General features: G+C 60.4%; 51 protein-coding genes and 1 pseudogene. 36 read left to right on the top strand and 16 right to left on the bottom strand.

Features of this window, described 5'->3' with window-relative positions:
* Positions 1-2,460: strawberry notch family protein (locus AX724_RS05570; RefSeq protein WP_231736487.1), on the bottom strand; the 2,460-nt coding region annotated here is incomplete at its 3' end.
* Between AX724_RS05570 and AX724_RS24380 the strand changes: the two genes are divergently transcribed.
* Both AX724_RS24380 and AX724_RS05565 read left to right on the top strand, forming a co-directional pair.
* Positions 2,459-2,656, top strand: coding sequence for a hypothetical protein (locus AX724_RS24380; RefSeq protein WP_231736485.1), 198 nt, complete (start codon positions 2,459-2,461; stop codon positions 2,654-2,656). The two genes, AX724_RS05570 and AX724_RS24380, sit on opposite strands and share 2 nt — an antisense overlap.
* A 63-nt stretch (positions 2,657-2,719) precedes the next feature.
* Positions 2,720-3,385, top strand: a complete 666-nt coding sequence (locus AX724_RS05565) for a UPF0149 family protein (RefSeq protein ID WP_066764239.1) — start codon at positions 2,720-2,722, stop codon at positions 3,383-3,385.
* A 52-nt stretch (positions 3,386-3,437) separates the two neighbouring features.
* On the opposite strand, the gene AX724_RS05560 is transcribed toward AX724_RS05565, so the two are convergent.
* Entirely contained in the window at positions 3,438-5,459 is a 2,022-nt protein-coding gene (locus tag AX724_RS05560) for a ParB/RepB/Spo0J family partition protein (protein ID WP_066764238.1), read from the bottom strand.
* Between the two features lie 144 nt (positions 5,460-5,603).
* Here AX724_RS05560 and AX724_RS05555 point away from each other — a divergent pair, with 144 nt between their 5' ends.
* Positions 5,604-5,879, top strand: a complete 276-nt coding sequence (locus tag AX724_RS05555; protein ID WP_066764236.1) for an HU family DNA-binding protein — start codon at positions 5,604-5,606, stop codon at positions 5,877-5,879.
* A gap of 53 nt (positions 5,880-5,932) precedes the next feature.
* Here the strand turns inward: AX724_RS05555 and AX724_RS24900 are convergent, their stop codons facing one another.
* Positions 5,933-6,808, bottom strand: a complete 876-nt coding sequence (locus AX724_RS24900) for a DUF7146 domain-containing protein (protein ID WP_066764233.1) — start codon at positions 6,806-6,808, stop codon at positions 5,933-5,935.
* A 32-nt stretch (positions 6,809-6,840) separates the two neighbouring features.
* Complete coding sequence (locus tag AX724_RS23900) at positions 6,841-7,140, bottom strand: sigma factor-like helix-turn-helix DNA-binding protein (RefSeq protein ID WP_197421480.1); 300 nt, start codon at positions 7,138-7,140, stop codon at positions 6,841-6,843.
* A gap of 557 nt (positions 7,141-7,697) precedes the next feature.
* Here AX724_RS23900 and AX724_RS05540 point away from each other — a divergent pair.
* From AX724_RS05540 to AX724_RS05485, 12 genes are all read left to right on the top strand, one after another.
* Positions 7,698-8,249, top strand: a complete 552-nt coding sequence (locus AX724_RS05540) for a helix-turn-helix domain-containing protein (protein WP_197421479.1) — start codon at positions 7,698-7,700, stop codon at positions 8,247-8,249.
* A gap of 61 nt (positions 8,250-8,310) precedes the next feature.
* Positions 8,311-8,655, top strand: a complete 345-nt coding sequence (locus AX724_RS05535) for a hypothetical protein (protein WP_066764229.1) — start codon at positions 8,311-8,313, stop codon at positions 8,653-8,655.
* An 89-nt stretch (positions 8,656-8,744) separates the two neighbouring features.
* Positions 8,745-9,149 carry a hypothetical protein gene (locus AX724_RS05530; RefSeq protein WP_231736482.1) on the top strand — a complete coding sequence of 135 codons (405 nt, stop codon included), beginning with the start codon at positions 8,745-8,747 and terminating at the stop codon, positions 9,147-9,149.
* Positions 9,092-9,721 (top strand): JAB domain-containing protein, encoded by a 630-nt coding sequence (locus AX724_RS05525; protein ID WP_197421478.1) that lies wholly within the window; start codon positions 9,092-9,094, stop codon positions 9,719-9,721. Before AX724_RS05530 ends, AX724_RS05525 begins: the two co-directional genes overlap by 58 nt.
* 204 nt (positions 9,722-9,925) lie before the next feature.
* Positions 9,926-10,543: an AbrB/MazE/SpoVT family DNA-binding domain-containing protein gene (locus AX724_RS23895; protein ID WP_197421477.1), complete on the top strand. Its 618-nt coding sequence runs from the start codon at positions 9,926-9,928 to the stop codon at positions 10,541-10,543.
* Entirely contained in the window at positions 10,536-10,937 is a 402-nt protein-coding gene (locus tag AX724_RS05515) for a type II toxin-antitoxin system VapC family toxin (protein ID WP_231736481.1), read from the top strand. Before AX724_RS23895 ends, AX724_RS05515 begins: the two co-directional genes overlap by 8 nt.
* 44 nt (positions 10,938-10,981) lie before the next feature.
* The gene (locus tag AX724_RS05510) at positions 10,982-11,932 is read left to right on the top strand and encodes a nucleotidyltransferase domain-containing protein (RefSeq protein ID WP_066764223.1); all 951 of its coding nucleotides are present in this window, start codon (positions 10,982-10,984) and stop codon (positions 11,930-11,932) included.
* 195 nt (positions 11,933-12,127) lie between these two features.
* Positions 12,128-13,246, top strand: a complete 1,119-nt coding sequence (locus tag AX724_RS05505; protein WP_066764221.1) for a Fic family protein — start codon at positions 12,128-12,130, stop codon at positions 13,244-13,246.
* Positions 13,247-13,567: 321 nt separating this feature from the next.
* Positions 13,568-14,134 carry an RNA polymerase sigma factor gene (locus tag AX724_RS05500; RefSeq protein WP_066764219.1) on the top strand — a complete coding sequence of 189 codons (567 nt, stop codon included), beginning with the start codon at positions 13,568-13,570 and terminating at the stop codon, positions 14,132-14,134.
* The gene (locus AX724_RS22665; protein ID WP_082733412.1) at positions 14,131-15,240 is read left to right on the top strand and encodes a FecR family protein; all 1,110 of its coding nucleotides are present in this window, start codon (positions 14,131-14,133) and stop codon (positions 15,238-15,240) included. Before AX724_RS05500 ends, AX724_RS22665 begins: the two co-directional genes overlap by 4 nt.
* A 56-nt stretch (positions 15,241-15,296) precedes the next feature.
* Complete coding sequence (locus AX724_RS05490; protein ID WP_197421476.1) at positions 15,297-17,897, top strand: TonB-dependent receptor; 2,601 nt, start codon at positions 15,297-15,299, stop codon at positions 17,895-17,897.
* Positions 17,898-20,021, top strand: a complete 2,124-nt coding sequence (locus tag AX724_RS05485) for an Atxe2 family lasso peptide isopeptidase (RefSeq protein ID WP_082733411.1) — start codon at positions 17,898-17,900, stop codon at positions 20,019-20,021.
* Between the two features lie 30 nt (positions 20,022-20,051).
* Here AX724_RS05485 and AX724_RS24895 read toward each other — a convergent pair whose 3' ends face one another.
* The 7 genes from AX724_RS24895 to AX724_RS05465 form a co-directional block, all read right to left on the bottom strand.
* Entirely contained in the window at positions 20,052-20,375 is a 324-nt protein-coding gene (locus AX724_RS24895; RefSeq protein WP_156448004.1) for an asparagine synthase-related protein, read from the bottom strand.
* On the bottom strand, positions 20,338-21,801 hold the full coding sequence (locus AX724_RS22660) for an asparagine synthetase B family protein (protein ID WP_082733410.1): 1,464 nt from the start codon (positions 21,799-21,801) through the stop codon (positions 20,338-20,340). Before AX724_RS22660 ends, AX724_RS24895 begins: the two co-directional genes overlap by 38 nt.
* A gap of 2 nt (positions 21,802-21,803) precedes the next feature.
* Positions 21,804-22,478: a lasso peptide biosynthesis B2 protein gene (locus AX724_RS22655; protein ID WP_082733409.1), complete on the bottom strand. Its 675-nt coding sequence runs from the start codon at positions 22,476-22,478 to the stop codon at positions 21,804-21,806.
* A 57-nt stretch (positions 22,479-22,535) separates the two neighbouring features.
* On the bottom strand, positions 22,536-22,670 hold the full coding sequence (locus tag AX724_RS23275) for a benenodin family lasso peptide (protein WP_156448003.1): 135 nt from the start codon (positions 22,668-22,670) through the stop codon (positions 22,536-22,538).
* Between the two features lie 175 nt (positions 22,671-22,845).
* On the bottom strand, positions 22,846-23,460 hold the full coding sequence (locus tag AX724_RS05475) for a GntR family transcriptional regulator (protein WP_066764208.1): 615 nt from the start codon (positions 23,458-23,460) through the stop codon (positions 22,846-22,848).
* 18 nt (positions 23,461-23,478) lie between these two features.
* A complete protein-coding gene (locus AX724_RS05470; RefSeq protein WP_066764206.1) occupies positions 23,479-23,889 on the bottom strand; it encodes a helix-turn-helix domain-containing protein in 411 nt (136 codons plus the stop codon).
* 151 nt (positions 23,890-24,040) lie between these two features.
* Positions 24,041-24,478 (bottom strand): hypothetical protein, encoded by a 438-nt coding sequence (locus AX724_RS05465; RefSeq protein WP_066764204.1) that lies wholly within the window; start codon positions 24,476-24,478, stop codon positions 24,041-24,043.
* A gap of 370 nt (positions 24,479-24,848) precedes the next feature.
* Between AX724_RS05465 and AX724_RS05460 the strand changes: the two genes are divergently transcribed.
* From AX724_RS05460 to AX724_RS05360, 21 genes and pseudogenes are all read left to right on the top strand, one after another.
* On the top strand, positions 24,849-25,628 hold the full coding sequence (locus AX724_RS05460) for a DsbC family protein (protein ID WP_082733408.1): 780 nt from the start codon (positions 24,849-24,851) through the stop codon (positions 25,626-25,628).
* A gap of 196 nt (positions 25,629-25,824) precedes the next feature.
* Complete coding sequence (locus tag AX724_RS23890) at positions 25,825-26,139, top strand: hypothetical protein (RefSeq protein WP_197421474.1); 315 nt, start codon at positions 25,825-25,827, stop codon at positions 26,137-26,139.
* Positions 26,140-26,269: 130 nt separating this feature from the next.
* A complete protein-coding gene (locus AX724_RS05450; protein ID WP_066764200.1) occupies positions 26,270-26,536 on the top strand; it encodes a type IV conjugative transfer system protein TraL in 267 nt (88 codons plus the stop codon).
* A gap of 5 nt (positions 26,537-26,541) precedes the next feature.
* Complete coding sequence (locus AX724_RS05445) at positions 26,542-27,177, top strand: TraE/TraK family type IV conjugative transfer system protein (protein ID WP_066764198.1); 636 nt, start codon at positions 26,542-26,544, stop codon at positions 27,175-27,177.
* Positions 27,161-27,937, top strand: coding sequence for a type-F conjugative transfer system secretin TraK (locus AX724_RS05440; protein WP_432215148.1), 777 nt, complete (start codon positions 27,161-27,163; stop codon positions 27,935-27,937). Before AX724_RS05445 ends, AX724_RS05440 begins: the two co-directional genes overlap by 17 nt.
* Positions 27,934-29,268, top strand: coding sequence for a TraB/VirB10 family protein (locus tag AX724_RS05435; RefSeq protein WP_066764197.1), 1,335 nt, complete (start codon positions 27,934-27,936; stop codon positions 29,266-29,268). Before AX724_RS05440 ends, AX724_RS05435 begins: the two co-directional genes overlap by 4 nt.
* 23 nt (positions 29,269-29,291) lie before the next feature.
* Positions 29,292-29,939 carry a TraV family lipoprotein gene (locus AX724_RS05430; RefSeq protein WP_066764192.1) on the top strand — a complete coding sequence of 216 codons (648 nt, stop codon included), beginning with the start codon at positions 29,292-29,294 and terminating at the stop codon, positions 29,937-29,939.
* On the top strand, positions 29,936-32,458 hold the full coding sequence (locus AX724_RS05425) for a TraC family protein (RefSeq protein WP_066764190.1): 2,523 nt from the start codon (positions 29,936-29,938) through the stop codon (positions 32,456-32,458). The genes AX724_RS05430 and AX724_RS05425 overlap by 4 nt, the downstream gene beginning before the upstream one ends.
* Entirely contained in the window at positions 32,455-32,784 is a 330-nt protein-coding gene (locus AX724_RS05420) for a hypothetical protein (RefSeq protein ID WP_066764188.1), read from the top strand. Before AX724_RS05425 ends, AX724_RS05420 begins: the two co-directional genes overlap by 4 nt.
* A complete protein-coding gene (locus AX724_RS05415) occupies positions 32,781-33,191 on the top strand; it encodes a hypothetical protein (RefSeq protein ID WP_066764185.1) in 411 nt (136 codons plus the stop codon). The genes AX724_RS05420 and AX724_RS05415 overlap by 4 nt, the downstream gene beginning before the upstream one ends.
* Entirely contained in the window at positions 33,188-33,424 is a 237-nt protein-coding gene (locus AX724_RS05410) for a hypothetical protein (RefSeq protein ID WP_066764182.1), read from the top strand. The genes AX724_RS05415 and AX724_RS05410 overlap by 4 nt, the downstream gene beginning before the upstream one ends.
* A gap of 40 nt (positions 33,425-33,464) precedes the next feature.
* A complete protein-coding gene (locus AX724_RS05405; RefSeq protein ID WP_066764180.1) occupies positions 33,465-34,073 on the top strand; it encodes a conjugal transfer protein TraW in 609 nt (202 codons plus the stop codon).
* Positions 34,070-35,083, top strand: a complete 1,014-nt coding sequence (locus tag AX724_RS05400) for a TraU family protein (protein ID WP_066764178.1) — start codon at positions 34,070-34,072, stop codon at positions 35,081-35,083. The genes AX724_RS05405 and AX724_RS05400 overlap by 4 nt, the downstream gene beginning before the upstream one ends.
* Positions 35,084-35,402: 319 nt before the next feature.
* Positions 35,403-37,334, top strand: a complete 1,932-nt coding sequence (locus tag AX724_RS05395) for a hypothetical protein (protein WP_066764177.1) — start codon at positions 35,403-35,405, stop codon at positions 37,332-37,334.
* A 23-nt stretch (positions 37,335-37,357) separates the two neighbouring features.
* A complete protein-coding gene (gene traN / locus AX724_RS05390; RefSeq protein WP_231736480.1) occupies positions 37,358-38,425 on the top strand; it encodes a conjugal transfer protein TraN in 1,068 nt (355 codons plus the stop codon).
* Entirely contained in the window at positions 38,397-39,287 is an 891-nt protein-coding gene (locus tag AX724_RS05385; protein WP_082733406.1) for a type-F conjugative transfer system pilin assembly protein TrbC, read from the top strand. Before traN ends, AX724_RS05385 begins: the two co-directional genes overlap by 29 nt.
* Positions 39,259-39,855, top strand: a complete 597-nt coding sequence (locus AX724_RS05380) for a S26 family signal peptidase (protein WP_066764172.1) — start codon at positions 39,259-39,261, stop codon at positions 39,853-39,855. Before AX724_RS05385 ends, AX724_RS05380 begins: the two co-directional genes overlap by 29 nt.
* Entirely contained in the window at positions 39,852-40,739 is an 888-nt protein-coding gene (locus AX724_RS05375; RefSeq protein WP_066764171.1) for a conjugal transfer protein TraF, read from the top strand. Before AX724_RS05380 ends, AX724_RS05375 begins: the two co-directional genes overlap by 4 nt.
* Positions 40,740-40,753: 14 nt before the next feature.
* Complete coding sequence (locus AX724_RS05370; RefSeq protein WP_231736479.1) at positions 40,754-41,338, top strand: hypothetical protein; 585 nt, start codon at positions 40,754-40,756, stop codon at positions 41,336-41,338.
* Between the two features lie 46 nt (positions 41,339-41,384).
* Complete coding sequence (locus AX724_RS05365) at positions 41,385-42,809, top strand: conjugal transfer protein TraH (protein ID WP_066764167.1); 1,425 nt, start codon at positions 41,385-41,387, stop codon at positions 42,807-42,809.
* Between the two features lie 8 nt (positions 42,810-42,817).
* A pseudogene (locus tag AX724_RS05360) lies at positions 42,818-46,560 on the top strand (conjugal transfer protein TraG N-terminal domain-containing protein).
* 2 nt (positions 46,561-46,562) lie between these two features.
* Here AX724_RS05360 and AX724_RS05355 read toward each other — a convergent pair.
* From AX724_RS05355 to AX724_RS05335, 5 genes are all read right to left on the bottom strand, one after another.
* A complete protein-coding gene (locus AX724_RS05355) occupies positions 46,563-46,955 on the bottom strand; it encodes a hypothetical protein (RefSeq protein WP_066764166.1) in 393 nt (130 codons plus the stop codon).
* Between the two features lie 601 nt (positions 46,956-47,556).
* The gene (locus AX724_RS05350) at positions 47,557-49,632 is read right to left on the bottom strand and encodes a peptidase domain-containing ABC transporter (protein ID WP_269454119.1); all 2,076 of its coding nucleotides are present in this window, start codon (positions 49,630-49,632) and stop codon (positions 47,557-47,559) included.
* Between the two features lie 44 nt (positions 49,633-49,676).
* Positions 49,677-49,988, bottom strand: coding sequence for a hypothetical protein (locus tag AX724_RS05345; RefSeq protein ID WP_066764161.1), 312 nt, complete (start codon positions 49,986-49,988; stop codon positions 49,677-49,679).
* A 2-nt stretch (positions 49,989-49,990) separates the two neighbouring features.
* The gene (locus tag AX724_RS05340; RefSeq protein ID WP_156448002.1) at positions 49,991-51,154 is read right to left on the bottom strand and encodes a hypothetical protein; all 1,164 of its coding nucleotides are present in this window, start codon (positions 51,152-51,154) and stop codon (positions 49,991-49,993) included.
* 17 nt (positions 51,155-51,171) lie between these two features.
* Positions 51,172-51,840 (bottom strand): Fic family protein, encoded by a 669-nt coding sequence (locus AX724_RS05335; RefSeq protein WP_197421472.1) that lies wholly within the window; start codon positions 51,838-51,840, stop codon positions 51,172-51,174.
* Positions 51,841-52,199 lie beyond the last annotated feature (359 nt).

Genomic DNA, 52,199 nt, shown 5'->3' with positions numbered 1-52,199 from the left:
CCGTAAATCCGCGCCTGCGCGCGAACCGCTCGACATAAATCTCGACTGCAAAGAAGCGATGTTATCTGGAGATCCAGATAACATCGTCTCGAGCGGAGACACCTCCAGCGAGAGGTTGGCACGCTCCTCGGGCGACAGTTCGGCAAGGCGCCGCTCGAGAATGGCTTCCGCCGTCGTGACCAGCTGGATCACCGCAACATGGCCCCGCGCGATTTCCTGCTCGATCTCGGGCAGCAAGCTGGGCATTTTCATGGCTACCAAAAGGGCGAGCCAGAATCGCTGTTTTGAACTTTCGAACCGGCTCAACGCCGATCCCTTGGCGCGCGAATTGAGCGTGGCGCCCGACACGCGATCTACGATGTTGGTCGCCTTGAGCACCGCATCGAGATGGCGATGCACGATGGCCCAGGAATCGGCAAATGTGTCGTAGATCGCTGTCTGATCAGGCGTGAGCTTGTGGATCAGTGGTGCATATTCGACGCCCGCGAAGCTCAACGCTCGGGCGGTATAGAGCCCCATGGCTTTGAGGTCGCGGGCCACGATCTCCAGAGCCGCCACGCCACCTTCTTCCATGGAGGACAGGAAGATATCGCGATCCGCAAAGGCTGTGCCCGGTCCCCACAGGCCGAGACGGGAAGCATAGCTCAGATTTTCCGGCTTTGTCGCGCCGGTCGCGGACACATAGAGTATGCAGGCACGTGGAAGGGCGTTTTGCAGGCGAACACCGGCAAGTCCCTGCTCGGACCCGCGCGCCGTGCCGAACTCGGTTTCGGTGCCGGCGGCATTGCCCATCTCGTGGGACTCGTCGAACACCAGCAGCCCCTCGAAATCATCGCCCGCCCAAGCGATGATCTGCTGCAGACGCGATTGCCGATCATGGCGCGCAGAGCGCAGCGACGCGTAGGTCAGGAACAGGATTCCGCTTGTCATGGTGATCGGGCTTCCGGGCGGAAAACTGTCGATCGGCTGAATGTCTATCGGCAGGCCGCCCAGCGCGGCGTGGTCTCGTCTCGCATCTTCTAACAAAGCTGTACCGCGGCTAACCCATATTGCCTTGCGATGTCCCTGGTTCCAGCGATCGCGGATGCAGGCTGCGACTTCACGGCCCTTGCCCACGCCGGTGCCGTCGCCGATGAAGAAGCCGGTCCGGTAGATGTGCCCTGCGGCATTGTCCTCGAGGCGGTCACCTGCACCGTTGGGGAGGAAACGTCCGGGCAGGTCGCGCGAAAAAGCATCGCCCGCCAGAATGACGGTTTCAAGCTGGGCATCGGACAGGGCCGCCACCGCGCGCTGCTGAAGCATGGGACGGTGGGTCGGTGCCGGCGGCGCGATCGAGGCCATGGCGATGGATTCGACCAGATCGTCGGGATGCGGCGTTGCCCCCTCGATCGCGATCCGCGCCAGGCGCCAGGGGGAATAGAGACCGACCGGGGCGCCCGGCGGGAGCGGCACGTCGAGAATATGGTAATCGAGCGGCTGTGCCATGTCGCCTTGCGCGGCAATGCGGGAGGGCGGCGCCAACTGGCGGGTGGCGGTTCGCGCGAACACGGCGTTCGGTGATGGGCGTGGCGTGGGTGTGGGGCGCGGCATTGTAATCGGCGTGGCGGGCGGTGGTAGTTCAGCCGGATCGAGTCGGCTCGGAATGGTCAGCACGATATTCAGCGCCGCATCGATCGTATCGGCGGCATGCCGTTCCGGGTCTCCAGTCCAACCCTTGTCGAACACAAGCAGGCGCACATCGATGCTCGTCCCATGCTTGGCATAGGGATTGCCGCCTATGGTGATCTCGACGCGCGGTGGCGTCAGCTCGGACACCATCGTATAGCCAAGCGCCGCCGTCCCATCGGCTGCGAAACTCGGCGGCATGATCGCGACGCAGCGGCCAGCGGGGGCAAGCCTGGCGAGCGCGGCGCGCAGGTGACGGGCTCCTGCATGGCGATCGACGCCGCGCCCAGCGCTTCGGCTGAAAGGCGGATTGATCAGGACCAGCGTCGGTCGCGCCATGGCCGACAACAGGTTGTCGATATTCTCCCCATCATGGCGCGTGACGGGCTGATCGAAGATGCGCGCAAGCAGGTCGGCCCTGCCGGGGTCGAATTCATTAAGGAGCAACCGGGCGCCGATGCGCCTTGCGTGGACGGCGAGCATCCCGGTCCCCGCGGACGGTTCGAGCACGATGTCTTCGGGCCGTGCCTGGGCGGCCAGGCCCGCCAACCAGGCAAGCGTTCCCGGCGTACTGAATTGCTGGAGATCGACCTGGCGTTCGGACCGGTAGGTCTGGGTCGGTAGGCCGCGTTCGAATGCACGCAGGCTAGCGCAAATGTCCTGCGCCGAGTCGCTCTGGAGTAGCGCGCATTCTGCGTCAGCGAGCAGCATCACCTGCGCGGCTTCCAGGGCGTCATAGGCGTCCCGCATCGACCAAGCGCCATCGGCATCGTCGGCGCCGAACGCTTCGATCATGAGCTTTTTGATTGCCAGTCGCGTGACGGCACCGGTAGGCCGCAAACGCTGGGCGATCGATTTCGCGACGTCGTGCAACCGCGATGGCATATCAGCTGTCGGCGAGGGGGCGAACTGGAAAAGATTCATGGACACCTCAATGGACTATGAAAAACGCGTACGTCCCTTTCCCCTCTCCCCATCAAGCATGGCGTGAGCATCCCGGCACAACGCGTTCGCTAGCCGGTGACGGCATCGCGCCCGGGCGCTAGAAGAAGCCATGGCTTCCTCGCTCGACTATCTCGATGAACTCGATCGCCTGCTGCTCGACCAGGGCGAGGATTGCATGCTGTTGACCCAACTGGATGGATTCCTGGCCGGGATCATCGTCAGTCCCGAGCTGATCAGTCCCGGGCAATGGCTGAAACTCATCTGGGCCGGCGACGACGGCAAGGGTGTTCCCCGGTTCGACGACGTCGGCGGGATGCAGCATTTCATAGATCTGGTGATGCACCACTATCACGCGATCCTGACATCGCTGGCTCGACCGGGCGAGTATGAACCGGTGTTGGAAATCGATACGCGATCCGACGAGACCCTGTGGGAAATGTGGGTCGAGGGTTTCGGACAGGCGATGGACATCGCTCCGGCTGGCTGGCAGCGCATATTGACGGATGATGATCCCGGATGCCGGGCAGCGATCGAAGGCCTCCGGATGCTGCGTGCTTTTGCCGACGGCTCGACGCAACTCACGCGCGTGCAAGAGGATCGCTGGGACGCGGAAGCGCCCGACCTCATCCCTGTCTGGGTGGACATGCTGCACCAATGGCGGTTGGAGAATGATCCGAGCCGACCTGCAACGATCGGGCGCCAGAAGATTGGCCGCAATGATCCCTGCCCTTGCGGATCTGGACGCAAATATAAGAAATGCTGCGGCCTGAACTGAAACGGAGCGCTGTGATCGGGGCCGAAACGACAGGCTCCGGCCCTGCGGGCGGTCAGGCCGCCTTAGCGAATCCGTCTTCGCCGTCGCCTCCGGAGTCGGCGGGCGTATAGGTCTGCTCCTGGGCTCCAGTCACATCCGGCAAGTCCTGATCGACATCGCGCGGCGCAGCGTCGAAACGCATCGCATCAGGAAGCCATGAAAGCGCGCGTTGCTGAACTTCCGGTTCCATGATGACGTGTCCGCCGAAGAGCCGTTCGGCGGATGCGGCGAGATCATGCTTCTTCGATCCGGAATAGCGCAGGCGCAGTTCATCGCCGCCGATCTCCTCGAATAACGCGAGAATACCCGGCTTGGTCAGCTTGTCGAAGAAGGTGAGCGCAGTCGGGCGCCACCAGGCGGCGACATCAATGCCGAGCTTGTGACCCAGATGATCGATAAAGCTCGCGCCCTCGCCGCCATCCGGAACAGCGCAAAGCGTGCGGGCGATCACACAGCCGAGCCAGACTCCCCGCGCGTCGTCCGGGAGCGCGCAGAAAGCATCATACCGCTCCTCGATGGTGTTACGGCCAACCCAGCTGCGATCGAGCGATTCATCCAGCCTGACCCATTCGGCTGTGGCAGCCGTCTCCGGCTTGAAGTCGACGATGAGCGGCGAGGGGATTAAGGCGTGCAGGTCACTCGGCATGCCGGAACTCGGCATCCGGCACTGCTCATCCGCCATGATGAAAGTGCCGAGATCGAGCGCGAAACCCGGATCGCTCGCGACATGGAGCGCGAGCAACTGGGTCTTCATCATCGCCATCATATCGTAAAGCCGCTGGCTGATCATCGGTCGCGTATCATCAGTGACCGCCCCCTCCTGCACCTGCGCTTGTGTGTCACCCTCGCCGCCGTCCGCCATACCCTCGCCCACCGTTTCATCGGCAGGGGCGACGTAAAGCTGGTGATGGATTTGCGGGCGGCCATCGGGTGCGAGCACGACATAGGCAAGTGCGGACGCTTTCTGCTCAGCGTCGTACCGTGGGGCGCGGTCGACGATAGTCGTCAGTTCGGCGCGCAGTCGCTGCTCGTCCTCGCCATCGGGTTCTTTGCCCTCCTGGTCCGGATCGCCTTCGATTTCGGCGATCTGCGCTTCGATCTCCAGCTTGCGGGCCTCCTGCTCGAGCGTCAGCGGCTCCTGCGCGCCGGTCAGAGGTTGCAGGGCATAAGTCTCCATATACGGAATGCGGGGACCAGCGACGACGCGTACCTCGCCCAGCCCTTCACGTGTCCGGATGGCCTCGGCTTCGGCGAGCAGTTTCCTGTCCGCCAGTTCATCGAGGATATGCGTGTCGACCCAGCGTTCGTCGGCCGCGGTAGAGAAGAGGTCGGCGTCCTCGACGCGGCCGCCCGCGGCGATATAGGCACCGCGCCCAATCAGCAGCGCCTTGGGCTCGTCCGCGCGATAGCTGTAATTTTTGAGCAGCCGCCGGATCTCGTTGACGTTATCGCGCGACCAGGTCCCTCGCACGGCCTCCCAGACCGCTGTCTGGCGAGCTGTATCGGCGGTCGTCGCATAGGCCTTAGCAATATCGAGCGTGATCTCTTCGGCTTCGAGCGCGGCGAAGATGGGACCTGCGAGATTGGCGAGGCGGAGCCGCCCCAGCACGAACCGCTCCTCGATACCGAAGCGCCTGGCGATATCTGCAGGGGTGCGCCCCTCGACTTCGATCAGGTCGCGGAAGGCCAAGCAATCTTCAGCAGGGGACATGGCCAGGCGATCGAAATTTTCAACCAGGCTGATCTCGCGCCCATCCCTGGCGTTGGACAGGATGAGAACCGGGACTTGATGATCGGCTGGCAGCGTTCCCTTCTCGATCAGCCGATGAATGGCGTCGAGCCGGCGGCCGCCGGCGGTAACCCGATAATGCCCCTTTTTGCGCGCCACGGGGATGGCGACCAGGTTCTGTACAAGGCCGTGGCTGGCGATGCTGGTTTCCAGTTCGGCATCGGCGCGCGCATCGGTCCGCTTGCGGACATTGACCGGCGACTTGGCGAGATTGGCGGCGGGCACAAGGATGGGTGTTGTGGTCATTCGTCAAAGCTCCACAGAAGCGGCCCGGGCATCGAACCGCGCACCTTACTCATCCCCCTTTCCCTTTCGTTTCCGTTTTGGCTCGTGACGACAGGCAGGCGCAAAGCTATGAACCGTAGCTTCGTAATTTTAAGGAGGAAGTTTATGAACAATTCCGAACTCGCCGAGGCACTTACGGCTGCGCACGAATTGACGAAGGCCGATGCGCGCAAGCTCGTCGATGCGGTATTTGGGGCCATCGCCGACGCAGCAGCCAAAGGGGAGGAAATCTCGCTGAACGGCTTTGGCAAGTTCAAGGTCAAGGACACGCCGGCGCGCGACGGACGCAATCCGGCGACCGGGGAAACCATCACCATCAAGGCGTCGAAGAAGCTGACATTCACGCCCGCCAAGGCGGTGAAGGATCGCCTGAACGGCTAAACGAAGCGCTGCCAATGCTGTCGCCGGCAGGGCAGCACCCTCTTGCATGGATATCAGGCAACGCGTTCCCGTGCTTCCAGCACATCTGCCCAGTCATTACAGGGTGCCGGCGGCCAAGGGCTGACGATCTCAAGGCCTGGTCGATTATAGGCGAGATGGGCGAGGCGATTGGCTTTCCATCCGGCCGCATCCCGGTCGAACAGCAGAACGAGGCGTTTCAGCCCGCTGGGCAGCAGGACATGCGCGGCGCGTTCGGCGCCGAGTGTCGCCCAGACGGGAATGCGGTGAAGGCGCATCGCGGCGAGCGCCGTTTCGACCCCTTCAGCGAGGCCAAGAACTGTGGTCGCGGCGGCAAGTTGCACTGCCCCGCGACCCGGCCGTCCAAGCATCAACCGCGGATCCGACAGATCATCCGCCTTTAAGCCGGTCGTCGGATCGAGGAAGGTTCGGTGGACAGCGACGATCCGACGCCTTTCGCGGATCGCTGCAATCATCGCCGGACGGAATACGACTGCATGGCCACGTCCCAGCGGCGTACGCGCATTGTAGCGCAGATCGTGCCAGGGCGGTGAGAGGAAACGGCTGGCGAGATAAGCTTGCACGGGAGTGCCCATAATAGATTTGGATGCCTCCCAAACCCGCAGGCTAGGCCCGGGCCTGGGCCAGTCGATGTACAATTTGCATGGCGAAGCCGAGATCGGCCGCTCGGGAAGCGCAAGGTGCAGGCGCCGGATCGCCCGCAGGACGTCTATGGTGTCGCAACCCGCAAAGCATTTGAACAGCAATGTCTCGCGGCCCACACGGATCGACAGGCTGGGATTATGGTCATCATGAGCCGGACACAGACACAGGCCGCGGTCATTTCGCCATGTTCCTCCCAGCTGGCGGCACAGGTTTGCGCCCTGGAACTCGAGTTGGAGACCTTCCATCGTCGCACGCTCAGCCGCTGAGCCCTTTTTTTTCATGTCTCATCGAGAGCCAGCGACAGTGCCAGAAGCGCCGCCGCCAACTCGCGCTGGACCTCAGCAACGTCGAGATCGAGTCTGGCGGCTATTGCCGCATAGGTGAGGCCCTCGACGCAATGGGCGAGATAGATGACGCGTCTTTGTTGCGGCAGCTCCGCAAGGGCGGTGCGCAACTTCGCCTCTTGCTTCGCATCGCTGGAGTCCAAGGCGTGCTGCTCGACCCAAATCCATCCCCTGACCCACACGCCATGAGGGGTCTCCTCGACACGGGTTTCGTCGGCGTCGATGCGCAGCACGGGCGCACCTTCCAGCCTGGCCCTGGCGACTGCAATTGCTGGATGGCCGGCATCGCCCAGTCGATCGGCAACGGCCGTAAGACGACGAAGAAGCGGCGCGGCTTTGCCGCGAGACCAGGACCAAGTCCCGCCGAACAGATGGGCTTTGAGATCTTGAAGTAGCGAAACTATCTTGGAATTGTGCATGGTGGTTCATTCCTGCCGGATACTACCTGCCCCGTCCCACCCCCTCCTTTCCCAAGCCATGTGGTCCGGGCGTCGTGCTCTTCGTCGTCGTCGCATCTTAAAGGGATTCTCGAGCGCCCGCGTTCGTCACCCCTTTGCGGCTCGGGCGATGGAACCGATATCCATCCATTGGACGCCGCGAGGACCGTCGGAGCCATTGCTCGATTGGTTTGCGAAATATCCTGTCAAACGGGACGCCGCGCAGCTATGTTTTAGAAAGGTTTTTACTTGAAACAGAATGGAGGCGCTCGGAGGCTGCCAGGAGATTGATTGAAGAGGAGGGAGAGGACGCAGCTTGCGATCGCCGTAAATCGGCGAAGGGGGAACCGCCCTTGAACGAGGACGACTATTCGGAGATATTCGAGCGGCTGAGCCCTCGAAAGGGCGATTGCCTGCGAGAGGCCGCTAAAGGCAGCTCCTCGAAAGAGATCGGACGTGCTTTGGGTATCTCACCCAACACGGTCAACAATCACATCCTGGAAATCCGCAGGCAGCTGGGCAATGTGTCGAAGTGGAAAGCGGCACAACTTTTCGTGTCATGGGAAGCCCGCAAGGGGGGGCAAAATATACCCCCCCAATCAATGGTTATTCCCGATAACCCGAATCCCATGCCAACTGGTCCCACCGAAACCCAGGCGGACGACCAGGCGACGCAAGGAGAAGCGGAGGATTTTTTCGCGAATGAACAAAAGCCCTATGGCGTTCGCGACCCACGCTTTTCCTTGCTCGATATTGTACCGTACCGCGTAGCCGGGAGGCAACGTAATGAGCTGAGTGGACCTTACATACTGATCGTTTTCGCGATCCTCACCACATTGATGCTCTTTGCCGTAGGCGCCGGGTTTTCCTTGCTGTTGGCGCTCAACGGCCTCGTGAAGAAATAGAGCAGCAATCCAGAAAATCCATCTACGTGACCTGCTCCGAGCGGAGCGGGAAGGAGAAACCATGCGCGCTCAACGCCAATCCATCGCCAAACATGTAGCCGAACGGCTGTTCGCCGCCGAAGAGGCCATCGATATCGCAGCTGCCCGTATTGCCGAACTAAATGTGGCGCTACCACTTGCACGGCTGGATGCTCGCCTCTCGGCCATGATCGGCCAGAATGCTATTCAAAGCTCGGCTTCGGCGATGTTGCTCGTTGCCGAGACGCGCGAAAAGATCGTCACGACCCATGCCAATCTCAAGCAGGCGAGTGATGCGATCGGGTTACCGGAGACCAGCTATGGCGACCTACTCAAGGTGGCATCGGCGGAACACCGGCCTGAGGGACAACATCTTCGTGCGGTGTGAGGCATGTGCCGAGGGAAATTGACGAACCGTTACATTTATTGTTCCCTCAGCCCATGACGAGACAAGTCCTGTTCCTGGCATTTCTGCTGTTGAGCAGCGCCTTTGCCTTCCGAAGGGGTGACCAACCCGAAAAGATCGGTGCGGTCACCCTTTTACTAGGCGCAAGCCTGACGGTTCTTGTCGCTTCCCCGCTCGGTACCCGCTTTCAGAATGTCGAAGCCGGCATTCTCGTGATCGACATATCGATACTGGGCATTTTCCTATGGCTTTCAATTCAAAGCACCCGTTTTTGGCCGATCTGGATCGCAGCGATACTGGGCGCGGAAGTTGTCGTCCATGTTGCGCTCGCGATTGCGCCCGAAGTTGTTCCCCGAGCCTATATGCACGGTCTGGCGTTATGGGGCTGGTTTGCTCAACTGGCACTCGTGATCGCGACATGGCGGCACCGGAGGCGACTGAAGCGCCTGGGTGCCGACGCGCCCTGGAAGAGCTGATCAGCCTTACCTCTCCCGCGCGCGCCCAAGAATTCTCTGAGCGTCTCTTCGCACGCTTTGGGTCACTCGGCGACGCAGTATCGGCGCGTTCGGCAGAGCGGATCGAATTATTGGAGGATTCGCTCGAGATCGAACAAACCTTCCGCTGCTTCAGGCGGGCGATGACCCAGATGCTCAGGGGGCGACTCATGCAGCGGCCCATATTGTCCAGCGATGAGCATGTGCTGGATTATCTGCGCGGCCGTATGGCCTATGAACCGATCGAGCAGCTACGGGTCTTGTTCCTCAACGCAAACAATGAGTTGATTGCGGACGAGGTGCTGGGCGTGGGAACAGTCTCAGCCGTGCACTCATGGCCGCGCGAAATCCTCAAGCGCTGCCTCGATCTCGAAGCGACGGCGATTTTGCTGGTCCATAATCATCCATCCGGCTGCCCGAGGCCATCAAGGTCAGATCGAGAGTTGACAGAAAGGATCGCAAAGGCAGCAAAATGTCTCGACGTCGTCGTCCATGATCATCTGGTCGTGGCCCGCAATGGTACGACGAGTTTTCGGAAAGCTGGTTATCTATGATCGGCGCGAACCACCTTCCTGGTATCGCTTGGATGAGCGGGGGTCCCGCTGGCATCTCGAGCACGGCCCCAGAGGCGGTTCGTGCTCCCTGCATCGATGACTTCGATGGGTAACCGAGGCGAAGACGCTTGGCCGTCGGCGTGCCGGGTGACGGCGTGTCGGGCCTTTCTGAAGATGGCGGCTATCCTCGACAGGACATTGGGGATGAAGCTGTCGTCGAACCCTTATCTGGCATATCTGCTCGAAATTTATATCGCGGGGATCGACGGCGAAAGAATATACCCTGCCTGCTTTTCGCCTGAACATGCATCATCGACCGCGCATCGTCGTTCCGCCCGCCTGGAGCAATGGGGGGCCGTTGTGCGCGAGGACGATTCCATGGACGGCCGATGCAACGATCTCAGGCTCTCCCATCCCACGAAGCAGGCTCTGGAAGGCGCAATCGATTTGCTGATCGGGCAATGCCTCAGCCTGAGTTCGGAAATCGGCGCGTCTGGAAAATCTGGCAGCTTGATGCCGATCGTGGAGATGAGGTACGATCAGCATGTTGGTACCATTCAGGATTTTGGTGACATGACCATCTTGCGCGGCAAGGTTATTGCGGGAGGGCGCATAGCCCTTCCTGCCGATATCCGCCGTTCGCTCGGCCTGCAGAACGGCGATACCGTCCTTTTCGAGGTCAATGGCGACGAAGTGCGTATTCGTCCTGCCCGCTCCGCACTTCGACGAGTACAGGAGCGTTTACGTGCCTTTGCGCCCAAAGAGGGGCTTGTTTCGGAGGAGTTAATTGCTGAGCGACGGGCCGAGGCGGTACGTGACTGATGTCGATGCAAAGGCCGTTTTTGTTCTGGATGCCTTGGCTCTTCTGTGCCTCCTGTTTGGCGAACCGGGAGCGGACCGAGTGGAAATGCGATTGACTGGTGCGCTGGTGTCGGTGGTGAACTACCATGAAGTGCTGGCAAAGCTCATCGATCGCGGCGTAGATGCCGCTGAAGCTCAGATGATGCTGGCCGAACTTGATATCGACGTTGTGCCCGCCGATCGTGATCAGGCTGACGTTGGTGGAAAGCTGCGTTCCGAAACGCGCGACCTCGGTCTGTCTCTTGGCGGCCGGTCCTGTCTGGCACTAGCGCTGTGTCGAAACGCTACTGCTGTAAGCGCCGATCGGGCATGGAAAGCGCTAAACATCGGCGTGGTCGTTGAACTGTTGCGATGAGCGGCTTGTAAGACGGTGAAAAGCGGGAATGAGAGAATGAACTGATGCGTACTGACCTCAATCATCTGCCCGCCGCCAAGCAGCGCGAACTCGACCGCGTTGTGGAAATGCTGTTTCAAGGCTTTCGTGAGGCGACGCAGGAAGCGAAAGGCCGGCGCAAGTCTTCCCGGATTCTCAAGGTCATCCTGTTTGGATCCTATGCCAGGGGTGATTGGGTCGATGCTCCCTTCGACGCGAACCAGTTCACATCGGATTACGATATCCTGGTCATCGTCAACCAGAAGGAATTGACGGACGGCGCTCTTTATTGGGAAGAAACGGAGCAACGCCTGTTCGACGCGCATCAGGTTGAGAAAATCATCCGCACGCCGGTGAACTTCATCGTGCATACTCTGCAACAGGTGAATGACGGCCTATCCCACGGACGGCCGTTATTTACCGAGATCGCCAAGGATGGCTTGATCCTATACCAGTCCGACGATCGGCCGCTCGCAAACCCCAAACCCAAGACGCCTGAACAGGCGTATATTATGGCGAAGGAATATTTCGAGGATTTATTTCCTGGGGCAATGTGGCGGTTTGAACTGGCCAAAATTAGCCTTGCCAATAATCGGTTCAGCGATGCCGCTTTTGATTTTCACCAGACGACTGAGAAACTATATAAATGCGTTTTAGCAACGCTCACATTCTATGTTCCTCGCAGCACGAATGTCGTGTTTCTCAGGGGCATGGCAGAAGGGCTTGATAGACGGCTATTTGACGCCTGGCCTCGCGCGATCCATGCCGATCGCGCCATGTTCCAGAAACTGAAGGACGGGTATCGCAAAGGCAAGTATTCAAGGCATTTTGATATTTCATCCGAAGAGCTTGAATGGCTCATTGGAAAAATAGAAATCCTCGGCTCCATTGTGCATGAGGTCTGTTCGGAACACATTAAAAACTTGAAACTCGACGCGGAAAAATCAGAAAATTCAAAACAGCCTCCCTATAAATAGCAATGTAAATCGATTGGCAACGCGCATGCCTATTCAGTATTCATGCTTCTGATGAGCTATTCACCCACAGGCCGACCTTTGTTCCCATCTTGGAATGCGGCGGTTACTGGTCATATTCACCGCATGCTATGCGGCGAATGTTCTTGCTCTTTGCAGTGAATGCCTTCTATAATCACCGCCAAAGGCACGGTGATTATGACATATATCCACGAACTGCCAGGCTGGCCGGATTTGCGCTGGAGCGCCGAGACGCTTGCTCAGCCACTCGCTGCCGTGCGCCATCGTCAAGGACGGTTGATCGGCCACATGGAAGCACTCGGTTTCTCCTTACGCAAGGAGGCCGTGTTGCAAACCTTGACCGAAGATGTCCTCAAATCAAGCGAGATTGAAGGCGAGGTGCTGGACAGGCAACAGGTGCGTTCATCCATTGCCCGCCGCCTCGGCATGGACATCTCTGGCCTGGTCGAGACTGATCGAAGCGTTGAAGGCGTCGTGGAAATGATGCTTGATGCTACTCAAAACTATACGCAGTCGCTGACTGCGGAACGGCTGTTTAACTGGCACGCGGCACTGTTCCCAACGGGGCGCAGCGGCATGAGCCGCATCACCGTCGGATCATGGCGCACCGCCGAAGGTGGCGCAATGCAGGTGGTCTCGGGCCCTATCGGCCGCGAGCGCATTCACTATGAGGCGCCGATATCGGCGCGTCTGGACGCGGAAATGACGCGCTTTCTCGACTGGTTCGAAACAGCTACGCCTGATCCCGTTCTGAAAGCCGGGATTGCGCATCTGTGGTTTGTCACCATCCATCCTTTTGATGACGGAAACGGGCGCATCGCACGCGCCATCGCTGATCTTGCTCTTGCACGTGCGGAGGGAACCCCGCAACGCTTCTACAGCATGTCCGCGCAGATCCGTATCGAGCGTAAAGCTTATTACGACATGCTGGAATCGACACAGAAGGGCAGTTTGGACATCACGCCTTGGCTGTTGTGGTTCATTGATTGTCTCGATCGCGCTTTTCATGGTGCTGAGTTCATTCTCGCCAATGTGATGCGCAAAGCCCGGTTCTGGGAAGCAGTTCAGGGGCAGCCGCTGAACGACCGTCAACGCAAGGTCATCAACCGGCTGCTGGACGGCTTTGAAGGCAAGCTCACCAATGCCAAATGGGCGACCATTACGAAAGCCTCGTCGGACACGGCCTTGCGCGACATCAACGATTTGCTCCGACGCGGTATCCTCGCGAAAGACTCCGCCGGTGGTCGCAGTACGAGCTATTCACTCGTTCCGGAACCGACCGGTGATGCAGGATAAATTTCATGTCCGCGTACGACTGGATCTTGCTGGTGAAGCCAGACATTTTCTCGCGCTGTGTCGAACACCCGAGGTAGAGATGGAACGTACTGATAGGACAAAAATACCGGGAGCTTGATTGAGTCCTGCTCTCACGGCATAGTACCAATGCGGGCTGGAATCTGGCAGCCGCCCGCAGGATTTTCCTGTCAGGTATCTCGAAGCTCGACATACGGGTCGAGCGCCGGTTGCGTCGTTGGGCGACAACTCGGCTCACCTCACATCGCTTCTCCCTTGCAATTGCGAGGACGGCGCTGCCACGTCGTGAGGAACCGTGATTTCATGTCGTCTGAGAATTTCAATCTGCCACAAGGCCTGAGAGACGATGTCGCTCAGAAAAAACAAAGAGCCGGAATGGCGGACGTGCAACAGATATACGAAACCGAGGCGCCGCGGCTGCAGCGCTATTTTCAAACCCGCTTACGCTCGCGGGATGACGCCTGCGATCTCGTACAGGAATCCTTTGTCCGCCTGGTCGGTTGCATGGCCAGAACCAGCCTTCCACGACCGGCAGCCTATCTCCAGCGCATCGCCCGAAATCTTCTGCTGGATCGGTATAAGCGCCTCGAGACCCGGCTCCTGGCGTTTCATGTGCCGATCGGCGAAGATTTCGAAGTGGCAGTCGCGCCGGATCAGGCCGCACGCATCGAGGCCGAAGACGTGATGCGGATTTACAGGCGCGCCCTTGAGGAGCTACCCCAACGGACGCGAGAGATATTCCTGGCTCATCGGGTGGATGAACTGACATACCGGGAGATCGCGGAAAGCATGGGAATTTCAATCCCGACTGTGCAATATCATGTCGCCCGCGCGCTGGCCCATATCGACGCAGCTCTGGAACAGGAATGATGGAAGACACAGATCCGCCGCGTCGGCATGGACAACTCAGGGAAGAGGCAGCCGACTGGTTCGCTATCATGCGTAACCCGGAGGATGCAGAAATCAGACGCAAAGAGTTCGAAGCATGGCTGGCGCGCGGCGCGCTTCACCGCGCCGCCTACAACCGGATTGCCGAAGCCTACAGCATCGGAAAGCGTTTGAAGCACCCTCCAGATGATGATGCCCTCACTTCCAATGCTGCGCCTGGCGACGATTTCCGGCAGAGCCAGCCACGGACCAAGACGAAAAGACGCGCGCTGCTTATATTGGCTATGATCGGCGCCGTTGCCCTTGTTGCGCAATGGGCTGCAGGTTCGCCGGGTGATGAGATTAAACACCACTCGCTTGCCATTAGTTCGGCACTTGGCACATCCGATGATCCTGCGCAGCTGAAGATTGCTACAGCCACCGGCGAAATCCGATCGTTTCGTCTTGATGACGGTTCTGTCGTCGCGCTCGATACGAACAGCCTGGTACTGGTGGATTTTGACGCCCGGCGAAGAAATCTTCGCTTGCTGCGCGGGCGCGCCCGTTTCACCGTCGCCCACGAGCGGCGGCCGTTTGCGGTTCATGCCGGCCGCGGAACAGTGACAGCACATGGAACGGTTTTTGACGTCACTCTCCTTCCGAACAACCGTATTGTCGTGCGACTAATGAGAGGTGCCGTTGACGTTACGGCAGACGGCCCCGCGAGGGAGCGTGCACTGCCGACGGTTCGACTATCTCCAGGCCAGCAGGTCGAACTACGCGATGCTCCTACACCCCTAGCCCTCGAGGTCGTCAAGGCACAGGCCAATGACAGTGAATGGCCTGCCGGATTGAAGGAATATAGGAATGTTCGCCTCGGAGACCTGTTCGCGGAGGCCAATCGCTATGCTGACATTCCCCTGGTGGGAGCAACACCCGATATAGAAGATGTTCGGGTCTCGGGAAATTTCCGTATCACGGACAGCGCGCGACTGGCACGCAATCTGGGGGACGTGCTGAGGCTGGCAGTCATTAGTGGACCTAACTCGATTGCCTTGGCCCGGCGGTGCCCTGCCCTTCCGAAAGGAAATTGTCGCCCGCCATCATAATCGGCTCTCTTTGCTCGTCGTTGCCCACAATGGAACCGGTCTCGAACGAGGCCGGAATGAAGTTGGGGGTAACGATGAAAGAGTTCGGACGGTGGGCAGTCGGTTCGATGTTCGCGCCTGCGCTAATGGGCATGGCAACACCAGCGTTAGCTGCACCAGAACAAAAGCTTGAATGGAATCTCGGACGGCAGGACCTCGACGGCGCGTTACGCGCCATCGGGCGTTCTAGCCGCCGTGAAATCATCTTTCGCCCCGAGGAGGTGAAGGGGTGGCAAGCTCCACCGCTCAACGGGACCTATACTGCGCTTGAAGCGGTCGAGACGGTACTTAGAGGCACCCGATTGACAGCGGTGGAACGCGATGGGACCATCCTCATTCGGCAGCGATTTTCAGCGGCATCAGATGAGGCCGTGACCTCGGGTGAGAATATTGTCGTCACCGGGTCACGAATTCGCGGGGCACCTTCGACGTCACCCGTCACCATAATCACGCGGAATGACGCCCAACAACTGGGTCATATGGATCTCGGACAGGTAGTGCGCGACCTTCCGCAGAATTTCGCTGGCGGACAGAACCCGACAATCGCAGCTGGCGGGCAAGGCGGTTTCACGAATGTATCCGGTTCATCCGCGCTGAATCTGCGTGGCCTTGGACCCGATGCATCCTTGACCTTGATCAATGGTCACCGTGTCGCATTCGACGCAATTAGTCAGGGAATCGACATCTCCGCCATCCCTCTTGCCGCTATTGAACGGCTTGACGTTGTCGCAGATGGCGCCTCCGCGCTTTATGGCTCTGATGCTGTGGCAGGTGTCGCCAACGTAGTTTTAAGGCGCAGTGTAGACGGGGTAGAAACATCCGCGAGGTTCGGCACCGCAACGGATGGTGGCGCTGCCACCCAGCAATATAATATTGTAGGCGGCTCTTCATGGCGCTCCGGCGGGTTCATGATCGCGGCTGACTATCAGGATTCAACAGAAATTTCCGCGCAGCAGCGATCCTACACCAGCAACGTGGCACCCGATACGACGCTGATACCCTCGCAAGATCAGATCAGTTTGGTCATGGCCGGCCATCAGTCGATCACGGAGTCGATCGGCTTCGAAATAGATGCCCACTACATGCGTCGCTCCACATCGCGCTGCCTAATTGGTGTCGTAGCTACAAGTTGCGCGGCACAGGGCAGCGTCGTCAAATCGACAGCTGACGGCTGGTCAGTTTCGCCAGCGTTGAAAGCTCATCTGCCGTTTGGCTGGGACATCCGCCTCTCCGGAACCTATAGCAGAAGCGATACCGACGTGGTGACGCGAATCTTTTCTGCCGGAACTGAAATTGTTCGCGCGTTACCGAATTATAGCAACGAACTGAAATCGATCGAATTGGGAGCAGAGGGTGCTTTGTTTGCTTTGCCCGGGGGCGAAGCAAGGCTGGCCGTTGGATTGGGTTTTCGCTCCAACAATTTGGCGGTGGACTCGCGTCGCATTGCCGCAGGGGTAGAAAGCACAACCGAGGCTGTATCCGAGAATCGCAAGGTCGGCTTTGCCTATGGCGAGCTATTCTTGCCGCTGATATCGTCTGGAAATGCTGTGCCATTTGTCGATAAGCTGCATCTGATTGGCGCACTTCGCTATGAGGACCACCAAGATATTGATCGAGTAGCTACGCCGAAGATCGGAATGGTGTATTCGCCCATTCGTGGTCTTGAGTTTAAGGGAAACTGGGGGCGATCATTCAAGGCACCCAACCTTTACCAGACGGCTATGCTTAGCAACGCGCAGTTGTTGTCGGCCTCGGAGTTCGACCCCACTCCATCAAATGGCTTCCCCGTCCTCTATCTTTTCGGAGGCAATAAGGACCTGAAACCGGAACGCGCAACGACGTGGAGCGTGTCAGTTGCACTAACTCCCGAAGCTATGGAAGGATTCAAGGCCGAGGTCTCGTATTTTAATACCCGTTATTATAACCGCGTCGGGTCTCCGATCGTGGAATTCACCAGACTTTTCGATTCCGCATACAATCAGTATACACGACTGGACCCAACAGCCGCCGAAGTGCTGGATGCCGTTAACGGCATAACCGGGGTCTTTCAGAATTTCACAGATGGAGCATTCGACCCATCGTCAGTGTCAGCGATCGTCCAGGATTATCTACAAAATATATCCGTCCAGAAGCTGGAAGGCGTGGATTTCTCTGCAGCGTATACGCACGATTTCCAACAATATGGCAGGGCAACGCTCAATGGCTCAGCCAGCTACTTGAACAGTACGCGCGAGGTTATACCCGGCCTCCCTCTCGTCGAACAGGCAGGGATAATCTTTACACCGCCACATTGGCGGGCGCGCATTAATGCAAACTGGCAGAAAGACAATGTCGACCTTTCCGCTACGGTGAACTATGTCGGCGAAACAAATGATAATCGGTTCGAGCCAACGGTAACCGTGGGTTCATTTACGACGGTCGACGCCGTCGCGACGATCCGCAGCAATTCCGGCAGTGGCATATTTGCCAATGTCGAATGGCAAGTAGGGATGCAGAATCTCTTCAACACCAAGCCCCCAACAATTAGGGCCAACCGTGCAGCGCAGGTTCTGGTAGATTCTGTAAATCACTCTCTTTACGGTCGAACGGCCAGCATCACCTTGCGTAAGAGCTGGTAAATGAGCCGTGCACTGCATGCCGCATGCACAATTGCGGTCTTGGGAGCATCTCTTTTCTCAGCTGCGGCACGGGCCGAACAATCCTGCGCCTCCCTGTTGCCGAATGAGGATATGGACGAGGCGCACCGACCGGTTACGCCAGAAGCGTTGGCGGCATTGCGCGATATTGGGCCAGCGCCACGCCCGGATCGGACCCGCTCCCTTTTTTCGCTGTCACCTGATGGTCGCCAGATCGCGTTTCAGCTTCACCAGGGAAATCCTCCGGAAAACCGTTATTGCGTGGGCATTGTGGTGATGTCGGCAGCGCACCCGGCCCGGCCTGACCTTATCGATGTCAGCCATGAACTCATCCTTGATTCTCCTGCACGGTATAGCTGGGCGTCTTTTCATATTGGGGCACCCTTGCCGACCGCACCGCGCTGGTCACCGGACGGGCGATCAATTTTCTATCTGAAGCGGATCGATGGAAGTACGCAGATATGGAAGGCCGATCTCGCGAACGGGACGGTTGTGCAGTTCACTCACGCCAGTGTGGATGTCGATGATTTCCAGATCTCGTCCGATGGACGCAAGATCAATTATGTAATTCGCCCTGGGGTGAAGGCCAACAGCGCAGCGATCGACCGGGAAGCCCTGACAGGATGGCGCTATGATGAGCGCGCATTTCCAGTGCGGGGCGCTCGCCCGCAAACACCAGGGTCGGACCGTGTTTATGTCGTAGTTGACCTCAAGACGGGCATAGAAATGCCGGCCAGCCAGACGGCGACCAACGACTTCACGCAGCCCGATCCGAATGAGAGCCTAATAGATTTAACGATTAATCGAGCGGGCGACAGCGCCTTCGGCGAACGGATTGACGCCTCCGGTTTCCCGCAGGATTTTCGTATCGTTGTAGAAACGCGGGCGGGCCGTCGTCACCCATGCTTGCTTGAGGAATGCCGCATAGGCTGGTTGGCACCATTATGGTGGGCGCCGGATGGACGGAAGGTTCGGTTCTTTCGGCGAGAAGGCTGGGCCAATAGCCTGACCGCCGTCTACGAGTGGTTTCCAGGAAGCAGAAAGGTCCAGCGTCTACTGCTGACCAGCGACTATCTGGTCGAATGTCAGCCAATAGGCGATGACTTGGCCTGCCTGCGCGAGCGTTCAAGAGAACCAAGGCATTTCGTTAGATTTGACCTCGATCACAAGACGGAAAAACGGATTTTCGATCCGAACCCGGAGTTTTCACACTTGGCCATGGGGCATGTCGAACGGATGAACTGGCGCAATAGCACAGGCATCCCATTTTATGGCGATTTGGTTTATCCGGTCGGATACTCCGAGGGAAACCATTATCCTTTGATCATCGTTCAATATCGAACCAAAGGCTTTCTCCGCGGGGGAATCGGTGACGAATTTCCAATTCAGCCTTTTGCCAATAGAGGGTATTTCGTTCTTAGTGTCGATAATCTGACGTATGAGGATATCGTCGGTAAACAGGCAAATGCTGAAACCTTGGTCTCGGTATTCAATCGCGATTTCGCAGGACGCAGGAACATCCTTTCTGCCATCGAAGTCGCAACTCGCTCTTTGATCGACCGTGGACTTATCGATCCGCAGAGGATTGGAATTACCGGTCTGAGCGATGGATGCACAACCGTGCAATTCGCAGCTATTCATTCCGCGCTGTTCTCCGCCGGCTCCGTATCCGGCTGTGGGTGGGAGCCCATTCAAGATGCATTCCTGGGACCCATAGTGGCGCAGTCTTATCACGAGGCCGGGTGGCCGCGATTAATCGATAAAGATCCTGACTTTTGGAGCCATATATCTTTACTAAATCAAGCAGGGCACGTGAAGTTCCCAATATTATATCAGGCCGCAGACAACGAATATCTTGCGATGCTTGCGGGGTTCACGGCCATCAGGCAGGCTGGAATCCCTAGCGATATGTTCATTTATCCGAATGAGGATCACATAAAATGGCAGCCGGCGCATAGGCTAGCGGTATATCGTCGCAATTTAGCCTGGTTCGACTTGTGGCTGAACGATACGAAGTCAGCGGCCGTCGACGTGAGTAAAGAAGCGGCTGATTGGATAGCGATGAAACGCAAATGGCTATCAAGGTCCTCCTCGTCCGATTTTTAAGCGCACTACACTCCTATAATGTGCGTGCTGTTATGCCGCAGACCAGGTCCTCACCCACGCCTCGGTATCAAGAAGCGCCATGATCCGGGGACAATCGGAGGCGTCAACTTTTTGGCCGGGGCGTAAGGCCTGCTCAATTGTGTAGCGGTCAAGCAGGCCATGCTTCGAAAGCAGCCCATCAAGCAAGCGTTCCGCAATAGAAGATCGATGCATGTTTATGAATTGCGCAACGAAGCCGTCAGGCCCCCCCTTCCCCAATCGACGGAGAACTGCCGGGGGTAACGCATTAGAAAATGCTTTCCTTGCAATTGCACGATCACGCCCCCCCTTCAACCGCCCACCAACTCGGCACACTCAAGCAAAATTCCATCACAGGTTGAGACAGTAGTGGACTGATCATCGGAACCGAAAGATTCTTGTCTCGGTGCTCGATATGATGGAGCGCCCGTAATATCTGGGCAACGTGCCCCTTCTTGCCAACCGATGTAGACTCGGGTGGAGAAAACCAGGGATGTTCGATAGGCTGCCCACACTCGGAGTTCAGGAAGTCTCGATGCAAATATTTTTCCGCCATTTGCCAAGGCAGGCCCGAGGCAAATTTCCGAGGAATACGCACGGCTTCTGCGATAACCTCCCAAATGCTTGCGCCAGTAATTTGACAAATATCGCGGACAGTCGGAATCAACGCAATTGATAATCCTTGATCCCTATACCGATCAACAAGCGGTCGGGCAGAATGGGTTGAATAAAATACGTTGTCTCCGCCAGCTCCTACAAAAAAGCTATCCGCTCCGGCACTGGCAGCAGCCTCTCGTACTATCTTATTATATGCTTGCTCATGGGATTTCCCAGACGGAATTGGAATAGCTACGGCAGTCGATTCGCTAATGTTGATGTCCGCGTCAAGATAGGACGATTCGATGAGCTTCGCGCCGATCGCGGTACAGACGTCCCTAGCGTAGAACCGTTCATCACCGGCCGGATCGTCGGTAACGGCAGTCATGCATGTGACTTCGATACCAGTGCGAGCCAAGCATTCCGCCACAATGGACGAATCTAGCCCGCCAGAGAGGCCTACCAAAGGGCGGGAATAGCAGGAAGTCCATGTTTTTATCGTCGAACTGACGAGTTGAAAAAGATCTGTTGCACATTGCTGGGAATTTGCGTGACGGTCGGTCGCGACATAATCCCAAGGGCTCCAGAATAGGGATTGCGCGACCCCTCCCGCGCCGATCGTTAGCATGCATCCGCCCTGAAGTTGGCAAATGCCGGACAGCCCTGTCTCCGCTGTGGGAAGCTGAACATGGTACAAAGATTTTCCCACAAATCGCCAATTTACAGATGGGCGAACAAATCCTGCGCCGATCAGAGTCGACACATCAGATGCACAAGCAATCATTTTGCCGATCGCAGTGTAATAGCAAGGAATCGCGCCCGAAGGATCGCGCAGAATTTTCACATTGCTTGATCGATCTGCCAGTGCGACATATGCGCCCCAATAGTCATCGCGAAGCGATCTGATCGGATCTTCTAAAATATCGATAATCTGATTATCGTCAAACCGGGTAATCTTTTTCGAATTTTCGCGCCGAGAAAACAATGTCCCCACTATCGCACCACTTCCTGCCGGCAGTCGAAGAATAGTCTCCGGTTCATCGGAAAATAGGGTGATGTGATCACCGCGATAGACTTCTCGAAGCCCCGTGTCGGCAGCAATCTGCTTCAAAATTTGCTCACTTTCGCCGATTTGAGCAAAGGCGAGAATCAGGTACCGCGACACTGTCAGGCTACCAATATCGGCGTGAACATTTGAGCGCGATCTGGACTCTCATTGACAACCACGTTGCCGTCCTGAACCCAACAATGTGCCGCGAAGGGCGTGGCCTGGACGCCAATGACAAGCACCGGAGAAAGTCCGTATTTCCGACAGATGGTCACGAGAGCCAGAGATCGAGGCAGGCAACGATCGTGACTACCTAAAATCAGATCGGAAAATCGAAAAGCATGCACCAATCGAACAAGATCGCGCCGCGACGCCTTTTTCATCCCACAGGAAGACGGACGCCGAATGCTTTTGATTCTATCTATCAGGCTTGAAAAAGGCTGATGACGCACACGCCATGTCCAAATCAAACGGCTTGCGATCGCACAGACAGCGAGTGGAATGGAAGGAAATCGGCCGTCAGGGTCAACCTCGACTTCCGGTGGTGGAAGGGATGCAAATTTGATGTTGAGCCTTTGCGGGAGATCCGCAGTTTCTACCAGGAACCCTTGTGCGACAAGGTGCTGCAGTATCGGCACATCGTCGAAAGATGGCGGACGGCCATCAAGCCAGCGCGAAAAGGGTTCCACGAACCGCTCTGGTAACGCAAAATAACGGCCAATGCGTGCATCTAGGAATATGATGGCGCCAGCACTTTTGCAAAAGCAAAGATCGTCACGGAGCATGAATGGCATCTTTGTTTCCTGGATGAAGGGCACGCGCGCCGGAGTTGACCCACGTGCCCTCGCACATCAGTCGTCCGTAAGACCGGGTTGATTTTGCAGACCGCCGATTCCGTCATTGTATCTGTTGCCAGATCCCTTGGTCTCCTCGACCACAAGGCCGAGGTCGATCAGGTCGGTGTCCGAATGGTTGTCGCGTTCCATACTTACCTCCTTCTTAGATATGCTGCGAAGTTGCAGCTCCAACAGAGTAAAGCAGGAAATGCATGATCAGCGATCTTATAAGGTCGCGCGCGCGCGACTAACTGGTACTACTTCTCCAACAGACCCTTTTCTGCGACGATCGTACCGTGTAACCATTTGATTTTATTCGACGTGACTATGAAGAGATTGCTTCCCATATCCTGCTCACGCGGCGAATCCTTCGCCGGTGATAGGCCCAGAGAACCTCGAAACGGTCGGGACCTTGACCGGAAGCGGTCGCGATCCTGACCGCTTCGAGTTCTTCTGTCAGGTTGCCCAACACCCGAACTTCTCCGAGGCGGGCGATATGGAGTCGCTCCGTTGCCGATTTAAGCGCCCTTCTATGTTCATGATCACCGCAAGCCTGTGCGATCGCCAGAAACAGGTTCGTCGCAGCCCTCGCGAGTACCTGTCCATCGACTTCCGTCCCGGCATAAGATTTTGCGTCGAAATCAATGGCCAGACGGTTTGCCTTGAGTATCAGGCGTACCAGGTGACCGTGCCAGCGGTAGAGATCGCATAAGGCATCGGTTGTGATCGCCGGCAAACGATAGCCACCGCCAAAAGCAATCTCTAGCATATGCTCGCCGACCAGGCGCTGCGCCGCGTCCCTGAGTGGCGACACGGATACGCCATATTCGGCGGCCAGCGCTCTCTCGTTGATAATACTGCCGGACGCAAACCGTCCGGCCATGATATCGGCCTTGAGGAGCAGATATGCCCTTTCGGCCAGGACGGGCTCGGGAGACATGCCGGAGTCCGACGTTCATCAAGCTGGCCATATGGCGGCAGCGCCGCCCCTTGAAGCGAGCCGTGCGACAGCCGTTGCCTGATGACGGCTCACGACGTCAAGAATGTCGCGTTCCAGATCCCACAGGTCATCCTGGAGAAGAAGTTCGTTAGGTATTGGCATCTTGTGCTCCACTGCGAAGAGGAAAATAAACAGGTGAGACGCCGTCATCCGTAGCGCATGCGCGCAGCGGATATGGTCTTCAAGCGAGGCCGTGCCGGCCCCGCCCTCGAGTTCGCGGATCCAGCGTTCGGTGCGGCCGACAGATTTTCCGAGGCTGCGCTGGGAAATTCGGTCTCTGCGCCGCCACCGTTCGACGAGCTTTCCAGAAAGCTCCTTGATCGATGAGAATATGTCACGATCGATCGCTTGGGGACTTTGAAGCGTCATCTGCAGGTCTCCCTGTCAGCGGCTCAAAAGTCCAAGTCACATCGCCTATGCGTGGCAATTTGTTGTAAATAAAACCGATCGTCAAGACACAGATCATTGCGCATGCGAGACCAATTTCTGGCAGCCGCTCGAAATTATCCAGCGTACGCGACTATCGGGGAGAACGACGGGCAGAACGCCCGGTCTTGAGGGGCATTTCGCGGAAAGATTGGATGACCTTGATGTCTTCGGCTTCCTGCATGTGGATCAGGGCCGACAGGTAGAGTCTCCAGACCTGTGGCAAAGGATGGATGGCCTCCGACCTACCTGCGGCTTCGACAATCTCATCGACGAGGCGTGAGAGGGTGTTGGAGGTACCGACATGTCGAACTTTACGTCCGCCAAGACGGTCCAGCTTCGGGTCAACCAATTCCGCGATGAGATCGTCCGCCGCACATTGATGGAGAAGATCGACGGCAATGAACAATGTTGTTCCATAAGGCAGAAAATCTCCGGCGAGATGACATAGCCGGCAATGGCATTGCAGGAACAGATGGATGCCCTCGTCGGACAGTTGAAGCTTGTAGGCCCTGGACTGCTGACTCCCCATAGTCGTTCTCCCGGCGCAGGCAGCGATTCTTTCGCGGTCGATATGCCTGCGAGGTTATCGACTCTGCGCGAAGTGAGCGATCCCGAGACAAGGAACAGAAGGTGAAACCGGAAATATACTTCCGGTTTGCGGAAGTGAATTTCCGATAACCGGAACTGAAGTGCCTTAAACCGGAAGTGAGATTCCTCCTCCCTTGTGCGGGGAAGGGATTTTTCGCCACTCAAGACCGTGTCGAGACGGAAGCAAGGGCGAGAATTACCGAGTGATCGGCAGCCTGTGCCCGCCTCATCCCCACCCAGGGAGAATTGCGGTTATGACCAGAAAGCATTCCAGTCGCACAGCGATGCTCGTCGCTCTCTTGACGGGTATTATGCCCCTCCATGGTGCGGCGGCGCAAGGCATGTCGCCAGAAAGGCACGAACCTGCCCGAAGCACACAGGGCTCGGCCCCGCTGCACGAGGCTGCCGCCGAAGCCCAGGTGAAACTGCAGCAGACCTTCACGAACCTGCAGTTCGAGGATTTCGGTCCCGCTCCGGTCGAGGGACCGATCTATCAGGCTATAGCGGGCGGAAAGATCGTCTATTATGCGCCACGGAGCGAACATCTGCTGTTCGCGACGGTCTATGACCGCAACGGCGTCAATCTAACCGCGCTGGCGCAGGAACAGGGTGCAACGCGGCGGCTGAAGGCAATCGATCCTGGCAAAGCGCTGGCGATCGGCCCTGCAGATGCCCCCACCGTCATCGAATTCACCGATCCCGATTGCCCCTATTGCCAGGCGCTCGATCGTTTCTGGAGCGCCAAGGCGGCGGAGGGCAAGCCGGTGAGGCGGCTCATCTTCTTCGTCAGCGGCATTCACCCGACCGCCGCCGCCAAGGCGGAACATATTCTCTGCTCGCCCGATCGCGAGGCGGCGTTCAAGGACGCCTATTCCGGTCAGGCTCCGCCGGTGCTGCGGCAATGCGCTGTCGGCCATGACAAAGTGGCTGAGGACGCCGAACTGGTCGCCAAGGTCGGCATCTCGGGGACACCGACGCTGATCGCCGACGGCAAGCTTATTTCAGGCTTCCAGCAGGCTGAACTCGAGGCGTTTCTCGACCGGCACGCGAAGTCGGCACCGGCAAAGGCTGTGTCCGATGTGCAGCGCTGATCTGAAGCGCGCCGTCGAGGCGACGCACATTTTCATTCCGGAGGGCATCCGGCCCGGCCTCAACGGTGCCGGCCGAATGAATCAGGATGCCGGCGGCGGCGGGCTCATGGAGCCGTCCACCGACGCCCCGGCCGACACCGATCCTCTTTCGATGCCGGCAGGCTTTCGTTGGACGGCTCCTTTTTGGAGCAGTGATATGATGCGTACACTCGGCAACAAGGCCCTGGCGGTGGCCAATTTCGGCCTCCCTTTCGGGGCGATGGCCCTGATCGGTGGTCCGGTCCATGCCTTCTCGGCGCCGGCCCAGGGCGATCTCGGCTACGATATCTACGATATCGTCGTGAACCAGGGCGTGAAGGGTCCGATGGGATTTGTGGGCGGTGTCGCCGCCTTCCTGTTCGGCGTCTCGCGCCTCTTCTCGAACATCATGATCGGCATCCCGACCATCGTCGCGGCCGTCTGCCTCATCAAGGCGGACTCCATTCTCCAGACTTTCGGGATGGTCGTCTGAGACGCGCGGCAGGACTGCGCCCCGGCTGACCGGGGACATGCAGCCTATGCCGCCGCCAAGCTGGGGATCGATGGTCGGTCCCCGGAAACCGGCACCTTCACAGGTGTCATGAAGCAGGAGGAGAAGGGCAATGGACGAACGCCTTCCGCAATATCTGCATCGGCCGGTCCAGATTCTTTGGTTCGGATCGGACGAGTTCCTGCTCGCGACCTCGAGCGTTTTCGTGGCCGCGATCGTAGGCGGACTTGTCGGCTGGGCGCTCATCGCCGCCCTTCTCCTTTTCATCCCGTGGAAGCGGACCAAGCCCAGGGGCTATTTGCCCCATCTCGCCTGGCGCTGGGGCCTTGTGTCCTTCCCCCACTATCCGGGTCCCACGCAGACCCGGTTCTTCGAGTAAGCGCCATGGGCATCTTCAAGCGCAAGGACCGGGGCGATGACCCCTTGCTGGGCAAGCCGGCAAGCTATGGCATCCATCGCTATCTGCAAGGCTCAGCGAACCTTTTCGAGGAGAACCGGCTGCTCAAGGTCGCGATCGCCGGCATGTTCGGTGTTACCGCGGTCCTGGGCGTGGTGATCTACACGACGAACCAGAATACCCGCACCATCATCGTGCCGTTCGGCGCCACAGGCGATCTTCATGTCTCCGGGAACAAGCCGTCCGAGGCCTATATCGTCTCGATGACGCGCAACGTCGTCGCACTGTCGGGAACATGGTCGGCCTATTCGGCGGACCGGCAGTTCCAGGAGCTGCTCGGCCTCGTCCACCCGTCCGCTTACGGCGCAATGCGCGACAGCCTGAACGTCATACTCGACGAACTGGCGAACAATCCGACGCTGTCGATCGCCACCTATATCCGGGGCGATCAGCCGGTCCGCTGGACCGCCCATGAGATCGTCGTGCCAATAGAGAAGGTGCGGGTCATCGGCGGCGTAATCCGCAAATTCCGGGGCATTTTGCGCATCGGCTACGGCATCGAAAATGGCCGTTTCTGGCTGACGCGCCTTTCAGAGGAGCAGTTCGATGCCGAAACTCGCTGACCGCGAGATGCCGATGCGCCGCGCCCTGACGCTTTCCCTGCTGCTTGCGGCGGTGCCCGCAACGGCGCAGACGATCCATGCGCTTCCTGATCAGACCAGCCATATTCGCCTGTCCAACCGCGACATCAATCATGTCGTGTGCGAGGGCGGCGAGATCGAGGACATCAAATTCTCCGCCGAGAAGGGCCTTGCCGTGGAAAAGGGCGGCCCTGACGCCTGGATCAAGTTCCTCGCCCGTGAGATCGACGATGCCGGTCAGGTGACGCGCACTTATGTGACGCAACCTTCAGAATTCTTCGTGCATTGCAACGGCGCCACCTATCCGCTCTATGCCGAGCCAGCCGAGATCCCGGCCCAGACGGTAGTGCTTGTGCTCGGCGCCCGGCAACGCGCCCAGACCAATAGCGCGTTGATGGCTGCGTTGGCCGATGAGGACCGCGCCGTTTCCATCACCATGGCGCTGCTGGACGATCGCATCCCCGCCTCGTTCAGCGAGGTCGCGCCATCGGCCGGCTCGCTCAGCATTGCGGCGGCCCCAGACCTGTCGATCATCGAACAACGCCGTATCGCCGTCGAGGGCGCCGGGCTTTCAGCTTCCCAATATCATGTGCGATCCACCGCCGCGGTGACTCTGGACGAGCGCCAGCTCGTCGATCCTGCGCTTGGGGAGCGCATCTTCTCGGTCACCCTGGACCGGGTCCGCCTCGACGCAGGTGAAACGGCGCGTCTCGTCGTCGTGCGCCGGGGAGCCGGGCAATGAACGGCGAGATGGACAAAGATCAGGCAGAGGGACCGGAAAGCCTGTCGCCCTACCAGGCGCATCTTGCCGCGCAGAATGCGCGCGACGAAGAGACAGCCATGCGCCGTCCCGCCACGGCCTTGCCTGACTGGAAGGCGCTATGGGGCAGGCTGTCGGCAAAGCAGAAGCTGCGCGCGCGCCAGTTCCTTGTCGGCGTCGCGGTCGGTGCGCTGGGGATCGGTCTCTATGTCGCTTCGGGCAGCCAGGAGGAGATCAAGCCTGCCAATCCCGCATCCTCGCTAAACATGGGCGCAGGGCTGCGCGGCGACAGTCTCGAGGTGAAGCTGCGGGGCGACCTCAAGAAGGTCCTCGATGGCCAGCAGCTTCTGGGCGACCGGGTCAGCGCGATCGAGGAAGGCAAGGTCGTCCCCGGATCACGGACCCCCGGCGGCAAGGTGCGGGAAGGTATCGATGGCGATCTGCCGCCTGCCCTGCCGGACAGCGTGCCCGCTCTCCCCTATCCCCCGGAAACCGGCGACATCAGCGCGGATGCCGACAAGCTTCCTGCGCCGCCCACCGGTCCGGTTGCGCCGCCTGCTCCGCCCGCGCCGCCGGTGGAAAAGACGATCGGCGCGATCGGGTCGGCGACCGGGCAGGTGGTGGCTCAGGGCGCGGTCGACAATTCCGCCTCATCCAAAAAAAAGAATCGGACGATCTATTTACCGCCTGGTTTCATGAAAGCACGACTGCTGACCGGGATCGACGCGCTGGCGAGCCGGGACGCGACCAGTAATCCCGAACCCATCATCGCTCGGGTGCAGGCGCCCGCCGTCCTGCCAAATGAGGTGAAGGCAAACCTTGCCGGATGCTTCGTCGTCGGCAACGCCACGGGCAGCCTCGCCAAGGAACGGGTCGAGGTCCAGCTCGTGTCCCTCTCCTGCGTAGATTTCGACGAACATTCCATCGTCGATCAGCCGGTCAAAGGCTTCTTCGTCGATACCGATGGCAAGAAGGGCCTATCGGGCAAGGTGGTGACACGGGCGGGTGCGACGCTGGCGCGCGCCTTCATCGCGGGCACCATCAGCGGCATATCGCAATCGGTCGAAAGCACCTTCGGCAATACCTCGACTTCAGCTCTGGGGACAGTTCGCACGCTTGATGCGGGCGACGCGGCGAAGACCGGCATCGCCGGTGGGTTTTCCAAATCCTCGGACAAGCTCACCGATTTCTATCTCGATCTCGCCCGCCAGGCTGGTCCCATCGTCGAAGTGGGCGCCGCCAAGGATGTGGTCGTGGTGATCCAGGAGGGGGCGACCCTCGAAATCAAACCCGGCGCAGGAGCGAAGTTCTGATGCGCCCAGCGACAGGAGATACCATGCCACGCCAGCTTCACTCCCGCATCACTATCTGCTGGCGCACGACGCGCGCGATATCGCTGATCGCGCTGCCGCTGTTCGGGCTTTCGGGCTGCGCCACCGTGGGATCGGTAATGTCGCCCTACAGCGAGAAATTCTCCTGCAAGAACAGCGACCACGGCCAGTGCATTCATCCGGACCAGGCCTATGCCGACGCCGTCGCAGGCCGCGCCTCAAAATCCGATCCCGCCGTCACCAACGATCGCAAGCTGCTTGGCCCGGATGCGAAGGGCCGAGCGCGGACGACGGGCAGGCGTGATGGCGGAGCCGGAGCGCCACCGGCTCCTGCGACGGCATCGAGCCCGCACAATGTCGGCACGCTGATCGAGGGACCTGGCTCACCGATGCTGCGCCCCTCGCGCACGATCCGGACATTGATCCTGCCCTATGCCGACAAGCAGCGGCCAGACCGCCTCTACATGGCGCGCTATGTCTATTCGATCATGGATCGGCCGGCCTGGGTCGTGGGCGACTATCTCGTCGAACCGGGTGGCAGGACGCCGGCACCGCCGGTGCTGCGCACGACACGCGAGTCCGCGCCTGACGCCGTGGCTGCGCCGAGCGGGGAAGCCATCCCGCTGGCCGTCGATCGGGAGAACCGGCCATGACCGCTGGGCCCGCCGACAAAAATCTCAGCTACCAGCGCCTGCGTGCCGCCGTGACCCGCGATGCCTATTCGGATTTCCTGCCGATGGTCGCGTGGGTGGAGGAGGAGGAAGCCTTCCTGTGCATCGACGATGGCTGGGGCCAGGCCTGGGAGCTTGTTCCGTCGGCCTATATGTTCGCTCATGTGCAACAGGCGTTGCTCGGGCTGCTCAATATCCATTTCCCCGAAGGCACGGTCCTTCAGCTCATCACCTTCGCAGATCCGCTGATCGATCCGGCGCTCGACGCCTATCTCGACCTCAAGGTGCGGCCGGACCCGCTGGTCCAGGCCTCGGCCCGGCGCACAGCCGATTATCTGCGCAGCGGAACCAGGGGGCTCGATGCGCTGCATTCGATCCCGGTGCGTGATTTCCGGCTATTTCTCTCTATCAAGACGCGGGGCAGTCTCGGCGCTGACCTGCGCCGGCAAGTCGAGGAGCAACTGGCGAAGATGGGTATCCGGCGCCTGCCGCCGGACGAACTGGTGAGCTTCTATCGGCGGATCTTCAACGGTGTGTTCGCGCCGGCCCCAGGGGTCTTCCTCAGCGAAAGCATCGGTGGCATGCCCGCGCCTTCGATTGCCCGGCAGATTATCGAGGCCGGCCCAGACCTCTGCTTCGAGGGCCCGGAGGTGTTCCTCGGCAATCAGGTCGCGCGGTGCCTGACGCCAAAGGCGCCTGCACGCCGGATCACCGCCGAGCGGGCCAATCGCCTCTTGGGCGGGATGCGCGGAAGCGCCGAAGACAGCGATCAGATCGGCGGGCCGTTCCTCTACTGTCTCTCGGTGCTCTTCGATCAGTCGCAGTTCGAGATCCACAAGCGCGCGCAGATCCTTTCGGCGCAAAAGGCCGCCGGCAGCTTCGCGGTCGAGGTCGGCAAGCAGATCGAGGAGATCGGCTGGATTCTCGATGAAGCGTCGAACAGCCGGTTCGTTTCGGTGATCCCGACGATGTGGGTGTTCGGCCGCGACAGCGCGCAGGCGCGGGAAATGGCGGCCCGCGCCAAGCGGCTGTGGGAATCCGAACCCCTGCCCTTCATGGTGCAGGAGGAGAGTTATCTGCTCCCGGTCTTGCTGGCCGCCAGCCTGCCCTTCGGCCTCTACCCGGAAAAGCGGACCTTGAAGCTGCTGGAGCGGGATTTCCGCATGCCGGTCAAGGCCGCAACCTTGATGGCGCCCGTGCAGACCGATTTTCGCGGCGGCGGCCGCCCTGCCCTGCTCTATGTCGGACGAAAGGGGCAGCTCATCACGCTCGATCTCTTCGATCCGCGGATCAACAATTACAATTTTATCGTTTCGGCTGAGAGCGGCGCGGGCAAGAGCTTCCTGCTCAATAATCTGTGCCAACAATATTATGCGCAAGGCGCGCTCATCCGGATCATCGATATCGGCGGCTCCTATCGCAAGCTCTGCACGCTCTGTTCCGGGCGCTATATCGATATCGGCGAGGAGCGTCTGGTCCTCAACCCCTTTGACATGGGACTCGCGCTCGACGGCGAGGACAAGCAGTCGGCGATCGCCATGGCGGTCGCGATCGTCGCGGAAATGGCCAATGCCTCGACCCGCAAGCCCGTCACCACGTCGGAATGGAATCTCCTCAAGTCCGCCGTGCAATGGACCGTCGACAGCGGTCGGGGCGTGGACGGCATCGATGCGGTGCGCGACTGGCTCGGCCGCTATCCCGACAATGCAGCCTCCGACCTCGATCGGGTCGACCATCTCGTGCCGGTCGCGCGCGAACTGGCGTTCAACCTGCGCGATTTCGGGTCGCAGGGCGCCTATGGCCATTTCTTCAACGGCCCCTCAACTTTCGACATCTCCCGCGACGAGTTCGTGGTGCTGGAACTCGAGCGCTTGAAGGCGCTCCCGGACCTCTTCAATGTGATCGTGATGGTGGTGGTAAACGCCGTTACCCAGGAACTCTATCTCTCGGCGCGCGACAAGCCCCGCTTCGTGTTGTGCGACGAAGCTGCGCAATTCATGACCCGCAGCGACGGACAGGATCTCTCACGCCTCGCCGAAGCGTTCGGCCAGGGCTATCGCCGCGCGCGCAAATATCAGGGCAGTTTCGGCATCGTGCTGCAGAGCATGAACGATCTCATGCTCTTCGGCGGCACGGGCCAGGTGATCCTCGAAAATGCCGCGACCAAATTCCTGCTGCAGGGCTCGACCTACGACAAGGCGGTCGACAACAAGATCCTCGACTATTCGGGGTTCGTTCTCGATCTGCTGAAATCGGTCCGCAACGCCAAGCCCAATTACAGCGAGGTGTTCATCGACAGTCCGCTGGGCCTGGGTATCGCCCGCCTCGTGGTCGATCCCTTCAGCTACTGGATCAACACGTCTGCGCCCAATGAGGTCGCCGCTTTCGAAGCATTGGTGCGGGCCGGCCGCAACCCCCTGGAGGCGGTGTGCGAATTGGCCGGTGTCGATCCGGTCGAGGTGCTGGGCTCTGCGAGCGTTCGGGATTGGAGGCCGGCATGACGCACAAGGCACTCCCCCATCCCGACCAGCTGGCGCTCGACTGGGAAAATGATCCGGCGATCGAGGCGTTGATCGAAGCGCGCGTTGCCAAACGCGCCGAAGCGGCCGCCTTCCAGTGGCGGCTGCGCCTGGTGGGCATTGAAACCTGCATGATGGGCAGCCTCGTCATCGCGGCCGGCCTCGCGCTCGACCAGCCGCCACTTCAGACCATTCGCACAGGGCTTATCGTCGCCGCTGCCTGCTTTGCGAGCGGGATGCTGCTCATCGGCCTGTCGGGCGCATGCGGGATGCTTCTCACGCGCTTGTCGCGGTGGAGGCGCAAATGATCGACAGGATCGAACCCTTCACCCCAAAAATGATCGATGACATCGGCGCGATCTGCCGTTGCCAGCGCTATCCTGGAGAGAATCAGAATGATTTTCTGGGTCGCGCGATCCTTGCGCTTCACGAGACCCATGGCGAGTGCGCGCGCAGCCTTGAGACGGCTGACAAGCTGATAGCCGGTTTTCTGAAGGACTCTCGGCGCGTCCCCGTTCTGGGTTCCGTTATGCAGACCTGCTGCGCGGTCGTGCCGCTCATTCCGTTCATGTTTCTGCTCGGCCGTCCTGTCGTCATCTACGCTTTGTGGCTTGGCATCGTCTGCCTTGGGCCTGTCGTCGCAGAAGCCGGGTGCAAGCTGTTCTGTCGTCTGCGCCCGGTTCGTTCCGAACCGGCGGAGGTCGAACCGGTATGAACGGCATCTTCTCATCCACACCCGCGCCGGGACCGATTCGCCTCATGGTCGGCAGCCAGGGTCTGTTGCTGGTGCAGTCCTTCATCGCGTGGCAGCTGCCCGCCGTGCCGAACCTGTTCCGTATACTCGTCGGGATCACGGAAATCGTCGCCATGGCAGCCCTGATCGGCGCCGCGGTCGGCGAGGATCGCGAAAGTTCTCAGCTTTATTGGAGACGGCGCCATGGTCGCTAGATCGCAGCATCGGCATTTCGGTCGCTGCCTCTCCCTGTCCATGCTGGCTGCGATCGCGACGACGGTGAGCTCGCTGATGCCCTCGGCGGGCATGGCGGCGACCAGCAAGATCGGACGCGTCTGGCCCATCGCCGAGCCGGACGCCCTGAGCGAGATCGAGGGTCGGGCCGCTCATGTTCCCGACATGAAGAGTGCCTTCGGGCCGCGCCAGAACTGGTCGGCCATGAAAGCAGCGACGCTCGGGATCGCCCATGTCGACCAGAACCGCACGGTGGTGCCCTTCTATACCCTCGATCAGGATATCCGGCTTGCCGACGGCAAGCTGCTCTACGCCAAGGGCTATAGCTTCAATCCCCTTGCCTATGTGTCGCTCCCGCAGCGGCTCATCGTGGTCCACCCCCGTGATCTCGCCTGGGCGTTGCGGACCGCCAGGCCGGCGGATTTCATTCTGCTGGCGGCTGGGACTCCCGGCGATGGCGATGCGATTACGCTCGGCGAACGTCATGGCCGGGCGCTGTTCCTACTCGAAGAGCGCGTCAAGGTGCGGCTGGAACTGACGGTCGCACCGGTGATCGTCGCGCAGGCCGGGCAGAAGTTGGTGCTGACCGAAGTCGATCGGAGCGAATCCAAGCGGAGAACCGCGCGATGAAACAGGTATCGCTCCGCAGACTGCTGGCGCTGGGCTGCGCCTTTGCCGCCTTGGCGGTCGCGGCTCCCGCCCATGCCTCCAAATGCGAGGCCGGCACGGTATTCAATCCGATCACCAAGGTGCGCTGGAACTGCATTTTCCCGATCACGATCGGCGGGGTGAAGGTCGGTCCGAGCGATCCGCTGGGCAAGGCGCTCGATGCCCAGTCCGCCTCCAAGCCGCTATGCGCCTGCCGCAAGGGCGTGACCTTCTGGTTTGGCGTCAAGGTCAGCTTCTGGTCGCCCAATCGGATGGTCGATGTCGTGACCGAACCGGGCTGCATGATGGCGCTCGGCGCCGACATCATGCCGACCGGCGGCAGGCTCCAGGGGAGCCAGAGCAGCATTTCCGACGGCACCAATACCGCCAAGATGTTCGCGCAAATGCACTACTATATCGCGCCGGTCTGGAAGATGCTCGACATGTTCACGGACTTGCCCTGCATCGAGGATGACGGCTTCGATGTGGCGCTGATCACCGAAGTGCTGCCGACCTGGCAATCGGCGACCCTGGGTGCGATCATCCAGCCCGAGGCGATCCTGTTCGGCAATCCGGCAGCGGGCCTTGCCTGCATGGCCGACAGCGCCGCAGCCGCCGCCGGCAAGGTCGTCGATCCGCTCTTCTGGTGCATGGGCTCCTGGGGCGCCACCTATCCGGTGGCGGGCGATATCCATTTCGGGGACAGTGTCGAGGCCTGGGCGGGGCTCGCCGCGCGCGGAGTCTTCATGATGGGACGTCTCGGCGCTCTCACCGTCAGTTCTGCCGATGGCTGCTCCTTCATTCCCCAGCCGGTCTGGACCAAGAGCCGCTACAAGTTCCACCTCATGGAGCCGGTCAAGGGCGGCCAATGCGTCAATGTCGGGCGACCAGGCGCGCTCTGGACCAGCGCAAAGCACGCGCCGGGCAAGGACAATGCCCAGTTCATGCTGTTCGAGAAGACGATCTGCTGCGCCGGGGTCTCCACGCCATGAGCAACCCGTCTCGCCAAACCCGCGCCAGATCGTCTGGGATCAGCCGATCGCCTGTCCGTCACCTCAAGGAGTCAGACGTCTCTTGCGCGGCTAGACCGGCGCCGCATAGCCCCCGCGGCGCCGGTCGGGCGGTCGGCGTGGCCACCACAACCAACGATGATGCGGCACCCCCCTCCCCGCCGCATGTCGTCGTGGCCACGCTGACCGTTTTTGAAGGACAGGCAGTGTTTCGGGCGGAACTGCCCCGCCCGGTTCCAGCCATCCTGTTGTTCCGGCTGCGGCGCGGATCCCGCCGGATCATACCGAGCGATATCCGGCCATGAGGAAAAGATTGCTGCTCCTTATGGCGGGGTTCAGCTTGCCATTGCCGCTTCATGCCCAGACCGCGGAGGAACGCGCCCGTGCCGCGGCGCAAGCCGCCAGGGCAAAGAGCGCGGACAGCGATGCGCTGCTCGGCAATTATGTGCAGCCGGGCCTTGGCGGAAAGGCGATCACCACGGTGAATTCCTCGCAGGCGTTCACGCCTAAACTTGCCTGCCAGAAAAGCGCCACGTTACTCGAACTGCTCGCGCAGCCCAATGCCACCGGCGATATCGGGACGCTGAGCATTTCGCGGGACCGCGATCTAGACGGCAGCTTCGATGAGGCGATGACGGTACCTGTTCCCGTCTCGGGTATCTGCGCCAACGGGATCATCTCCTGTACGCCGGGTACCTGGAACGCCTGCCGCTTCTTCCGCTGGGATGTTGCGGGGGCGGGATCGCTCAAGCTCAGCGAGATCGAGCTGACCGATCTTGCCGGCTGTTACTGCGTCAACAACAGCTGCGGCAACAACCTGGTCTGGGGCAATATGGCCTCGGTGCTGAAAGACCTGGGTGGCGGCGTGGTCGGCGCGCTCACCACGGCCGATCCACGGATCGGCATCGCGCAGGCCTCCGTCGATGGCCCGGTGATCCGCTATACGGGTGCGCAGACCACATCCTGCGCTGCGGAGCCGCAGATCGGCGCGACGGCGTACAAGGCCAATCCCGGCGCCATCGCCGGCGACGCCTATGCCGCAGCGCAGACAAGCAGCGTGTTCCAGGCTCTTTCCGCGTCTTCGACCGGCACTGGCACGTCGCAGCTGCGCCGAAGCTGCACCATCACCCGGCAGATTGCACAGGAAGAGATGACCGCCGAGAAGATCATCGATCGCGTGTCCGGCGGCTACGCGACCTATGCGGCAACTCCGAACAGCCGGACCTTCGTCATGGGCTCCCCCACCGACAACAGCCTCTCTGGCGGATCCTGCACCCTCATCGATTTTCATATGACGCTGAGGGTCAAGGACACTGAAAGGCTGCAGCAAGTTCTATTGACCCGCTTTGGCGGCGACGACTGGGCGCAGATACGAGTCGATGGCGAATTGGTCGGCTCGGGTCCGGAAGGCTGGACCGGAACCGGACTGCCGCCGGGCAAATGCGAGAAGAAGGGCGCCTTCTATGTCTATCCCAATCTCGATCTCACATCGAAGATGCCCCTGGGTGATCACGATATCTGGCTTCGCGTTGCGGTGGCTGATGGCGGCGAAGCCTACGCTTCGATCGAGGCGAAAGTCGACGCCGGCTGCAAGACGAGCGAGCAGCTTGTCGACACCTGTTCGGGCTATGCCGCAAATGATGCCTGCCGCCTCGGCGATGAAGAGGTCGATGGCGTCGTCACCTACCGCAACGGCACCAAGACGGGACTTACCCCCCTGCCCCAGACCCGGTTGATCGGCACTGGCGCCTGCACGACCTCGATCAGCCGCGATTTCTTTGATCGCCGGCGCAATTATGCCTGCACGATCGACCAGGGCACCGCCGCACAGCCCGATCTATCGCGCGGCGCCTATATCATCGACCATTCGACAGAGACGCTGCTGGCCGATCGGGTGAGGGATGCCGATGGCGGCTATAGCCTTACCACTCGCAATTTCGCCCTTCCGGTGGCCGGCAGCGTCAATGCCTGCGAGCCCATCTGCAAGACCCGCAAGGCGCAAGCCAATAGCGCCGCGGCCCCGGACGGCGTGACCGGTTCGAAACAGACGAACCCGACCGGCTGGGACACTTTCTATCACGCCTGCCAGGACAGTAATGTCTGCCCCGCCGGCGAGGGCGAGGAGCTGGTGCAGGGTTGCGGCTGCATTGATGATTTTCCCGAAGCGGTGGTGATGATGCAGACCGTCCGCCTCGGCGGCGCGGACATGGTCTGCACGAGTGCGGTGCGATGATGCAGCCACGCCCCCATCTCTTAATGTTCCTGCTTGTCGCGGCGAGCCTGGCGCTGTTCCCGGCGACTGCCATGGCCCAGCAATTATGCGCGGTTGATTTGAACGGCAATGGCGATGCGGCCGACGACGGCGAAACGGCGAGCTGTCACCTGACCGGTTCAGGCGGATGGATGTGTCGGATCGGCGAAACGCGCTGCGAGGCGGATCCGGCCGGGACGATGCACTGCCCACTCGGCGATCACTATGCCTGCGCCGTACCGGCAAGCGGCGGCGCGCCAAGCTGCTCGGCCAATGCCTGCATCGACACCAGCGCCAATCCTGTCGTCGAGGATCCGCCGGTCGATGATCCGGGAGTCGACGCAGATGGCGCCGTCGATGCCGACGGCAATTGCCTCGGCACGATCGAGATCTTCTCCGGACGCGCCGCGCGCTGTCGCCCCGCGGGTCTCAGCACCAGCTTTCAGAATTGCTGCAAGGACAAGGGCAAGATCGTCAAGGACGGCATGGGCGGTTCGATCTCGTCGATTACGACCAAGATCGCGGTCGCCAAGGGCGTCTTCACCGGCATGAAGGCCGCGTATACCGCCTTCAAGGCCGGCGCGACGGCGAGCCAGGCCGCCAGTGCTGGCGCCAACGCAATCATCGTCGGCATCGATCCGACATCGATCGCGATCAGCCTGGCCGTCAATTTCATGATCGAGGTGCTGCTCCAGGGCTGCGACCAACAGGACATGGAAGTGGGCATGCTGCGCGGCTCGGGCATGTGCCATGAAGTGGGCAGCTATTGCTCCTCGAAGATACTGGGCATCTGTGTGCAGAAGGCCCAGGGCCATTGCTGCTTCAACACCAAGCTTGGCCGTATCATCCAGGAACAGGGTCGGCCTCAACTCAAAGCCTTCAGTGCAATTGGCTGGGGCACACCCAAGGAACCCTATTGCCGGGGATTTACGCCAGAAGAATTCCAGGCGCTCGACTTCAGCAAAATGGACCTCTCCGAATATTATGCGGAAATCGAGGCACGCGCCCAATTCGAAATCCAGATCGATATGAAGGACAAGATCGATGCCCATATGCAGACGATCAGCAACTAGCCGCGCCCTGCTTCTGGCGGCTCTCACGTTCAACCCCGCATCGGTGCGTGCAAGTGAACCGCGGGCTGTAGCCGATCAGCCGACAAGCGAAAATGCGCGTGCGCGCATCCAGGACCAGGGCGAGGCAGCTATGGAGCGCGTGAAGCGGGCTGCCGCCAAGGCCAAGGCTTCAACGAAAGCTTCGCCCGTTCTGCCCTCAAAAGCCGACGCTGGCGCGGAGCGACGCGCCTTCGAGGGTATCAACAGGCGCAAGCAGGACCCCGCCATGGCGAAACGGGTGGAGGCCGACGTCGCGGCAGCACGCGACGCACTGGCCATCGAGCGCGAGAACGCCAGCCGTCGTGTCGCGCAGGCCCTGGGCCTCGAACCGCCCGAAGAAGCGGCACTCGCCGGCGTCGTCTCCGGAGCTGGCGCGAAACGCTGGGTTCCGGTGCTGTTCGTGTCGTCCTCCATGCCGGTCGAAACGCTGCGCACCTATGCAGGGCAACTCGAGCGGGCCGGGGGTGTCATGGCCTTCCGGGGCATGCCGGGCGGGATGCGGCAGGTTGGGCCGATAGCGAAATTGTCGGCCGCCATTTTGCGGCGCGACCCCGGCTGCGAAGGCCCGGCCTGCGCGATGCGCGACGTGCAGCTCATCGTCGATCCGCTGGTGTTCCGGCAGCATGGCGTCACCCAGGTGCCCGCGCTGGCAATGATCCCGGGTGATCCGACCCTGCCCTACTGTGAACGCAACGAGGCCAGCCCGCGTGCCGCGCATATCGTCCTGGGCGATGCCGCCCTTTCCGGACTGCTCGAGGAATATGGCCGCTTGGGCGGCAAAGAGGAGGTGCGAGATGCTCTTGCTCAGTTGGCGGGCCGGTAACCGGCTCTGGCGCGAACTCAAGGATTTGCCGCTCCGGGCAGCCGTGGCGCTGGGCGCAAGCGGCCTGGGGCAGCCGGCGCGGCCTGCACAGCTTCTCAAAGCCTATGGGCTCGTGCTGCCGATCGGTCTCTTCGCCTGGTGGGTGATGCCGCAGATCACGCTCGTTATGACGCCGTCGATCGACGCCTGGGTGGTGCACCGTTCCCCTGGCGTTGTTGAGCGCGGCGATCTCGTGTCCTTCACGCTCTCCGACCCGGTGGCGGGCCCGGCCCCCGTCTCCGTCACCAAATATGCACTGTGCCTGCCCGGAGACCGGATCGTCATGATCGAAAGGCCCGCCAGCTTGGGCGGGGGCCGGAATGGCTGGTATTATTGCAATGGCGAGTTGATGGGCATGAGCAAACCTGCCGCACGCAGCGGCAAGGCGCTTGACCATTGGCTGCCGGAAAGCGCGCGCATTCCCGAGGGGATGATCTTCGTCGGCTCGCGTCATCCTGACGGGTATGACAGCCGCTATTATGGCCCGGTGGCGATCGAGCGGCTCTCTCGCATGGAGAAACTGCTATGAAGCGCTTGTTCTCCATGGGTGCGGTCCTGCTCATGTCCGCCGGTCCCGCATGCGCCCAAGCGACATCTGCGCCCACAACCGATTATGCGGCACGGGGTTATTGGTGGTACGAGACGCCCAAATCCGGCCCTGCCGAAGAAGCGCAAGATGACGCCGTTCCAAAGCCCCTCATCCCGCCGATGGTCGAGTTGGCCAAATGGTCGCCGCCCAGGATCGCGAAGCTCATCGTGGAGCAGCGCGACTATGCCGCAACCGTCCTCACGATCGACGCGGTCGCCGATTTCTGGCGCCTGCAGGACTTCGCCCGGCGTAAGGCCCGTGCCTTTGCCGGCGTCACCCAGCTGGCCATGCTCACCCATCCGCAGCTCAATGCCAGAGCGGCCAATCCGATGGTCGGCGAAGCGCGCGATGTGCTGGGCGCGCAGAAGGATCAGATCCGCCGCCAGTATCTGCGGGCGCACGCCGGAGAGTTCGCGCTCGTCATGTTTGCCCGCGAGACCTGCGGCTATTGCAAGGTGCAATGGCCGATCGTCCAGCGGTTCCAGGATGACATGGGCTGGCAGGTAAGCCTGATGGACCTTGATCGCCGGCCTGAGATGGGACAGCGTTTCGGGGTCGAAGTGACGCCGACCACCATGGTCATCCGCCGGGGCAGTTCCCAGCGCATGGTGATCGCCGCGGGCGTCGAGACGTATCCCAATCTCGCGCAGATGGCCTATCAGGCCGTACGGCTGCTGAGCGGTGATATCCGGCCAGAGCAATGGCTGACCGGCGCTGGCGAGGAAGACGGGTTCTTCGACGCGCTGGCCAATGGCCCTGTCTCCTCGACCGATCCGCGCGTGATCGGCGGCGATCTCATCGATGCACGGGCCTCCAGGCCATGAGGCGCCTGGTCCGCATGCTGGTCTCCGGCCCCCTCCTGCTCGCGCCATCGGCATTGCTGCCGGCCACCGCCCTCGCGCAGCAGAAAGACCGGGACGCCGCGCGGCAGGCCGCCATTCATCCGGTGTCGACAGCTGCGGACATGCGACTTTGGCTTTCGCGCGTGCCGGTCACGCGCGATTTTCCGCCCGATTTCGAACCCATGCTGCGCGGTCAGGCATCGCTCTATGTGATCGAAATGAGCACCGCGCTAGGTTGCCTGCCGTGCGGCGACCTATGGTCAAAGCTTCTGGCATTCCGTGGTCGCTACGGCTGGCAGGTCCGAACACTTGGGACAGAGGAAGCGACGCTGCGCTCGGGTCGTCTCGGCCTTCCCTGGGTCGGCAACCCCGTCGCCTGGGTGCGGCCGCTGGTCGATCCGGGTCGCATGGTGCCGATCGCGATCGGTACCGATCACGGCGCCAATATCGCGCGCAACACCTGGCTGGCCGCCCGGATGCTGTCCGGAACCCGGGCAGCCGTCGGCGTGCGCGCCATGTCGAAATTTACCGGAATTGTCGGCGTGAGGGCGCCGGTCTCTTCCGATCGGAAAATACGCTGATCTTGTGGGGGCTGTGTCGTCAACTTTTCCCATCAGGAAATCTGTCATGGTCCGTCTTGTACGCCGTCCCCTTCTTGCTCTCTGCCTGATTGCAGCGTCCTGCGGCCAGGCGGTGCCCGCTCATGCCCAAAGCTGGGCTGAAAGCTGGTTTGACAATGTCACCTACACTTCGCCGGGTAGCTTCGAGGATCAGACCCGCGGCTATGTGACCGCGGGCGGAATGTCGGGCCGTGTCGACGTCCATGACGACTATCTCATGAGTCTGACGCTTCCCAAGGTGAAGGCCGGCTGCGGCGGCATCGACATGTTCTTAGGCGGCATGTCGTTCCTCGACCCCGACTATCTCGTCCAGAAGCTGGAGACGATCCTGCAGGCCGCGCCGGCCGTCGCCTTCCAGTATCTTCTCGAAACGCTCGACGAGAAGATGGGAAATATAATTTCAAAGATGGAGGCGGCCACCAATTACCTGAACTCGATCCAGGTGAACGACTGCCGCCTTGCCAATCGCATGGTGCAAATCGCCAAAGGCGACGACAACATGTCGGGGATCGTCGAGGAGATGACCGGCTACAAGTCGATCCGCGAGGGCTATGCCAATAGCTGGCAGCAGAGCCGCGAGAAAATCCAGTCGAACAAGGGCAACCCGACCGAGGATCTCAAGGACGCACTCGCCAATTGCCCGGCCGAGGTCACGGACATCTTCAAGACCGGCTCGCTTCTAGCGCATGCCGCCGCGCGGGTGGGTGCATCCGACTGGGCGGGCGTGATGCGGGCCCGCGTCGGCGATGTCTATATGCGCTGGGACGCCAACGACAAGGTGCCGATCTTTTCGGCTATTCCCGCCTGTCCGCGCCAGGATACCGAAAGCGCCGATGACTTCCTGACGGGGCGTGTTCCGACCCGCGCGCTCAACATCCCTGCGACTGGCGCGGATTGTTCGGTGAACGGTGCGGGGCGCGGCGCGCTCATATTGGCGCGCGAGCGGATGGAGGCGATCTCTGTCAAGATCCGGACGCGCGCTGCGCTCACCGTCGAGGAAAAGCAGTTCGTCGCCAATGTCCGGACACTGCCGGTCTATCGCCTGCTCGAATGGGGCGTGCGGCAGGGCCTCACCGACAGCGTGATCGCCGATACGGACGAACTGGTGGCTCTCACCCTCGCTTATCAGATGCTGAACGACCTCACCCGCTCGATCGACTTCGCGCTGCAGAATGCCGAGCGCGGCGCGACCACGGCGGGCGCCGCGGATGCCGAGAATAACAACTTATGCCAGACCCGCATTCTGACCAAGGGCATCGAGCAGCTGCGCGAGTTGCGTGACGAGGTGCTTCGCCAACGTGCACAGATGCGCCAATCCTACATGGCCGCGATGAGCCAGGCGAACCTGTCGGCTAACTATGCCGGGGTTGTCCGCCAGCGCGACCGCGATGCCCGCGACGCCGCGGGCGCCAACGCCAATCGCAACCGGTGAGGCGAGCCATGCGTCATCTTATCCGCCTGGCATGCGTCCTTCTGGGATGTCTGGGCGCAACACCCGCGTTGGCCATCGATGCCAGTTACCACACATGGGACGGCTTTTCCGAAACCGTCGACGCGTTCCACCTCGTAGCGATGATCTTCGGCGATCCGCGCTACGAGACGCTGGTTGTCATCATCGCGGTGGTCGGCATCGCATTTGGCGCTGTTATCGCCAGCATCAAGGGTTCCGGCATGGGCCTTGTCGCCTTCGGCTTCCAGATGCTGGTCGGCATCGGCCTGTTTGCCGGCATGATCGCTACCACCGGCACTGTCCACATCTATGATCGGGTGCGCAACGCCTATCAGCCGGTGGGCGATGTCCCCAACCTGATCGTCCTTGTAGCTGGCGTCACCAACCTGATGGAACGCGCACTTGCCGAAACCATCGACGACAACACGACCGACCCCAATGCCAAGCTGGAGTTCGGCGCGGGTGGCCATGCGTTCGATCTGTTTCTGAACGCGGTTAGCCCACGCAGCCCGATCGTCGATACTTTCCTCGACGCGACGGTGAAGGATTATGTGCGTCAATGCTATCCGGTGGCGCGTGTGTCGCCGGCCTATGGCGTCGACGACGATCAGCTTTTCCGGACGTCGACCGACCTGCCCGCCTCGTTTGCGGCAATGGCCGGCCCCGCCACCTTCTCGACCGTGTTCACGGCGAGTGACAAGGCCGGGACGACGATGAGCTGCGATGCGGCCTGGGGCTATATTGCCGACCGTCTCTCGGACGCCACATTGTTCGACGCCTATAGCGACCAAATCTGCGCCCGCACCGGCTTCGACGTGGCCCAGGCGAGCCAGCGCGATCGCTGCCGTCAGCAGATCGAAGGGCTGGGCGACATGATGCTGGGCCAGTCGATGAGCCGGCAGAAGTTCCTCACCAACGTCCTGCTCGGCCAGACCGTGGGCGACGTCCTGTTCGAGGATTCGCCGGCGGCGACCGCGCGAGTCATGGCGAACCGCGCCGTCGAGTCCAACGGCCTCGCCACCCTATCCACTGCCAACGAGTGGATGCCGACCATCCGCGCGTCAGTCTTCGCGATCATGCTCATGATGATGCCGATCGCGCTGCTGTTCATCCTGACGCCGATCAACCTGCGGGTCGCCAGCTTCGCGCTGGGGCTGTTCGTGTTCGTTGCGCTGTGGGGTGTGATCGATGCCGGCATATACCAGCTGACCCTCGGCCGGGCGATGGACGTGCTTGCCGAACTGCGCGCGACCAACGTCGCAGCCGATAGCTGGATCCTGGCACCGTCGGCCGCGATGAAGGCGCTGGCCATCTTCGGTTCGTTCCGTACGGCTGCTGCCGGCCTCGCCGGCGCTTTCGTGTTCACGGTGTTCCGCTTCTCGGGCAATATGTTCACGGCCTTCACCTCGGGCATGCTGGGTGTCCAGGGCCAGGGCAGCATGGCGGCCGCGACGGTAGGAACCAGCGAGGGCTATGCCTCGGCGCTGGAAGCGCAGGCATCGGCTAGTGGCACCACGGCGCGGCGATCGACGTCGTCCGGGTTCGGCGACTTTGGTGAACGCAGCAGCTTTGGTCTGGACCGAAGCTTTGCTTCGGCCGGATCGGTGCTTGGCGAACATGGTGGTGGGGCAGCGGGAACGGCGGCCTTTGGCCTGGGTCGTACAGACGCCGCGCGGGAGCTGGGCGGCCTCTCCCCTGCCCTCGACGGGCGGGATCTGAGCGATCCCGCGACTTCCCGCGCGATCCGCAGCAACGCCGCGACGTCTGCCATTCACAATTTTGCCCAGGGCGACGCGCTGCGCAAGCTCGGCACCACCTACTTTGGGGAAGGCCAGACCGGCGAGCGTGCCTTTGCTGCCTTCGCGCAGAACATGGTGCAGTGGAAAGCGTTCGGGGACAGCCAAGCGTACGACATGATGCAGTCGGGTGCGCAGCGGCACTTCGAGCGCGGCGGTTATGACGCGAAGGATGCCGCACTCAAGGCGTCGACTGTGATCGGCCAGGCAAGCGCCGATCCAACCTTCGCCAAGCTGACCGCCAACGCCTTCGATCAGGAGCAGATGCTGCGTAATGACCTGACTGCCGCGCAGACCCAGGTCGGCACGATGGAAGGCCGGCGCGACTATGCCGGTGAAAGGGTTACTGCCATCGAGCGGAGCAATGTCGCAACCGAGCAGGCGCAGCGCACCGGCGGCAATCAGGGGCAACGGCAGGCTGCGGCCATGCTTGGCCTTTCGGTCACTGAAACCAGCCGGCGCATCGGGTTCATCAATGCGCTCTCGGGTGAGGCGCGATCGACGGCGATCACCCAGATCTCGCGTTCTACCGGGCGCAATGAGGCACAGGTCCTGCGCGCGCTGGAGAGTTACAATGCCGCAGTCCAGGTCGGTACGGCCGACGGAGCGAGCGCGGAAGCCGCGCGGGAGGGCACGAGTGTCTACGGCCGCACGCGTGAAGCGGCGGGTTACGACTTTGCCGAGCGGTCCGGGAAGCTCGACGCCCAGCGCGAGATTGGTCCGGATGGGGTTCGCGGCAATGCCCAGATCAGCGAGCGGCGGCGTCAGGCGGATAATGCAGGCTTTGCCGAGGGTGCCGCGGCCGCTGGCGTCTCGGTCCGCGAAGCGGCACGTCTCGATTCCTTCATCCGCGCGCTGGCGGGCACTGCCGGAAACCAGGTCGACATGGCGGAAGGCGGCGCGGAGGGCATCGTCGATCGGGCGCGCAATGAGCGATTGACAGGAATAGTCAACAAGGAGCGGCTCACCCGCACCCAAGCGTTGTTGCGCGCGCATGGGATCGAGATGTCGAAGCGCCAGATTGCAATGGACCAGAATGGGGACATCGGCCTAAACCTGACTCCGGAGCTCGCGGCGCAGATGTGGCGGGGCGGGCTCATCAATGAGAGCCAGCTCGGCGCCATCGCCAATGGCGGGCATGCCCGGTTTAGCTTCGCGCACAATGATCTGCTCGTCTCCAGCAGCACCGGGTTCAGCCAGTCTGCGCGAAACGACACGAGTACGCGGTTCGAAGCCGGCAAACAGGCGGGCCCGGACACGATCGAGCATTTTCTGGGCAGCGGGGCGCAAGGCCAGACCGCCATGGCTAACTGGTTGCGCGGCGGGTTCGAGATGGATCGGCAGGGCAACTGGCGTTGAAACCGCAGGTCGCCGATACGCTGGAGCGCGATGTCACTGCGATCATGGTGCAAACCGGGTGGCAAAGATCGCTTTCTCGAAATGCAGAACATCAGACGGGCGATACTCAGGGCGTTTCTGGCGACCTTACTGCTACCGCATCACGGGGGATTAGTTCAGGTGGGAAAGAGGGCGAAGAAAAAGGTGGCGCCAAAGGTAGTGCCGTCGGTTCGCTAACGGGCAAGTTGAGTGCGGACATAACGGATCGCGGAATCGCTTCAGTTTCGGCTCGCTCGTCGATCGACATCGTGAATTACGATGTTCGGGAGGCAATTGCCTCCGCAGAGAAAACGGCTGCCCGCTCCGGTCGCCCGGAGGAGACTTTTGCGAAACACTTGAGTGAGCAAGTGTTTGGCAATGACGGCTTGCGCAACCGCTATCTGAGGCAGGCGGATGCGGGCCGTGGCACAGTCGATGTAACGGGTCCAATCACATCGATGGAGCAGTCTTCGATCCTTAGTTCCGGACGACTGCTGTTCGATCGGGATAACGGAATGGCCGATGGCAATCCCAGCTTCAAGGAGCGGCGGGATCCATGATTTTAGTCCTGAATAACGCCGATATGTCGCAGATGTATGTCACCCGACCGAGCATCAGATGGATCTGTATAGGGATCAATCAATGGCCGTCGCGACGGCGGTCCTGGCGTTATCACCCATTCGCCGCATGCGACCTTGGCTTTGAGGAAGCTATATCCCAGAACCGCTACTACCGTGATCGGATTGAAGACAAAGATCAGCAGCACCATGACATTGACAAGGTAGATGTTCAGCCGGTCGTAGGGGATGGTGATCATAAGCTCGAGGCATATCCAGTAGAGCAGCGTCAGAGCCCAGGTCAGTTTTGCATACCATGGACGCCAGAACCAGTCCGCAGCGCGCGGCGACGGCGGGGCCGCCTGCTTTGTCGTTTCGATGTGATCAACATCCTGCATTCGCAGAGCCCTTCCAGAGAAGAAAATAGCACAGCTTCGCTGGGCATGAAATCGGCCGACAATCAGTATGGTGGCCCGCCTTTACGGGGGAATCCATCCAGATCCCCTCCCCTTCGTTCTTTCCACCCTCACCCCGCCCCGATTTGCAGTCGGGGCTTGAAATGCAGGCGGGTTCAGCGACGGAACGCGAGCCCCGATGAGTAAGAAGCGGCGATCTTCGAATATGCTACCCCAGCTCTCGCCAAGAGCGGACGCAGCTATTCTGCGTCTTGCCAGGCTTCTGGGTCGCCAGCTTGCGCGCGGACTCGATGAGGAGCAGAAGGAACGCGAAAAGCGCGCCCAGAAGCCGTCTGAAGCTTCAGACTGATTGTCTGAACACGGCGAACGGGATTGCAAGCACCTCCTTTCGATATGACTGGTGCGGCCATGCGAGCCAGGCGCCGCGTGCTCGTGAGTGTATGGATTGCACGACGTTGCGGTCAGCACGGCCTATGAAACGCTCGGCATATCAGATTTTTGGACGAGGTCGCGGGATAGGTGAAGACAGGAGATGCGGGTGGGAGTCTGGCAGGAATATGCCCGCTCCGCCTATAAAAGAGCCTCACTCCTCCATAGCCGAATGAGCTACGTCTCCCAGTTTCCCATCAGATAAGCGGAGTATCCGATCCGCCGAGGCAATCGTCTCTCGGCGGTGCGCGACCACTATTCGCGTCACCCCCAGTGCCGATATCGCCGCATTGACCAGGCGCTCTTTATCTTCGTCCAGGTGTGACGTCCCTTCATCGACTACGAGAAGGCGAGGCTGTCTGTAGAGGGCGCGCGCCAGTATCAGCCGCTGCTTCTGCCCGCCCGAAATCGCAGCGCCCATGTCGCCGACCAGCGTTTCATAGCCCATGGGCATGGCTGCTATATCGTCATGCAACGCCGCAGCCTTGGCGGACGCGACAACCCGGTCCATGTCCGAAGCATTATCAAAAAGCGCAATATTCTCGGCGATCGATCCGGCGAATATTCCGTCATTCTGCAGGACTGAGCCGACTTGCGCGCGATAGCTTTTCAAGCCGAAGTCCGTGAGCCGGATACCATCGACGAATACGGCGCCTTCCGATGGTTCGATGAGACCGAGAATGATCTTGATGAGCGTACTCTTGCCCTCACCGGACGGCCCGGTGATTGCTACATGCTCTCCGGGCTCGATCACGAGGTCGACCCCGGACAGCACATATGGATCCGTAGGCGCATATCGGAAAGCTACGCCGCGCAGTTCAACGCGGCCCGACAATGTCCTGGCCGATATCGCCTCCCGGTCGAATGCCTTGTCCTCGTCGGTGAGCATGATGTCGGCAAGGCGATCCACATGCAGCCTCAGCATCCTGAAGGCGATGATCTGGTCCAGCAGGGAGGATGTGCGGCGCAGGAACTGGGTCTTGTAGGCCATATAGGCAAAGACCATACCCAGACTGAAATCGGCAGACAGGACGAGCCCGATCGCAAGATAGATGGATATCACCGATTCAAGGGCATTCAGCGATGTGCCGACGGACTCCTGCCACACATTCACCCGGGCGACGGACAGATTCGCCGTGACGGAATCGGCGAGCCGGCGCTGCCAATATTGCAGCCGATCTTCCTCTCCGCCAAGAACGCGCAAGGTTGTTATCCCCCTGAGCGTCTCCATCATCACCGATTGTTCCCGGCCAGCCATCGCGATGGCTGTCTCCTGGACACGCTGCTTTGGGGCAAGGAATGCCATCTTCCCGATCGAAATCATCACCAGAAAGCCGATGGCAACCATCGACAATTGTAGGCTGTATGTAAGCATCACCACCAGACTGAGCGCGCCAAGGCACCCGTCGATGAACGCGCCGATGCTGTTTTCCGTCAGTAATTGTCTGATCGGGGCGGTGGACTGGAGGCGTGACATCACATCCCCGATGTGCCGCCGCTCATACCAATCAATGGGCAATCGCAAGAGCTTGCGTGCGACGTTGACGTAGAGCGTGCGGCCGACTGCGGCATTGGCGAAGGCGATCACCAGGGATCGCAACAGCGAGGTCAGCGCGTTGGTCGCAGTCAACAGGGCAAAGCCAATCGCCAGCACGGTCATCAAATTCAGGCTGCGCGACGGCAGCACGACATCGACCGCAAGCCGCAGGTAAAAAGGGGAGATCAAGGTGTAGAGTTCGAGGAATATGCTGAGGGTCAGTATCTGGAACAGCGATCGGCGTATTCCCGATGCGCCCTGGAGCAATTTGACAGGATCAAGGCGCGGTCGTGGCTGCGCCTCGTCGAAACGCCTGACCTGCCGCAATTCCAGCGCGATGCCGGTAAAATGCCGGGACATCGCCTCTATAGGGAGCCAGTCGGACATCCCCTCGGGATCATGAATGAGGACTTTGTCGGCGCGAATGCGCTCGACGACGACAAAGTGGTTCATGTTCCAATGCAGAATGGCCGGCAGGTGGATATGCGCAAGACCTTCCAGCGGGATGCTGATGGGTCTTGCGGAAAAGCCGATCGCTTCGGCCATGTGCATCAAAAATTCCAGCGTGCTTCCACGGCTCGAGGCGCGAAAGCGGCGGCGCAGTTCGGCAAGACCAATCGGGTTGCCGTGATAATTGGCGATCATCGCCAGCGCAGCGAGGGCGCATTCGCCCGATTCCGTCTGGCGCACCATCTCGACGCGCGAGGAACGCCGAGCCAAGATAGGGGAAATGAACATCACGGATTGCGCGGCAAGGGGGCGGGCGCCGGAGCGGCGCGGTCTGCAGGCTTAGCCATGCGGGGGCCGGCAACGGCTTCAAACCCAACATCGAACTGAACCAGAATGATCGCATAGAGCCCGCCGATCTCGGCAAACAGGACGGCACCCAGCAGGACGATCCATGCCCAGGGCATCGCGGGAATCTTGGCCGCGCCATGCCGTGCCCGGCGCGCGCGGACCATTTCGGATCGGAACAGCGACGATGGGCCGCTGTCCTCCGCGCCAGCCTCGTGAAGGGGCCGCGTGGGCGCGGAAGCGCGAGGGGACATGTTCAGCGCGCTTCGGACACGTGATGCGATCCCACAAGATCATCCATCCTGGATATCCGGGAGGTTCGGTCGTGGTCGCGGTAGCGGGAATCCGCCTGTTTGCGAGCCAGCGCGCCAGCTGAGGACAGCAAATCCTTCAGCGTGAAAGTCACGTCCTTGTCGTTCCAGTCCTGCAGGGTCCCGTGAATGAGAAAATGGCAGAAAGCGTGGGCAATCTTGTCCCCGGGCGCGCAGTCCTCGACGAACAGGAATTGCCCGGCTTCGTTCACTTCTAAAAAGACATGATCACCGGCGGGCGTGACAATGAAGTCGAATGCGCCATAGGATATGCCCAGCGCCCGCATCAGATCCTGGCATTGGTCAAAGACTTCCGGCGGCAACCGATAATTGTCATTATTGTCTTTAAGAAGGCGCTTTCCGCGCCAGTCGATAACCGACAACGGGTCGCTCTGGGAATCGATCTTAATACCGAATTGCCGACCGCCGAAGATGATCACCCGGGCTTCAAACGCCTTCTCGACATAAGGCTGGTAGATGGCGGGGTGCAGGGAAAGAGCTTCGGCCGGCAACGAGGCGACCGGCGGCATGATCGAGGTATAGGCAAAGGCCAAGCTATCCTCGCCTTGCCACATCTGCGGAATGAGTGGTTTACAGATGATCCGCCCGCCATGCCCGTCTTGGAAGCTTCGGATTGCTTCAACGTCGTTGGACTGCAATGTTGCGGGTACCGACAGGCCGACTATGCGCGCCTGCCAGAGCTGCAGCACCTTGCTTTCCGCCGCCAGCTTTCCCCAATATCCGTTGACCATGACACCGGGCCGCTGGGCCGCAAGACGATCCAGAAAGGCAAAAAGCGACGCGCGATAGGCGGTCATTATATTGGAGACATAGGCCTTGTCGCTTTCCTGAACGTCCAGCAACTTTACCGACGAGCCACCTATGCGCCGCAGCCAAACCCGATCATAAGGGATATCTTCATCAAGGAGCGCGGCGCCATCGACATAGAATGTCGCCTTATCGCCCAATGAAATCGTATGGGTTTCGTGAACAGGCATCATGCCGAAGCGGAAGATGCTCGGCGTTGCGCCCATCATCTCGAGGCCCGTCGCGATGAGATGGGCGTGCTCATCGTTGAGCTTGGTCACAATCAGAATGCGTTTGTCCATCGCTTGCACCTCGCTCGTCAATCCATTGATGTCATTGTCTGCGATAGGGCGCTGATGCTGCCCGACAGCGCGTCAGCGTCATCGACATGCTCCTGAAGCGAAATCGCAAATTCGACTATGGGGTGCACACCATCCAGATAAGCCTCCCAGTCGCCGGTTTGAGACAATCTGCGCAGAAGCCCCAGCTTGAGATAGGATGCGCTATAGAAGCTCGGTCCAAGCGGCAGAAAAGGGGCGTCGACCTGGTCCCGGCGGTGCAGCGAAGCGTGAAACAACGATCGCGCGACACGGCCGTTGCCATCATCGAGCGGGTGATAGAGGACGAATGTGGCGTGGGTCAGCACTGCCTCCTGCACGGGGGTAAGGCCCTCACAGCTATGAATGACCTCGATCGCCTCAGGCCAGGAGGGAATGTCGTCCAATCGCGCATATCGCATTGGCGCAAGGCCACAAATGGCCGGCTTGTCGACGCCCGCGCTTCGCATCTTCCTGCTGGTGCCGGTCAGCAACGCGGCTGCCCGCTCGATCCAGCGCTGGTCGATCTGCCAAGCGGAGAACCGCTGCCAATTGGTATATACAATCGGTTCGATGCCAGGTCTGACCAGAAACCGATCGAACTGCGGCGCTTCGAAACCGGCGGGAACGGAAAAATCGAGCGAGCCTGGAACGCGCAGCCCGGCCCGCAACAGCAATGCGCATTTCGCTTCGTTGCCGAAGCAGCGCCAGGGGGAATGCCTGTATTGTTCGTTGAGCCGGACGATCCGGTCTTCGAGGGCACGCCAATTGAGGGAATGTCTATTTCGATATCGGAAGCGGGGTGCAACAGGCGACCAGATTTTCCTATCTTCCGTGTCCCCTGTTGCTGGGCTTGGCATCGTCACTGGCAATATAATCTTCAACTTCAGTCGCAGCTGACATCCCAGCTTCCATCGTCGTCACATCGATCCGATGTATCCCAGGGCGAACCGCCGGCGGTATCGCAATAAGTGGGATCGCGTCCCGGGACGTGGTGTAGGATCTGGTGGTAGCGCTGCTGGCCGGACGC

The organism is Sphingobium sp. CCH11-B1 (assembly GCF_001556865.1).
Classification (GTDB): Bacteria; Pseudomonadota; Alphaproteobacteria; order Sphingomonadales; family Sphingomonadaceae; genus Sphingobium.
This window is presented reverse-complemented; position numbering and strand designations above follow the sequence as displayed.

Excerpts from the sequence above, each read along its gene's own strand:
- AX724_RS24900 (WP_066764233.1), bottom strand. The coding sequence starts at position 6,808 with ATGGAAGGTCTCCAACTCGAGTTCCAGGGCGCAAACCTGTGCCGCCAG.
- AX724_RS23275 (WP_156448003.1), bottom strand. The coding sequence starts at position 22,670 with ATGGAACGCGACAACCATTCGGACACCGACCTGATCGACCTCGGCCTT.
- AX724_RS05445 (WP_066764198.1), top strand. The coding sequence starts at position 26,542 with ATGGGCATCTTCAAGCGCAAGGACCGGGGCGATGACCCCTTGCTGGGC.
- AX724_RS05565 (WP_066764239.1), top strand. The coding sequence starts at position 2,720 with ATGGCTTCCTCGCTCGACTATCTCGATGAACTCGATCGCCTGCTGCTC.
- AX724_RS05420 (WP_066764188.1), top strand. The coding sequence starts at position 32,455 with ATGACGCACAAGGCACTCCCCCATCCCGACCAGCTGGCGCTCGACTGG.
- AX724_RS05500 (WP_066764219.1), top strand. The coding sequence starts at position 13,568 with ATGTCGTCTGAGAATTTCAATCTGCCACAAGGCCTGAGAGACGATGTC.
- AX724_RS23890 (WP_197421474.1), top strand. The coding sequence starts at position 25,825 with ATGATGCGTACACTCGGCAACAAGGCCCTGGCGGTGGCCAATTTCGGC.
- AX724_RS05510 (WP_066764223.1), top strand. The coding sequence starts at position 10,982 with ATGCGTACTGACCTCAATCATCTGCCCGCCGCCAAGCAGCGCGAACTC.
- AX724_RS05465 (WP_066764204.1), bottom strand. The coding sequence starts at position 24,478 with ATGGGGAGTCAGCAGTCCAGGGCCTACAAGCTTCAACTGTCCGACGAG.
- AX724_RS05535 (WP_066764229.1), top strand. The coding sequence starts at position 8,311 with ATGCGCGCTCAACGCCAATCCATCGCCAAACATGTAGCCGAACGGCTG.
- AX724_RS05505 (WP_066764221.1), top strand. The coding sequence starts at position 12,128 with ATGACATATATCCACGAACTGCCAGGCTGGCCGGATTTGCGCTGGAGC.
- AX724_RS05525 (WP_197421478.1), top strand. The coding sequence starts at position 9,092 with ATGGCGGCACCGGAGGCGACTGAAGCGCCTGGGTGCCGACGCGCCCTG.
- AX724_RS05435 (WP_066764197.1), top strand. The coding sequence starts at position 27,934 with ATGAACGGCGAGATGGACAAAGATCAGGCAGAGGGACCGGAAAGCCTG.
- AX724_RS05385 (WP_082733406.1), top strand. The coding sequence starts at position 38,397 with ATGCCCATATGCAGACGATCAGCAACTAGCCGCGCCCTGCTTCTGGCG.
- AX724_RS05410 (WP_066764182.1), top strand. The coding sequence starts at position 33,188 with ATGAACGGCATCTTCTCATCCACACCCGCGCCGGGACCGATTCGCCTC.
- AX724_RS05460 (WP_082733408.1), top strand. The coding sequence starts at position 24,849 with ATGCCCCTCCATGGTGCGGCGGCGCAAGGCATGTCGCCAGAAAGGCAC.
- AX724_RS05475 (WP_066764208.1), bottom strand. The coding sequence starts at position 23,460 with ATGTCTCCCGAGCCCGTCCTGGCCGAAAGGGCATATCTGCTCCTCAAG.
- AX724_RS05380 (WP_066764172.1), top strand. The coding sequence starts at position 39,259 with ATGCTCTTGCTCAGTTGGCGGGCCGGTAACCGGCTCTGGCGCGAACTC.
- AX724_RS05470 (WP_066764206.1), bottom strand. The coding sequence starts at position 23,889 with ATGACGCTTCAAAGTCCCCAAGCGATCGATCGTGACATATTCTCATCG.
- AX724_RS05345 (WP_066764161.1), bottom strand. The coding sequence starts at position 49,988 with ATGTCCCCTCGCGCTTCCGCGCCCACGCGGCCCCTTCACGAGGCTGGC.
- AX724_RS05370 (WP_231736479.1), top strand. The coding sequence starts at position 40,754 with ATGCTGGTCTCCGGCCCCCTCCTGCTCGCGCCATCGGCATTGCTGCCG.
- AX724_RS05405 (WP_066764180.1), top strand. The coding sequence starts at position 33,465 with ATGCTGGCTGCGATCGCGACGACGGTGAGCTCGCTGATGCCCTCGGCG.
- AX724_RS22655 (WP_082733409.1), bottom strand. The coding sequence starts at position 22,478 with ATGCCATTCATGCTCCGTGACGATCTTTGCTTTTGCAAAAGTGCTGGC.
- AX724_RS23895 (WP_197421477.1), top strand. The coding sequence starts at position 9,926 with ATGAAGCTGTCGTCGAACCCTTATCTGGCATATCTGCTCGAAATTTAT.
- AX724_RS05340 (WP_156448002.1), bottom strand. The coding sequence starts at position 51,154 with ATGGACAAACGCATTCTGATTGTGACCAAGCTCAACGATGAGCACGCC.
- AX724_RS05440 (WP_432215148.1), top strand. The coding sequence starts at position 27,161 with ATGCCGAAACTCGCTGACCGCGAGATGCCGATGCGCCGCGCCCTGACG.
- AX724_RS22665 (WP_082733412.1), top strand. The coding sequence starts at position 14,131 with ATGATGGAAGACACAGATCCGCCGCGTCGGCATGGACAACTCAGGGAA.
- AX724_RS05350 (WP_269454119.1), bottom strand. The coding sequence starts at position 49,632 with ATGGTGCGCCAGACGGAATCGGGCGAATGCGCCCTCGCTGCGCTGGCG.
- AX724_RS05365 (WP_066764167.1), top strand. The coding sequence starts at position 41,385 with ATGGTCCGTCTTGTACGCCGTCCCCTTCTTGCTCTCTGCCTGATTGCA.
- AX724_RS05425 (WP_066764190.1), top strand. The coding sequence starts at position 29,936 with ATGACCGCTGGGCCCGCCGACAAAAATCTCAGCTACCAGCGCCTGCGT.
- AX724_RS05450 (WP_066764200.1), top strand. The coding sequence starts at position 26,270 with ATGGACGAACGCCTTCCGCAATATCTGCATCGGCCGGTCCAGATTCTT.
- AX724_RS05355 (WP_066764166.1), bottom strand. The coding sequence starts at position 46,955 with ATGCAGGATGTTGATCACATCGAAACGACAAAGCAGGCGGCCCCGCCG.
- AX724_RS05560 (WP_066764238.1), bottom strand. The coding sequence starts at position 5,459 with ATGACCACAACACCCATCCTTGTGCCCGCCGCCAATCTCGCCAAGTCG.
- AX724_RS05375 (WP_066764171.1), top strand. The coding sequence starts at position 39,852 with ATGAAGCGCTTGTTCTCCATGGGTGCGGTCCTGCTCATGTCCGCCGGT.
- AX724_RS05485 (WP_082733411.1), top strand. The coding sequence starts at position 17,898 with ATGAGCCGTGCACTGCATGCCGCATGCACAATTGCGGTCTTGGGAGCA.
- AX724_RS05490 (WP_197421476.1), top strand. The coding sequence starts at position 15,297 with ATGAAGTTGGGGGTAACGATGAAAGAGTTCGGACGGTGGGCAGTCGGT.
- AX724_RS05430 (WP_066764192.1), top strand. The coding sequence starts at position 29,292 with ATGCCACGCCAGCTTCACTCCCGCATCACTATCTGCTGGCGCACGACG.
- AX724_RS24380 (WP_231736485.1), top strand. The coding sequence starts at position 2,459 with ATGAGCTTTTTGATTGCCAGTCGCGTGACGGCACCGGTAGGCCGCAAA.
- traN (WP_231736480.1), top strand. The coding sequence starts at position 37,358 with ATGTTCCTGCTTGTCGCGGCGAGCCTGGCGCTGTTCCCGGCGACTGCC.
- AX724_RS05415 (WP_066764185.1), top strand. The coding sequence starts at position 32,781 with ATGATCGACAGGATCGAACCCTTCACCCCAAAAATGATCGATGACATC.
- AX724_RS05555 (WP_066764236.1), top strand. The coding sequence starts at position 5,604 with ATGAACAATTCCGAACTCGCCGAGGCACTTACGGCTGCGCACGAATTG.
- AX724_RS05400 (WP_066764178.1), top strand. The coding sequence starts at position 34,070 with ATGAAACAGGTATCGCTCCGCAGACTGCTGGCGCTGGGCTGCGCCTTT.
- AX724_RS05395 (WP_066764177.1), top strand. The coding sequence starts at position 35,403 with ATGAGGAAAAGATTGCTGCTCCTTATGGCGGGGTTCAGCTTGCCATTG.